This is a genomic window from uncultured Methanobrevibacter sp. (assembly GCF_937898925.1).
Taxonomy (GTDB): Archaea; Methanobacteriota; Methanobacteria; order Methanobacteriales; family Methanobacteriaceae; genus Methanobrevibacter.
The window spans coordinates 1-57,671 of record NZ_CALDKF010000041.1; the positions used below are offsets into that span (position 1 = coordinate 1).

The 57,671-nt window shown below is 32.2% G+C and carries 50 protein-coding genes and 2 pseudogenes (1 of these 52 running past the window's edge); 34 read left to right on the top strand and 18 right to left on the bottom strand.

The window, feature by feature from the left end:
- The 4 genes from Q0409_RS03175 to Q0409_RS03190 all read left to right on the top strand — a co-directional run.
- Nucleotides 1-455: hypothetical protein (locus Q0409_RS03175; protein ID WP_298534991.1), on the top strand; the 455-nt coding region annotated here is incomplete at its 5' end.
- A gap of 412 nt (nucleotides 456-867) precedes the next feature.
- Nucleotides 868-1,947 carry a glutamine-hydrolyzing carbamoyl-phosphate synthase small subunit gene (gene carA, locus Q0409_RS03180; RefSeq protein ID WP_298534994.1) on the top strand — a complete coding sequence of 360 codons (1,080 nt, stop codon included), beginning with the start codon at nucleotides 868-870 and terminating at the stop codon, nucleotides 1,945-1,947.
- Nucleotides 1,948-2,055: 108 nt separating this feature from the next.
- The gene (gene carB / locus Q0409_RS03185; protein WP_298534996.1) at nucleotides 2,056-5,232 is read left to right on the top strand and encodes a carbamoyl-phosphate synthase large subunit; all 3,177 of its coding nucleotides are present in this window, start codon (nucleotides 2,056-2,058) and stop codon (nucleotides 5,230-5,232) included.
- Nucleotides 5,233-5,348: 116 nt separating this feature from the next.
- Nucleotides 5,349-5,627 (top strand): hypothetical protein, encoded by a 279-nt coding sequence (locus tag Q0409_RS03190; RefSeq protein WP_298534998.1) that lies wholly within the window; start codon nucleotides 5,349-5,351, stop codon nucleotides 5,625-5,627.
- Between the two features lie 185 nt (nucleotides 5,628-5,812).
- Here the strand turns inward: Q0409_RS03190 and Q0409_RS03195 are convergent, their stop codons facing one another.
- The 3 genes from Q0409_RS03195 to Q0409_RS03205 form a co-directional block, all read right to left on the bottom strand.
- On the bottom strand, nucleotides 5,813-7,090 hold the full coding sequence (locus Q0409_RS03195) for a dicarboxylate/amino acid:cation symporter (protein WP_298535000.1): 1,278 nt from the start codon (nucleotides 7,088-7,090) through the stop codon (nucleotides 5,813-5,815).
- A gap of 295 nt (nucleotides 7,091-7,385) precedes the next feature.
- Nucleotides 7,386-7,817, bottom strand: coding sequence for an acetolactate synthase (locus Q0409_RS03200; RefSeq protein ID WP_298535003.1), 432 nt, complete (start codon nucleotides 7,815-7,817; stop codon nucleotides 7,386-7,388).
- Between the two features lie 79 nt (nucleotides 7,818-7,896).
- Nucleotides 7,897-9,198 carry a phenylacetate--CoA ligase family protein gene (locus Q0409_RS03205; RefSeq protein ID WP_298535004.1) on the bottom strand — a complete coding sequence of 434 codons (1,302 nt, stop codon included), beginning with the start codon at nucleotides 9,196-9,198 and terminating at the stop codon, nucleotides 7,897-7,899.
- A gap of 381 nt (nucleotides 9,199-9,579) precedes the next feature.
- Between Q0409_RS03205 and Q0409_RS03210 the strand changes: the two genes are divergently transcribed.
- The 5 genes from Q0409_RS03210 to Q0409_RS03225 all read left to right on the top strand — a co-directional run bounded on the left by Q0409_RS03210 (nucleotide 9,580) and on the right by Q0409_RS03225 (nucleotide 13,122).
- Nucleotides 9,580-11,229: a sodium:solute symporter gene (locus Q0409_RS03210; protein WP_298535005.1), complete on the top strand. Its 1,650-nt coding sequence runs from the start codon at nucleotides 9,580-9,582 to the stop codon at nucleotides 11,227-11,229.
- An 8-nt stretch (nucleotides 11,230-11,237) separates the two neighbouring features.
- The gene (locus Q0409_RS10370; RefSeq protein WP_366940066.1) at nucleotides 11,238-11,351 is read left to right on the top strand and encodes a symporter small accessory protein; all 114 of its coding nucleotides are present in this window, start codon (nucleotides 11,238-11,240) and stop codon (nucleotides 11,349-11,351) included.
- Between the two features lie 227 nt (nucleotides 11,352-11,578).
- On the top strand, nucleotides 11,579-11,863 hold the full coding sequence (locus Q0409_RS03215; RefSeq protein WP_298535007.1) for a PRC-barrel domain-containing protein: 285 nt from the start codon (nucleotides 11,579-11,581) through the stop codon (nucleotides 11,861-11,863).
- Between the two features lie 24 nt (nucleotides 11,864-11,887).
- Complete coding sequence (gene pyrE, locus Q0409_RS03220) at nucleotides 11,888-12,412, top strand: orotate phosphoribosyltransferase (RefSeq protein WP_298535009.1); 525 nt, start codon at nucleotides 11,888-11,890, stop codon at nucleotides 12,410-12,412.
- A 212-nt stretch (nucleotides 12,413-12,624) separates the two neighbouring features.
- Nucleotides 12,625-13,122: a hypothetical protein gene (locus Q0409_RS03225; RefSeq protein WP_298535011.1), complete on the top strand. Its 498-nt coding sequence runs from the start codon at nucleotides 12,625-12,627 to the stop codon at nucleotides 13,120-13,122.
- Between the two features lie 100 nt (nucleotides 13,123-13,222).
- On the opposite strand, the gene Q0409_RS03230 is transcribed toward Q0409_RS03225, so the two are convergent.
- The gene (locus tag Q0409_RS03230; RefSeq protein ID WP_298535014.1) at nucleotides 13,223-13,741 is read right to left on the bottom strand and encodes a molybdenum cofactor biosynthesis protein B; all 519 of its coding nucleotides are present in this window, start codon (nucleotides 13,739-13,741) and stop codon (nucleotides 13,223-13,225) included.
- Between the two features lie 215 nt (nucleotides 13,742-13,956).
- Between Q0409_RS03230 and Q0409_RS03235 the strand changes: the two genes are divergently transcribed.
- The 14 genes and pseudogenes from Q0409_RS03235 to mtnA all read left to right on the top strand — a co-directional run bounded on the left by Q0409_RS03235 (nucleotide 13,957) and on the right by mtnA (nucleotide 29,919).
- Entirely contained in the window at nucleotides 13,957-14,463 is a 507-nt protein-coding gene (locus tag Q0409_RS03235; RefSeq protein ID WP_298535016.1) for a ribonuclease VapC, read from the top strand.
- A gap of 18 nt (nucleotides 14,464-14,481) precedes the next feature.
- Nucleotides 14,482-15,744: pseudogene (locus tag Q0409_RS03240) on the top strand (DUF2117 domain-containing protein); the annotation flags it as partial.
- Nucleotides 15,745-16,660: 916 nt separating this feature from the next.
- The gene (locus Q0409_RS03245) at nucleotides 16,661-17,656 is read left to right on the top strand and encodes a methanogenesis marker 2 protein (RefSeq protein WP_298535101.1); all 996 of its coding nucleotides are present in this window, start codon (nucleotides 16,661-16,663) and stop codon (nucleotides 17,654-17,656) included.
- Nucleotides 17,657-18,177: 521 nt separating this feature from the next.
- A complete protein-coding gene (locus Q0409_RS03250; protein ID WP_298535018.1) occupies nucleotides 18,178-19,005 on the top strand; it encodes an amino acid ABC transporter substrate-binding protein in 828 nt (275 codons plus the stop codon).
- A 178-nt stretch (nucleotides 19,006-19,183) separates the two neighbouring features.
- On the top strand, nucleotides 19,184-19,837 hold the full coding sequence (locus tag Q0409_RS03255; protein WP_298535020.1) for an amino acid ABC transporter permease: 654 nt from the start codon (nucleotides 19,184-19,186) through the stop codon (nucleotides 19,835-19,837).
- Between the two features lie 11 nt (nucleotides 19,838-19,848).
- Nucleotides 19,849-20,588, top strand: a pseudogene (locus tag Q0409_RS10375) (amino acid ABC transporter ATP-binding protein).
- Between the two features lie 343 nt (nucleotides 20,589-20,931).
- On the top strand, nucleotides 20,932-22,488 hold the full coding sequence (locus Q0409_RS03270; RefSeq protein ID WP_298535027.1) for a methanogenesis marker 3 protein: 1,557 nt from the start codon (nucleotides 20,932-20,934) through the stop codon (nucleotides 22,486-22,488).
- 2 nt (nucleotides 22,489-22,490) lie between these two features.
- On the top strand, nucleotides 22,491-22,970 hold the full coding sequence (locus tag Q0409_RS03275) for a methanogenesis marker 6 protein (RefSeq protein ID WP_298535029.1): 480 nt from the start codon (nucleotides 22,491-22,493) through the stop codon (nucleotides 22,968-22,970).
- A 59-nt stretch (nucleotides 22,971-23,029) separates the two neighbouring features.
- Nucleotides 23,030-23,536 carry a methanogenesis marker 5 protein gene (locus tag Q0409_RS03280; RefSeq protein ID WP_298535031.1) on the top strand — a complete coding sequence of 169 codons (507 nt, stop codon included), beginning with the start codon at nucleotides 23,030-23,032 and terminating at the stop codon, nucleotides 23,534-23,536.
- Nucleotide 23,537: 1 nt separating this feature from the next.
- On the top strand, nucleotides 23,538-24,773 hold the full coding sequence (locus Q0409_RS03285; protein ID WP_292787888.1) for a methanogenesis marker 15 protein: 1,236 nt from the start codon (nucleotides 23,538-23,540) through the stop codon (nucleotides 24,771-24,773).
- 50 nt (nucleotides 24,774-24,823) lie between these two features.
- Nucleotides 24,824-25,390 carry a methanogenesis marker 17 protein gene (locus tag Q0409_RS03290; protein ID WP_298535033.1) on the top strand — a complete coding sequence of 189 codons (567 nt, stop codon included), beginning with the start codon at nucleotides 24,824-24,826 and terminating at the stop codon, nucleotides 25,388-25,390.
- Nucleotides 25,391-25,722: 332 nt separating this feature from the next.
- The gene (locus Q0409_RS03295) at nucleotides 25,723-26,613 is read left to right on the top strand and encodes a radical SAM protein (protein WP_298535035.1); all 891 of its coding nucleotides are present in this window, start codon (nucleotides 25,723-25,725) and stop codon (nucleotides 26,611-26,613) included.
- Between the two features lie 398 nt (nucleotides 26,614-27,011).
- A complete protein-coding gene (locus tag Q0409_RS03300; RefSeq protein ID WP_292787882.1) occupies nucleotides 27,012-28,055 on the top strand; it encodes an NAD(P)-dependent alcohol dehydrogenase in 1,044 nt (347 codons plus the stop codon).
- A 904-nt stretch (nucleotides 28,056-28,959) separates the two neighbouring features.
- Nucleotides 28,960-29,919: an S-methyl-5-thioribose-1-phosphate isomerase gene (gene mtnA, locus Q0409_RS03305; RefSeq protein ID WP_298535036.1), complete on the top strand. Its 960-nt coding sequence runs from the start codon at nucleotides 28,960-28,962 to the stop codon at nucleotides 29,917-29,919.
- Between the two features lie 59 nt (nucleotides 29,920-29,978).
- Here the strand turns inward: mtnA and Q0409_RS03310 are convergent, their stop codons facing one another.
- The gene (locus Q0409_RS03310) at nucleotides 29,979-31,076 is read right to left on the bottom strand and encodes a class I SAM-dependent methyltransferase family protein (RefSeq protein WP_298535038.1); all 1,098 of its coding nucleotides are present in this window, start codon (nucleotides 31,074-31,076) and stop codon (nucleotides 29,979-29,981) included.
- A 346-nt stretch (nucleotides 31,077-31,422) separates the two neighbouring features.
- On the opposite strand from Q0409_RS03310, the gene Q0409_RS03315 reads away from it, so the two are divergent.
- The 3 genes from Q0409_RS03315 (at nucleotide 31,423) to dph5 (ending at nucleotide 34,211) form a co-directional block, all read left to right on the top strand.
- Nucleotides 31,423-31,770 carry a hypothetical protein gene (locus tag Q0409_RS03315; RefSeq protein ID WP_298535040.1) on the top strand — a complete coding sequence of 116 codons (348 nt, stop codon included), beginning with the start codon at nucleotides 31,423-31,425 and terminating at the stop codon, nucleotides 31,768-31,770.
- A gap of 38 nt (nucleotides 31,771-31,808) precedes the next feature.
- Nucleotides 31,809-32,963, top strand: coding sequence for an aldo/keto reductase (locus tag Q0409_RS03320; protein ID WP_298535042.1), 1,155 nt, complete (start codon nucleotides 31,809-31,811; stop codon nucleotides 32,961-32,963).
- A gap of 450 nt (nucleotides 32,964-33,413) precedes the next feature.
- Nucleotides 33,414-34,211, top strand: a complete 798-nt coding sequence (dph5, locus tag Q0409_RS03325) for a diphthine synthase (RefSeq protein WP_298535044.1) — start codon at nucleotides 33,414-33,416, stop codon at nucleotides 34,209-34,211.
- Between the two features lie 865 nt (nucleotides 34,212-35,076).
- Here the strand turns inward: dph5 and Q0409_RS03330 are convergent.
- Entirely contained in the window at nucleotides 35,077-35,310 is a 234-nt protein-coding gene (locus tag Q0409_RS03330; protein ID WP_295605615.1) for a hypothetical protein, read from the bottom strand.
- Nucleotides 35,311-35,622: 312 nt separating this feature from the next.
- Here Q0409_RS03330 and Q0409_RS03335 point away from each other — a divergent pair, with 312 nt between their 5' ends.
- Complete coding sequence (locus Q0409_RS03335; protein WP_298535046.1) at nucleotides 35,623-36,264, top strand: queuosine precursor transporter; 642 nt, start codon at nucleotides 35,623-35,625, stop codon at nucleotides 36,262-36,264.
- Nucleotides 36,265-36,491: 227 nt separating this feature from the next.
- Here Q0409_RS03335 and Q0409_RS03340 read toward each other — a convergent pair whose 3' ends face one another.
- On the bottom strand, nucleotides 36,492-37,043 hold the full coding sequence (locus Q0409_RS03340; RefSeq protein ID WP_298535048.1) for a helix-turn-helix domain-containing protein: 552 nt from the start codon (nucleotides 37,041-37,043) through the stop codon (nucleotides 36,492-36,494).
- A 946-nt stretch (nucleotides 37,044-37,989) separates the two neighbouring features.
- Here Q0409_RS03340 and gdhA point away from each other — a divergent pair.
- The 5 genes from gdhA (at nucleotide 37,990) to Q0409_RS03365 (ending at nucleotide 44,532) form a co-directional block, all read left to right on the top strand.
- On the top strand, nucleotides 37,990-39,324 hold the full coding sequence (gene gdhA, locus Q0409_RS03345) for an NADP-specific glutamate dehydrogenase (RefSeq protein WP_298535050.1): 1,335 nt from the start codon (nucleotides 37,990-37,992) through the stop codon (nucleotides 39,322-39,324).
- 368 nt (nucleotides 39,325-39,692) lie between these two features.
- Nucleotides 39,693-42,071, top strand: coding sequence for a hypothetical protein (locus Q0409_RS03350; RefSeq protein WP_298535053.1), 2,379 nt, complete (start codon nucleotides 39,693-39,695; stop codon nucleotides 42,069-42,071).
- Nucleotides 42,072-42,402: 331 nt separating this feature from the next.
- Nucleotides 42,403-42,981, top strand: a complete 579-nt coding sequence (locus Q0409_RS03355; protein WP_298535055.1) for a sugar O-acetyltransferase — start codon at nucleotides 42,403-42,405, stop codon at nucleotides 42,979-42,981.
- 114 nt (nucleotides 42,982-43,095) lie between these two features.
- The gene (locus tag Q0409_RS03360) at nucleotides 43,096-43,494 is read left to right on the top strand and encodes a PaaI family thioesterase (protein ID WP_298535057.1); all 399 of its coding nucleotides are present in this window, start codon (nucleotides 43,096-43,098) and stop codon (nucleotides 43,492-43,494) included.
- Between the two features lie 96 nt (nucleotides 43,495-43,590).
- Entirely contained in the window at nucleotides 43,591-44,532 is a 942-nt protein-coding gene (locus Q0409_RS03365) for a M48 family metalloprotease (RefSeq protein WP_298535059.1), read from the top strand.
- Nucleotides 44,533-44,616: 84 nt separating this feature from the next.
- Here Q0409_RS03365 and Q0409_RS03370 read toward each other — a convergent pair whose 3' ends face one another.
- The 3 genes from Q0409_RS03370 to Q0409_RS03380 form a co-directional block, all read right to left on the bottom strand.
- Nucleotides 44,617-45,570 (bottom strand): hypothetical protein, encoded by a 954-nt coding sequence (locus tag Q0409_RS03370; protein WP_298535061.1) that lies wholly within the window; start codon nucleotides 45,568-45,570, stop codon nucleotides 44,617-44,619.
- Between the two features lie 83 nt (nucleotides 45,571-45,653).
- On the bottom strand, nucleotides 45,654-46,511 hold the full coding sequence (locus Q0409_RS03375; protein ID WP_298535062.1) for a hypothetical protein: 858 nt from the start codon (nucleotides 46,509-46,511) through the stop codon (nucleotides 45,654-45,656).
- 556 nt (nucleotides 46,512-47,067) lie between these two features.
- A complete protein-coding gene (locus tag Q0409_RS03380; protein ID WP_298535064.1) occupies nucleotides 47,068-47,403 on the bottom strand; it encodes a hypothetical protein in 336 nt (111 codons plus the stop codon).
- Between the two features lie 87 nt (nucleotides 47,404-47,490).
- Between Q0409_RS03380 and Q0409_RS03385 the strand changes: the two genes are divergently transcribed.
- The gene (locus tag Q0409_RS03385) at nucleotides 47,491-48,867 is read left to right on the top strand and encodes an MATE family efflux transporter (RefSeq protein ID WP_298535066.1); all 1,377 of its coding nucleotides are present in this window, start codon (nucleotides 47,491-47,493) and stop codon (nucleotides 48,865-48,867) included.
- Nucleotides 48,868-48,877: 10 nt separating this feature from the next.
- Here Q0409_RS03385 and Q0409_RS03390 read toward each other — a convergent pair whose 3' ends face one another.
- Together Q0409_RS03390 and Q0409_RS03395 are read right to left on the bottom strand one after the other, a co-directional pair.
- Complete coding sequence (locus Q0409_RS03390) at nucleotides 48,878-49,795, bottom strand: hypothetical protein (protein ID WP_298535068.1); 918 nt, start codon at nucleotides 49,793-49,795, stop codon at nucleotides 48,878-48,880.
- Nucleotides 49,796-49,805: 10 nt separating this feature from the next.
- Nucleotides 49,806-50,624 carry a protein-ADP-ribose hydrolase gene (locus tag Q0409_RS03395; RefSeq protein ID WP_298535071.1) on the bottom strand — a complete coding sequence of 273 codons (819 nt, stop codon included), beginning with the start codon at nucleotides 50,622-50,624 and terminating at the stop codon, nucleotides 49,806-49,808.
- 212 nt (nucleotides 50,625-50,836) lie between these two features.
- Here Q0409_RS03395 and Q0409_RS03400 point away from each other — a divergent pair, with 212 nt between their 5' ends.
- On the top strand, nucleotides 50,837-51,643 hold the full coding sequence (locus tag Q0409_RS03400) for a DUF169 domain-containing protein (RefSeq protein WP_298535074.1): 807 nt from the start codon (nucleotides 50,837-50,839) through the stop codon (nucleotides 51,641-51,643).
- 88 nt (nucleotides 51,644-51,731) lie between these two features.
- Here Q0409_RS03400 and Q0409_RS03405 read toward each other — a convergent pair whose 3' ends face one another.
- The 6 genes from Q0409_RS03405 to Q0409_RS03430 all read right to left on the bottom strand — a co-directional run.
- Complete coding sequence (locus tag Q0409_RS03405; protein ID WP_298535076.1) at nucleotides 51,732-52,256, bottom strand: hypothetical protein; 525 nt, start codon at nucleotides 52,254-52,256, stop codon at nucleotides 51,732-51,734.
- Nucleotides 52,257-52,480: 224 nt separating this feature from the next.
- Entirely contained in the window at nucleotides 52,481-53,095 is a 615-nt protein-coding gene (locus Q0409_RS03410) for an orotate phosphoribosyltransferase-like protein (RefSeq protein ID WP_298535078.1), read from the bottom strand.
- Between the two features lie 83 nt (nucleotides 53,096-53,178).
- A complete protein-coding gene (locus tag Q0409_RS03415; RefSeq protein ID WP_295608528.1) occupies nucleotides 53,179-54,126 on the bottom strand; it encodes a Gfo/Idh/MocA family protein in 948 nt (315 codons plus the stop codon).
- Nucleotides 54,127-54,464: 338 nt separating this feature from the next.
- Nucleotides 54,465-55,334, bottom strand: a complete 870-nt coding sequence (gene hemC / locus Q0409_RS03420; protein WP_298535080.1) for a hydroxymethylbilane synthase — start codon at nucleotides 55,332-55,334, stop codon at nucleotides 54,465-54,467.
- Nucleotides 55,335-55,523: 189 nt separating this feature from the next.
- Nucleotides 55,524-57,197: a coenzyme F430 synthase gene (gene cfbE / locus Q0409_RS03425; protein WP_298535082.1), complete on the bottom strand. Its 1,674-nt coding sequence runs from the start codon at nucleotides 57,195-57,197 to the stop codon at nucleotides 55,524-55,526.
- Nucleotides 57,198-57,298: 101 nt separating this feature from the next.
- A protein-coding gene (locus tag Q0409_RS03430; RefSeq protein WP_298535084.1) for a bifunctional NADP phosphatase/NAD kinase crosses the window boundary here: on the bottom strand, nucleotides 57,299-57,671 show its final stretch. 1,499 nt of this gene lie beyond the right edge of the window; 373 of the gene's 1,872 nt are visible here — the last part of the coding sequence; its start codon lies off the right edge, out of view; its stop codon occupies nucleotides 57,299-57,301.

Below are 57,671 nucleotides of genomic sequence, written 5' to 3' on the forward strand. Positions count from 1 at the left end.
AAACTTCACTGGAAGAAAATTACATTTTACTGAAAAAGAAATCATTGCTTCAACGTAAATCCATGGGCTCTATTAAGATTTTTTATAGTGAAATCACTGATTTAAGACTCAATAAGTCTGATTTGTCCTCATTATATTCCGCTATAGTTATCGTTTATTCAAAAAATGGTTATACAAGGCATTTAGTCTCTTTAAGTAGTTCTGATGGATTTGCAGTCAGATGGTTTTATGATGAATTGGTTGTTAGGCATTCAATGATCAAATCTAATTTAAACAAATCAAATTTCATCAAATCAAATGAAAAGGATTTTCTAGATGGGAAGGATGATGATTCTGATGAGTATCAGAAATTTGATGATTTTATGAATCAAATGAATGCTGAGATTTCAGAAAAACGTAAGAAAGAGATTTCAAGGCAAATGAAATTTGATAGATGTTCCAGTGAGGAACGATGATTTTTTATCAAAGTTTTGTTTTTTATTTTTATTTTCAATTTTCTAATTTTGATTTTTATAAATTCATGTTCAATTTTTATTAAAATTAAGTTGTTTTTTATTAACAATTTAACTATTTTAAAACTATTTTTTTAAAATTTATTTTTTCAATAGATAAGTTAAAATATTTTGTATAATAGATATTATATTATAATGTAATCTTTAGTTGAAATTTGATTAAATTCTATGAATTTTTCATGAGATTTTTTTATAAAAATCTGATTTATAGAATAGTTTAAATTAAATAAATTACATAAATAATTAAGGTAAATTAATTTAGCAAAAAGTATCCTTTTTTTATGGAAAATACTTTAGATTGCTATTAATTTGATGATTATTTTAGATTAAATACAATGAATTAAATGGTGAAAATATGGGAAATGAAGCAAAATTAGCTTTAGAAGATGGAACTGTTCTAAAAGGTGAAGCCTTTGGTTATGAAACCGTAACTGTAGGTGAGCTTGCTTTCTCAACCGGTATGTCTGGTTATACCGAAGCTCTTACTGACCCGTCATTCAAAGGGCAAATCTTGATGTCAACTTATCCTTTGGAAGGTAACTATGGAGTCAGTGAAGAATGGTATCAATCCGATAAGGTACAGGTTGAAGGTTTTGTAGTGAGAGAAGCTTGTAAGAAATTATCCAATTTTGGTACTAAAAAGACTTTAGATGATTTCTTGAAAGAATTTAAGGTACCTGGAATTGAAGATATAGATACAAGAGACTTAACTTTGAAGATTCGTGAAAAAGGTTCTCTAAAAGCAGCACTCGCTACTGAAGAGATTGATGATGATGAACTTGTAGCTCGTGCTCAAGAGCATAAAAGCATTATCGATTTAGATTTGGTTCCTTTAGTGTCAACTCCTGAAGTAAAGACTTTCGGAGACTTTGATAAGACTGTGGCTATTCTTGATTGTGGTGTTAAAAAGAATATCATAAATTGTTTCTTGGAAAATGATATTGGTGTTGCTTTATTCCCTTATGATACTGATTATCAAACCATTTTGGATTATGGTGTGAATGGACTTATGGTATCTCCAGGTCCTGGAAACCCAGATAGGTTAACTGACACAATTGCAAATGTGGGAAAATTAATTAATAAGTTCCCTGTATTTGGTATTTGTATGGGACAGCATGTAATTGCAAAGACATTTGGTGCAACAACCTATAAAATGAAATTTGGTCATAGGGGAGCAAATCAGCCAGTAAAAGACTTGCAAACTGGAAAAGTGTTCATCACTTCTCAAAATCATGGATTCGCTATAGATCCAGATTCATTGAAAGGAACCGATTTGGAATTGACCCAAATAAACTTAAACGATGGTACTCCTGAAGGATTCTTGCATAAGGAATTGCCTTTAAGAACTATCCAATACCACCCTGAATCTGGCCCAGGTCCAAATGATACAAGAGTCTTGTTTGAAGAATTTGGAAATATGATTAAGGAGTACTAGGATTTGAATTTCATTGTATTTAATTGATTATGTTTATTTGATTATTAAATTATTAAAATTTTCAAAATTATAAAATTATTACTTTAATGTGGATTGAGAGAGGATAATATGCCTGTTGATGAGGATATTAAAAAAGTGCTTATAATTGGTTCTGGACCTATTCAGATTGGTCAGGCTGCTGAGTTTGACTACTCTGGTTCTCAAGCTTGTAAATCACTTAGAGAAGAGGGATTGGAAACTGTTCTTGTAAACAGTAACCCTGCTACCATTCAAACAGATATGGATATGGCAGATACTGTTTATACTGAACCGTTGACTCCGGAACTTGTTGCTCAGATAATTGAAAAAGAGAATATTGATGCTATTTTGCCTACTATGGGTGGACAAACCGGTTTAAACATTGCAACTGAACTTGGAAAATTGGGATTATTGGAAGGAATCAAGGTCATTGGTTCTGATGTTCAAACCATTGCAGATGTGGAAGACAGAGACTTGTTCGCTAACTTTATGGATAGGTTAGATGAACCTATTCCTAAATGTCATGCGGTGGAATCTGTTGAAGAGGCTTTAGAGGCTGTTGAGGAAATCGGTTATCCTGTAATTGTACGTCCAGCATTCACCTTAGGAGGTACTGGTGGTGGAGTGGCTCATAATAAGGAAGAGCTTATCGAAGTTACAACTCATGGTCTTGACATGAGTTACATTAACCAAGTTTTAATCGATGAATCCGTTCTTGGATGGAAAGAAATCGAATTTGAGGTTATGAGGGATAAGAACGATACCTGTATCATTGTATGTAACATGGAAAATGTGGACCCAATGGGTATACATACAGGAGACAGTATTGTAGTTGCTCCTATTCAAAACCTTAATGATGAAGTATGCCAAAGATTAAGGGACGCTTCCATCAAGATCATTAGAAACTTGGGAATCAATGGTGGATGTAACATCCAATTCGCTTTAAACCCTGAAACCAATGAGTATAAGATCATTGAGGTAAACCCTCGTGTAAGTAGAAGTAGTGCACTTGCATCTAAGGCAACAGGTTACCCAATTGCAAAAATCTCTTCAAAAGTAGCTCTTGGACTCACTTTAGATGAAATCAGAAATGACATTACCAAGGAAACTCCTGCTTCATTTGAACCATCCATTGATTATATCGTAGTGAAAATCCCAAGATGGCCATTTGACAAGTTCAAAGGTATTGACAGAAAAATCGGAGTTCAAATGAAAGCGACCGGGGAAGTAATGGCTATTGGTAGAACCTATGAAGAAGCTATTCAAAAGGCTATTCGTTCCTTGGATATTGGATTGCACGGATTTGAATATTTAGAATACACTGAAGATAATTTAGCAAATCCTACTGATGAAAGATTATTCCACATGTACTCCGCTATAAAAGATGGAAGAAGTGTAGAAGAACTTGCAGAACTTTCCAAAATGGATGCATTCTTCTTATACAAAATCGAAAACATAGTAGAGTTTGAAAAACAAGTTACAAAAGAAGCACTTGAAGATGAAAAATTCCTCATTAAGGCTAAAAAATTAGGATTCTCTAACTTCACTCTTGCAAAACTCGCAGGAATCAAAGAGGAAGATGTAAAAGCACTTCTCGATAAGTTTGACATCAAGCCGTCCTATAAGATGGTAGATACCTGTGCAGCAGAGTTTGAAGCAAAAACTCCATATTATTACAGTAGTTATGACAAAGGTAATGAGCTCATTAAAACAGATAACAAGAAAATCTTGATTATTGGTGCAGGTCCAATTAGAATTGGACAAGGTATTGAGTTCGATTACTGTTGTGTACACTCCTCTCTCGCATTAAAAGATCAAGGAATTGAAACTATCCTTGTAAACAACAACCCTGAAACTGTAAGTACTGATTATGACATTTCAGATGAACTGTTCTTCGAACCATTAACCTTTGAAGACATTATGGGAATCATTGAACAAGTTGAACCTGAAGGTGTAATCGTTCAATTCGGTGGTCAAACTTCAATTAACCTATCTGTCCCTCTTGCAAAAGCAGGAGTCAAAATCTTCGGTACTCCATATGAAAGCATTGACAGAGTGGAAGACAGAGAAAGATTCACCGAAGTGCTTAACGATTTGAATATTCGTCAAGCTCCTTATGGTTTGGCTAATTCCTTTGATGAAGCAAGAGAAGCAGCTGAAAGAATCGGATTCCCAGTTCTTGTTCGTCCATCCTATGTTATCGGTGGAAGAGCAATGGAAATCGTTTACTGTGTAGAAGAACTTGAAGAATATATGAAGGAAGCGGTAAAGGTTTCCCCAGAACATCCTATCCTTGTAGACAAGTTCTTGGAAGATGCTGTTGAACTTGATGTAGACCTCTTATGTGATGGTGAAGATGTATTCATTGCAGGTATTATGGAACACATTGAAGAAGCAGGTGTTCACTCTGGTGACTCTGCATGTGTAATACCTCCTCAAACTATTCCAGAACATTTGCTTGAAGTCATTAGGGAAAATACAAGAAAATTGGCTTTGGAATTAGATGTTATTGGATTGATGAACATTCAATATGCAGTTAAATTGGATGAAGAGAAAGTTTACATCATTGAAGCAAACCCAAGAGCAAGTAGAACAGTTCCATTTGTAAGTAAAGCTATTGGTGTTCCTCTTGCAAAAGTTGCAACCTCATTGATGATGGGTGCAAAACTCAAAGACTTTAATTTAACTAAAGAGATTAAGATCAATCACGTAGCTGTTAAGGAATCTGTGTTCCCATTCTTGAAATTAACAGAATCCGACAGTATCTTAGGTCCTGAAATGAAATCTACTGGTGAAAGTATTGGTGTAGATGAGAACTTCGGTCTTGCTTTCTACAAGTCACAGCTTTCAGCAGGTATGGACTTGCCTAAGGAAGGAAATCTTTTGATTAGTGTAAGGGAACAGGACCAAAAGAAAATCCAACCTATAGCTGAAAAAGCTCATGCTTTAGGATTCAATATATTTGCTACAAAAGGTACAGCTAATGCTATATTCGATGTTCCTATTACAAGAATCAAAAAAGTTTCCCAAGGAACCCCTAACATTAAGGAAGCTATTTTAGATGGAAAGATTGATATGATCATCAACACTCCTCATGGTGAACAGGCTTCCAAAGATGGTTATACCATTAGACGTTTAGCTATTGAACTTGGAATTCCTTATGTGACTACTTTAGCAGGAGCAAGAGCTGCTTTAAATGCAATTGAAGCTGTTAAAGAGAATGAGTTGAAAGTCAAATCATTAAATGATCATATAGCAAACATTTAAGGGATATTCTGGTGTTAATCATTAAATGATCATATAGCAAACATTTAGATTTTTTAAAAGTTTATTAATGGAGATTTACTCCATTTTCTTTCTTATTTATCATATGTGGTGTTAAAATGCCTTTTAAAATTGATAGTGCAATAATGAAATTAGATACAGAAACCGGCAAATACGATTTAGTGGATCCGGATGGAAAGTTCAATAAAAAAGATGCTTTAATGGTAGTTGAAAGCGATGACTTCATTACTATGCAATTGATAATTAATGCAATTATCAGAAACGATTTTAAAGCATGGAAAGAAGTTAAGTGGAATGATTCTGACAGTCTCAAAGCCATTCTTGTTAAATTAGGATATGGCAGGGATGAAATTGTCGAATTGCTTAAGGAATTTTAATTTTTATCATTAGAAATTGTTTTATTTTCTATTAACCTATTTTCTTATTTTTATCATTTTTTAATTTAAATTTTTTTAGATATTTTTTCTATTTTTTCTTATTTTTATCATTTTAATTAAAATTTTTTAAAAAAAGAGAAAGTTCCAGCTTTAAAGCTGGAGATGTTTAAGGAACCTATTTTCCATTATGGATTTTTAGCTTCTTTTTTATCATTAAATAAATCAACATCCACAGATTTGTTTTTGAATGAAACGATTATGGTACAGATTGCATCACCAGTCACATTCACTGCTGATCTGATCATATCCAGGATATGGTCTATTCCCATGATTATGCCTATTGCATCTGTTGGCAACCCTACAGAGGCAAATACCATATTCAAGGTAACTAATCCTACGGATGGGATACCTGCTGTTCCAATTGAAGCCATAACTGCTGTAAATACCACTGTAATCAATGCGCTTAACCCTAAATCAATTCCATAGGCCTGTGCTGCAAACATAACTACAACACCTTGCATTATCGCGGTTCCATCCATATTGATGGTAGCGCCTAATGGTATTGTAAATGATGAAACATCTTTAGACACTCCCAGTTCACTTAATTTCTCTAAAGTTAATGGGATGGTTGCATTTGATGATGAGGATGAAAATGCGAATAGCATTACAGAGAAAAATCTCTTAAAGAATTTTATCGGATTTAATCTTGTGAAGATGACAAGTAATGTTGGATAAACAATAAACGCTTGCACTGCTAAAGCTAGGAGTATGCATGCAACATATTTGCTTAAAGGCATTAATCCATCCATTCCTAATGTGGCAAATGTCTTAGCGATTAAACAAAAAACGCCTATTGGAGCAAATTTCATGACTATATTAGTCATTTCCATCATAATTGTATTCCCTTCAGTAAAAAGTTTATTTACTGTTTTTGTTTCTTCTTTTAATTTAGCAAGGATAAATCCCACAATAACTCCAAAAATAATCACTGGTAACATATCCCCGTTAGCTAATGAGTTTAAAGGATTATCCGGAATCATGTCTAAAATAGTGTTGGTTATTGTCACATTAGTTGTAACATTTGAAGGATCTGCAAGATTGGCCATATTCAAACCGATACCTGGTTCGATGATCCCTGCTATAAAAAGAGCTATTGAAACCGCCAATGCAGTGGTTAAAAGATAGATTAAAATGGCTCTTCCACCGATTGAACCGATTTTTCTAATATCTGAAATGGAGGTTACTCCTACAATTATGGAACAGAAAACAAGTGGAACTACCAACATCTTCATCAATTTGATAAACAGATTTCCTCCTAAAAAGAAGACATTGTCTATTAATATCACATCTTTGATAAGTGGGTCGCTAACATAAAAATTCAGTATAATGCCTACAATCATACCCAGTATCATTGCGATTAGAATCCAATTGCCTAAGCTAATTTCCTTAAGTCTGTTTAACATATTATCTCCATAATCATTTATCGATATTGTATACTATATGTTTATACCTATATTAATTTTTTTTAAATTTCTTTGTTAAAACTGATAGAGAGATTAGAAAATGGCAATGAGAACTAAACATTTAAAAAAACAAATTATAAAAAATAGCAGTAATAAAAAATAAATTTTTAAAAAAGTTTTTCTAAATAAATTAAAAAAATATATTAAAAAAATTAAGTTTTAAGGAATAGTTTCAAAGTAAAGTAAAAAAATTAAATTAAAAAAATAAAAAATAAAAAAGAGAAAATAAGAAGATTTATAATTCAGCTAAATCTTCTTTGGATAAGAGGTTGGCATTAGCATCTTCCAATGCTTTTACACCGTCTTCATAGTTTTCAATTTTAACTACAACAATAGCTTCCTCGGTTTTAGAGCTGACGAATGCATATAGGTATTCAACATTAATGCTTTTCTTTTCAAGGATTTCGAGCATTGTATTAAGACCGTTAGGTTCGTCTTTAACTCCTACAACAATCACATCAGTTTCTTTTACTGTGAATTTTTCTTCTTTCAAAGCTTTGATTGCAGTTTCATTGTCGGAAACAATTAATCTTAAGATCCCATATTTGGAACTGTCTGCAATGGAAAGAGCTCTAATGTTTACTCCTGCCTGTGACATTGCATTAACAGCTTTTTTTAATTTTCCTTCTTTGTTTTCAAGAAATACGGAAAGTTGCTTTACACTCATGTTATCACTTTCTTAATAGTTAACAATTTTATTAATAAACTCATTTATTCAGTTATTTAATAAGTTCTAATAAGTTCATTTAATCAAAGTTCCTCTCATCAATAACCCTAATGGCTTTTCCTTCACTTCTTGGTAAGGATTCAGGCTCTACTAAAGTTACATCTACACTGATTCCAATAGCGCTTTGGATTTTTCTTGCAATTCTTCTTTCAAATTCTTCAATCTTCTTCATTTCGTCAGAGAAGACTTCAGGTGAAGTTTCCACTTTCACTTCAATTTCATCAAGTGTTTTTGGTCTGGAAACATGAATTTGATAGTTTGCAGTTAATCCTTCAATTTGCAAGATGGCAGCTTCGATTTGAGATGGATAAACCATTACCCCTTTGATTTTTAGCATGTCATCGGTTCTGCCGGTAATTCTATCCATTCTAACTGTGGTTCTTCCACAATCACATTTCTCTCTTCTAAGTGCAGTCACATCTTTTGTTCTGAATCTGATTACAGGCATGCCTTCTCTTGTTAGGGTAGTCAATACAAGTTCACCGGTTTCCCCATCTTCTAGGTTTTCAAGAGTTTTAGGGTCAATGATTTCTGCAAAGAAGTGGTCTTCTTGAATATGCAAACCGCATTGTTCCTTACATTCAGTAGCTACTCCAGGACCGATAATTTCAGTTAAACCATAAATGTTATGTGCAGTAATTCCTAATTTTGATTCTAAGCTTTGTCTCATTTCTTCAGTCCACATTTCCGCACCAAAGATGCCCGCATGTAAACTGATTTCATCTGGGCCGAATCCTTCTTTTTCAAGGGATTCTGCTAAGTACATTGCATATGATGGAGTGCATGTTAGGATATCGCTTTGGAAATCTTCCATGATCTTCAATTGCCTTGCAGTGTTTCCTGAAGACATTGGTATGACTGTTGCACCCATGGCCTTTGCACCGTGGTCTATTCCAAATCCTCCAGTGAATAATCCGTATCCATATGAGTTATGGATTTTAGAATGTTTTCCACCATCAGCCATCGCAATAGCCCTTGCAGTGCATTCTCCCCAAATGTCAATGTCCTTTTGGGTGTATCCGGATACAACAGGTGTTCCAGTGGTTCCTGAGGTACTGTGGATTTCTACAATATCGTCTTCACTCACCGCGAATAATCCAAATGGATAAGCCTGTCTTAAATCATCTTTTGTAGTAAATGGTATTTTATTCACATCTTCAAGAGTTTTTAAGTCGTCAGGATGGAATCCTGCATCATCAAACTTCTTCTTGTAGAATGGCACATTTTCATAAACTCTTTTTACTTGTTGCTGGAATAGGGCAAGCTGCATTTCCTCTTTTTCTTCCCTTCCCATACATTCTGCATTTTCATTCCAAATCATATAATTTCTCCAATGATTCAATGTCTTTTGGTAATCGTTTAGGTAATATTATAAATTTTAAATCATCTTTTATTTTATTTTAAAAATTTATAATTTTATGACAGTATTAATTTTATTTTTAATCATTAATATATTTACTAGTTTAAAAATTCTTTTTAATGTCAAAATTGTATATTTTTTGTTCATTTCTGCACAATTTAGTTTTTATTTTACAAAATATTCTATTTTATCAATTTATTAACCATATTAAGACTTAATAAGGTTCCATATATTTTTTAACAATTTCTAAAAAAATTTATATATAATATTCATTAAAAATTAATGTGTAAATTATTATTAAATTATTATTTTTAATATTAATCTTTATTTAGAGGTTTTTGAATGAATTACTTTTTATTAGGAATAGTTTTTATTGTTTATTTTTTTATGGTAGGGTATGTCGGATACCTTGCTTGGAAGAGAACTAATTCCTCAGAAGACTTTATGATTGCAGGTAGGGAAACTCACCCATATATCATGGCATTAAGTTATGGGGCTACTTTCATTTCCACTGCAGCTATAGTCGGTTTCGGAGGGGTTGCAGGTAAATACGGTATGGGTATACTATGGCTCGTATTCTTAAATATTTTTGTAGGGGTTTTCATAGCATTTGTATTCTTTGGTAAAAGAACTCGTAGAATGGGTAAAAATCTTGGATCCCTTACATTCCCCGAGTTTTTAGGCCGTAGATTCAATAGTAAATTCATACAGTACTTTAGTGGAATTTTAATCTTCTGTGCTATGCCTATTTATGCGGCTGTAGTTCTTATTGGTGCAGCAAGATTTATGGAAAGTTCTTTGATGCTTGACTTTAATTTGGCACTTTTAGTGCTTGCAGTTGTAATTTGTGCTTATGTATTGTTCGGTGGTTTAAAAGGTGTTATGTATACCGATGCATTGCAAGGAACAATCATGTTTGTAGGTATGATAATATTGCTTGTATTCATTTACTGGGTATTAGGTGGTGTTACCGAAGCGAATACTGCACTTACAAATATGGCTCATCTTTATCCTCCTGATGCTATCGCCGAAGGGGGTACAGGTTGGACAAGTTTCCCATCACTTGGAAGTCCATTCTGGTGGTCTCTTGTAACCACAACCATTATGGGTGTAGGTATCGGTGCATTAGCTCAACCACAGCTTGCAGTAAGATTCATGACTGTAAAATCCAACAAAGAGTTACACAGATCACTTTTAATCGGTGCTATCTTCATTGCTGTAATGACCTGTACCGCTTATATTGTAGGTTCATTATCTAATGTATACTTCTATCAGAATTTCGGACAGATTGCAATTGATTATGTTGGAGGAAACATGGATTCAATCATTCCAACATTCATTTCAACAGCACTTCCTGAATGGTTCGTATACATTTTCCTATTGTCATTGCTCGCGGCAGCTATGTCCACTTTAAGTTCACAGTATCACACTCAAGGAACTGCATTAGGTCACGATATTGTAGATGCAATTAGAAACAGAGGCGGTTCTGATGAATATAGCCAAGAGGAACTCAATGCAGACAAAGCTGTTGAAGAAAGTAAAATAGGATTTATTTCAGTTAGCCAAGCAGGTATTTTAATAGCAGTTATTCTTTCATTGGTAATTGGTTTAGCATTGCCAGGCAGTATTGTAGCACTTGGTACATCCTTATTTATGGGATTATGTGCAGCAGCATTCTTGCCGGTTTATTGTGCTGCTTTATTCTGGAAACGCACCACTAAGGAAGGTGCAATTGCAGGGCTTTTATCCGGTACATTAACAAGTTTATTCTTGCTTGTATTCGTATTTAAGAAAACTGCAACAGGCCTTGGTATTTGTAAATTCATATTTGGTGTAGACATGTTAATAAATACCATGCCATGGTATTCAATTGACGTAATGATTTTCGCTATACCTGTTTCAGCAATATTTACAATTGTAGTAAGTTTGCTTACACAACCAATTGATGAAAAAGTCCTTAACAAATCCTTTGAGGGGATTTCTAAAGAATAGGTGATATTATGATGGTTTTAGGAATTGAAGATCCTTGGATTTGGGGAGCTTATGTATTAATAATTTTAATTACATTGATTTGTATTGTGTATGGCGCATTAAAATGGAATAGTGAGGATTAATTTAATCCTTATCTTTTTCTTTTTTTATTTCTATTTTTTATTTTTTTTTATTTCTATTGTTTTTTTGCTTTTTTTGCTTTTTTATAATTATTTTCATTTTCATTCATTTTTATTTTTATTCATTTTTTCAAAATATTTATTAATTGATTGAAATAAAAAGAATATTGTTTATTAATATAAAAATTTCAATTAAATTATTATCCAACTTATTTTCGGAGAGATTTTTTATGAGAATAGTTAAGGAATTAGTCGGTAAAGAGGTTTTAGGCAACGACATAATGAGTATGGGAAAAGTTGTTGATGTTGAGGTTGACCTGGAAGATAATTTCATCGAATCCATTATAGTCTCTAAAGGAGGAATTCAAGAATCTTTAAACATCAGTAAAAGTGAATTGGTAATTCCTTTTGACATGATTAGCAAAATCGGAGACAAGATTATTTTAAAAGACATTTTTGATGAAGACCTTGTTCAAATGGAAGAGGAAATCGAAGATTTGAAAAGTCAATTATAATTCATTTTTTACATGGTGATTTCAATGGTTACAAAAGAGTATTTGATTGAAATATTAAAGAAAAACAAGGTGTTTGAAGAAGGAGATTTCACTCTGGCTTCCGGTAAGAAAAGCAATTATTATGTCAATATGAAAAGAGCCATCACTGAACCGGTAATATTGTCCACAATAGCTAAATTGATCAATGAGAAGATTGATGATGACATTGATAAGATTGCAGGTCCTGCATTAGGTGCTGTTCCTATAGCAACTGCTGTTTCACTTGAATCAGGAAAACCTCTCTTAATGATTAGAAAAGAGAAAAAAGGTTATGGGACTTCAAAATTGATTGAAGGAAATTTGATTGAGGGTGACAATGTAATCCTTGTTGAAGATGTTACTACCACTGGCGGATCTTTATTAAAAGCAATAAATGCAATACTTGATAATGGGGGAGTAGTTAAAAAAGCATTTGTTGTTGTTGACAGGGAAGAAGGTGCAATGGAGACCTTTGCAAATGAAGGAATCACTCTTGAACCATTAATTTCCGTAAGCGAATTTTTTGAATAATTAATTTTAAATAATGATTGTTTTTTCATTATAGATTTTAATCTATTTTTTTATTTTTTTATTTTATTTTTTATTTCATTCTTTTTCAATCATTTTCATTTCTTTTTTATCTTTTTTATCTTTTTAATCTTCATATGTTAATCTAATTAAGTATATATTCTAAAATTGATAGAGATATAATTGAAATTAGTAAAACTTATTCTGGTGTCAATATGAAGATAATTAATTTAATGATCGTTACATTGATAGTTCTAATCGTAGCCATTGGTTCTGTTTGTGCAGGAACTGATGATGGTCTTCTTTCTGATGGCGATGATTTCGATGAAGATAATGAAGACGATTTTGACCTTGATGATGATGGCGATGACGATGACAATGATGATGATTTAGACGATGAAGATAATGATGGTGAGGATGATTCGGATGATGATTTAGACGATGAAGATAATGATGATGATTCTGATGAAGATTTGGATGATGAAGATGAATCATTTGAAGAAGAATTCGATGGGGAATTTGATGGAGAATTTACAGCATTATCTGCTGGATTCGATATTTCAAGTGCAAAGGGCATGAATGGTGAAATGGCATCAAATTCTGCTGGAGGTTCTCAAAATAGCTCGGATTTAAGCCCTAAAGCTGGAAATCCTATTGGTGTCTTATTATTGTCTTTATTGTTTTTAATAGTGATTCCATTAAGAAATAGATAATCTATTTCTTTTGGAAACTAATTTTTTACTTATTTTAAAAAAATATTATTTAAACTTATTTTCAACTTTTTTTTTAAAAAAATTATTAAATATTTAAATCTTATTTTGTGGCATGCTTTTTCAAGTGACCTAGTTCATCAATTATGATTCCAAGGCCGGTCTTCACTGCATTTGGAGAGCCAGGCATTGCAAATATCATGGTTTTTCTATAGATTCCTGCAGTTGCTCTTGACAATAGTGATCCTGCTCCTAATTCTTCATAGGAAAGGGCTCTGAATATTTCTCCAAATCCCTTGATTTCCTTTTCAAAGAGAGGTTCTATTGTTTCAATTGTTATGTCCCTTGATTCAAGTCCTGTTCCACCAGTTGTAATGATAACTTCTATTCCATTATCAATCATTTCCTCAATAGTGTTTCTTAAGGTGTCCATTTCATCAGGAATAATTGCGTAAGCATCAACGTCATATTTTTTAGCCAATTCCTCTTTTAAGTATTTTCCAGATAAGTCCTTTTCTTCCCCTTCCTTGTCATTGGAAAATCTATCACTGAGAGTGATTACACCACAGGATACTTTTATTGGTGCTTTCTTTTTATGCAATTCCATTGTTTCGCTTTTCATAAGATTACTTCCGTTTGATTGTTTTTAATAAAATTCCTTAGTTTTTTTTAAATTGATATATTTCATATTAATTTTTATTAATTTCATATAAAATATTTTTTATAATTTATTGAATTTTTCATTAAACTTCAATGTCCATATTGCAGTTTCATAGGTTAAAGTTTCATAAATTAGTATCATTAAGTTTATTTATATAAAATATAAATATATTTATCATGAATGATTTATTTTATATCTTGGATGCATCTGCATTTATCAATGGCTTTGAACCAAAAAGCCAATTTAACTTCACTGTTTCTGAGATAACTGACGAAGTTAAGGACTTGAAATCCAAGATATTGTTAGATCAAGCTATTGAAGAAGGAAAAATAATAATAAAAGAGCCAAAAGAAGAGTTTATTAAAGAATTGAATGAAATAATCTCCAAATCTGGAGATGATTTGCGTTTATCCGAAGCGGATAAAAAGTTATTGGCTCTAGCTTTAGACTTAAAGAGTGAAAATGAAAACATTAAGGTTTTAACCGATGATTATTCAATGCAGAATGTTTTGAAAATCATTGATATTCCATATGGCAGCATAATTACTGAAGGGATAAAGGGAATATACAATTGGGTTAAAACATGTGAAGGATGCAAGAAGGAGTTTGATGCAGATTATCCTTTCGATGATTGTGAAATATGTGGGTCTAAAGTTTTTAAAAGAAGAATAAAAACCTATTAAACTGTATTTGGTGTGAATATGGAGATTGGTGTTGTTGTACATGGTCCAGGAATAGTTGATTCAGGTTGGGCCAAAAAGATTATTGATATCCTATCTAATTTTGGTAATGTCAGTTGTCGTTTAGGAGGAACAATGGGCAGAACAGCAGTTATTGATGCTGGATTGGAGGATGTCATTGACATATCATTAAAATTATTGCCTAGTCAATCATTGGAGTTGTTCAACAGGGAACATGCTGATGTCATTTTCCTATTGAATTATGGAAAATCCCCTGAAACTGGACGTGTTTTTGGGTATAAAGTGTTTACTCATTATTTCAAGCAGATTTCCAATGAGGATTTCTTGGCTACCAATCATAAGCCATTGTATGAATCAAGCATTCCGGTTATTCAGATAGAAAGACCTGGAGAGGAAGATGGTGCAATCATCAGCTGGAATGTGGTTTTAAACGAGCAATTGGCTAAAAGCAAAAAGAGCAAAAGGGCACGTTTAGGCTTAGGCGATAAGAACATGCTTGAATCTCTTTCATTTAATTTTGAAGAATTGTTTGATGGCTTAAAGGCAGCTTTGGATTTAATTGAAGTCACACCTGAAGAAGTTGTTTCAGACTATTTCTCAAACAATCAGGAAAGCGAAGATGAAAAAACCATTGAAAACTTATTGCAATCCTATGATGATTATGAAACCAGCCATTACACTTACCGTAAGATTCATGGTGTAAGCCCTGATGAGAATATCTTCATTAATGGAATTGTTGTTGGATATTCCAATGCAGATTCAATTGTCCTGATTGCACGTGATGGAATGATTGTAGACATTATCAACGGTACCATAAAATATCATGGTCTGGAAAAATTAGGGCCAGTTGATTTGGAAAGGATTATTGTGAAAACAGGATTGCTTAGAAAATCTGAAGACGTTAATCCGAGGATATTATCCCATAATGATATTTATGTAAAGGATACTGAGAGAAATCTTTATTCCGGTGAAATTTCTGAGGATGAGTATTCCTTTAAAGTGGCTTATGTGGACCATGCCGCTTATGACATTTACAAATTCAAGGACTTTGACTTGGTTGTTACAATTGGTGATGACACTTCATTGGTTGCTTCCGACATTTTGTACAGATTCAATATCCCAATCATTGGTATCATTGATGGGGATTTGGATAAGGTTGTTGAAAACGGTTTTGTCAATGAAAAATCAATATTCATTGAAGTCGCTTCTGGTTTTGATGACATTGTTGGCCAATACATCAATGAGGAAATATTCATGTCAAAGGACACTTTTGAAATGCCTTTTGATGAGGAAGCAAATTCTGTAGAGGAATTCAAAACAGTTATCTTCAATGTTTTTAAGGATCATCTTATTGAGAAAGTAAAGGACATCGTTCCAAGCTTTGTAGAGAAGGATTGCGATTATAATGTAATTGACACATATCATGAGGTTGTTGATGAGAATCCCGAACTTGTTGAAAACCTGGATGAGTTTATTGATGGATTCGAATATGAGTCCTTCGAGGAAGGGGAAGAGGTTTATTTGGATGAAAATTATGATTCTACATTTGAAGAATATACAGATGATGATTTTGAGGAACTTTCAGATGCTCAACTTGAAGAACTGTTAGTTGAACATGGATCTAGTGAATACGAAGAAGTTTACTATGATGAAGAGATTTATCTTGATGATGAAGTCTATCCTGATGAAGAGGATTCAATTTATTATGATGAAGTTCCATTTGAAGAAACTGCAGATGAACCTTTAGTTGAGGAGATTTATGTTGAGCATGATGTAGTTGATTCTCCCGTTGAGGAGATTTATGTTGAGCATGATAATGATGGCCATTTAGTTGAGGAGATCTATGTTGATCATGATGAGGAAGTCATTTATGAAGATGTTCCTGTTGAAGAGGTTTATTTAGATGAAAATATAAATGAGGTTTCTCCAGAAGAGCCTGTTGATGAAGTGTCTGTTGATGAAGATGCAGATGAAGCTGATGGATGGGCTGAATATATTGAAGAGGAATTTGGAGAGTCTATTGAACAGTCAGAGGATGAAAACAAACAGGATTAACTTTTTGATTTAATTTATTAAATATTTTTCTTAAAATTATTTTATTATTTACTTTAATTATCATTTAATTCAATTATTATTAAATTCAATTATTATTTCAATTCAATTATTTTAAATTATTTTTATTATTAAAGGTGTAATGATGGATTTTGAAGAACTTGTTAAATCACTTCAGGAATTTGTAGGAGTCAGCCGTAAGAATTCCATTGAGAAAGTTACAAAAACCTTAGGTGAAGTTTATAATATCTCCGGCGAAGTCCTTCTTGATTTTGGAGATGACGCTTCAGCTATTGACATTGGAAACAATCAGGTTATATTGCTTGCAGCAGATGGGATTTGGGGCCAATTGATGAGTGTAAATCCTTATTGGGCAGGTTATTGTTCAGTGCTTGTAAATGTTAATGATATTGCTGCTATGGGTGGAAAGCCAATAGCTATGGTGAATACAATGTCCATTTTCGATGATGAGATTTATGATGATCTTCTTCAAGGAATTGTGGATGGATGCAAGAAGTTCAATGTTCCTATGGTTGGAGGACACCTTCACCCTGATTCCGAATTCAATTCATTGGATGTGGCTATTGCAGGGATTGCTAAGAAGGATTCATTGATAACCTCTGCAGGTGCAAGCGTTGGTGATAAGATCCTTGTAGCTATTGATACTGATGGAAGGCAACATCCTCAATTTGCTTTAAATTGGGACACTACCTATGAAAAGGATGACAAGTTGGTTCAAGATCAAATAAAGGTCATGCAGGAAATTGCAGAAGCGCATCTTCCTACAGCTGGGAAGGATATAAGTAATCCCGGAACATTAGGCACTTTAGAGATGCTTCTTGAGGCATCTGGTGTAGGTGCTTGCGTTAACCTTGATTTGATTCCAAGAAATCCTGATGTCTCTTGGGAAGATTGGTTAAGGGCTTATCCTGGAGCAGCTTTTGTATTGACTGCCAAAGAGGAAAACTGCCAAGAGATCATTGATACTTTAACTCCATATTCATTTGAAGTTGCTGTTGTTGGTGATGTGATAGAAGAGAAAGTTCTTTATTTGGAACATGGCGATGAAAAAGCAGTTTTATTCTCTCAGGAAAAGAATCCTGTATTGAAAATGAATGAATAAATTAATTTTTTCAATTTCAATTTTTTTTTAATTTTTTCTAATATTTTTTTAATCCTATTTTTTTAATTTTTTCTAATATTTTTTTAATCCTATTTTTTTAACTTTTTCATTATTTTAATTAATTGTTATTTATTTTGCTTATAATAATGTAATTATTCTTTATTTTCTTTTTATTTGATTCATTGCCCTTTAAAATTTTCATTTTTTCAAACATTTTCTTTTGTTTTTATTATATGAAACAGATTTTTACTATAATTTCTATTTTTATTGAAAATTTTTATCATATTGTTTTATAATTTTTATTAAAAATTATTCATTTTCTAATTTATTAAAACTTAAACAATATTTATTATTTTTTGCTTTTATTTGTCATAACTTGCATTTTTGACCCTATTTTTAATATTTTTTTGATTAAATGACACTATTTTATATAATATGATTTTCTTAAATAAATATGTAGATTAGATTTTTTATCTATCTAATTTATAATATATTATAAATTAAAAATATTTGGTGTAAATATGAATAAAAAAATAGGAATTATATTAGGAGCTGCATTATTAGTCTTCTTATTAATCGGTGCTTCCAGCGCAGGTTGGTTTGATTTCTTAGGTGGAGATGAAGCAGCTACTGATAACGATGACAGCACTTTAGTTGTTGGTTTCGACGCAGAATTCCCTCCATACGGATACAAAGATGACAGTGGGGAATATGTTGGATTTGACTTAGACTTAGCTCAAGAAGTCTGTGACAGAAATAACTGGACTTTAGTAAAACAGCCAATAGACTGGGATGCTAAAGACAGTGAATTAGACTCTGGTTCTATCGACTGTATTTGGAACGGATTTACCATCAACGGTAGAGAAAACGATTACACCTGGTCTGAACCATACATTGACAACAAACAAGTTATTGTTGTAAAAACTGATTCCGGTATCGACGATTTAGATGACTTAGAAGGCAAAATCGTAGAAACCCAAAAAGATTCCTCTGCATTAGCAGCTCTTGAAGGAGATCAAAAACCTTTAGCAGACACCTTTGATTCCTTAACTCAAATTGCTGACTATAACACCGCATTCATGGACTTAGAATCCGGTGCTTGTGACGCAGTTGCAATCGATATTGGTGTAGCTCAATACCAAATCAGCCAAAAAGGCAGTGACCAATACAAAATATTAGATGAAGAAATCTCTTCTGAACAATATGGTGTAGGTTTCAAAAAAGGTAATGAAGAATTAAGAGACCAAATCCAAGCTACTTTAGACGAAATGTTTGAAGACGGAACTGTTGCAAAAATCGCACAAAAATACGATGAATTTGGTGTTCCAGGTTCTCTTATTCAAAAATAAGTGATATATTCTTAGTTTATGCATAATTTATTATGTATAAACTTTTTTTTATTCTTTATAAATCCAGTAAGTTTAGTAAATTTAAATAAATTATTTAAAAAGCCTATTTCTGTTTAAATTCATTTAAATAATTTATTTAAGTTTATTAGTGATTTATATTTATTTTGGAGAATTCTAAATGTTATTAAGTAAAATTATTGAAGAATTGATGTGGGGTATGGGCACTTCCATTGAAATATTCTTGCTTACTTTACTCTTTTCCATTCCATTAGGTCTTGTAGTGGCCGCTGGAAGAATGAGCAGTTTTAAGCCATTGCAATGGTTTATGAAAGCTTATATTTCAATCATGAGAGGTACTCCATTGATGCTGCAATTGATTGTGGTGTTCTTTGGACCATACTATATTTTCGGCATGACCCTTTCAAGGGATTTCAGGATGATTGCAGTTATCATTGCATTCACCATCAACTATGCAGCATACTTTGCAGAAATTTTCCGTGGTGGAATCGAATCCATTCCAAATGGTCAGTATGAGGCTGCACAGGTATTGGGTTACAATAGGTTAGAGACATTCTTTATCATTATCTTGCCTCAAGTAGTCAAAATAGTGCTTCCTTCAATTACAAATGAGGTCATTACTTTAGTAAAGGACACTTCTCTTTCATTTGTGCTTGCTATTCCGGAAATGTTCACTGTTGCAAAACAGATTGCAGCAGCTGAAGCATCCATTTCAGCATTGCTGATTGCTGGTGGTTTCTATTATGTATTCAATGCGATTGTAGCATTTGTGATGGAACGCTTTGAAAGGAGATTGGATTATTACGATACATAGGGAGAGATATCATGAGTTTATTGGAAGTTAAAAATCTTAAGAAAAGTTTTGGTGACAATGTAGTATTAAAGGATATCTCTTTCAATGTTGAAAAGGGAGAAGTGTTATCCATTATTGGTCCTTCAGGATCAGGTAAATCCACATTGCTTAGATGCATTACCGATTTGGAAACTGAAGACAGTGGAGAAATCAATTTTGATGGAACATTTGGATTAGTGTTTCAGAACTTCAACTTGTTCCCTCATCATTCTGTAATGAAGAATATTGCAAATGCCCCTATAAGGGTTCAAAAAAGAGACAAGGGTGAGGTTTATGCTCATGCTAGAGACTTGCTTAAAAAGATGGGTCTTGAAGATAAGGAAGATGCTTATCCTTCTGAACTCTCTGGTGGACAGCAGCAAAGGGCATCCATTGCAAATATCCCAAATGATACAAACACGGTATGCAAATGCTGCAAAGGGTATCCATTGCAAGGGCATTATGCGTGAATCCAGATATTCTGTTTTTTGATGAGCCTACTTCTGCACTTGACCCTGAGCTTACCGGTGAGATCTTGCAGGTAATCAAGGATTTGGCTGCAGAGCGTATGACAATGGTAATTGTTACCCACGAGATGAACTTTGCTCGTAATGTCTCTGATACCATCATTTTCATGGAGGGTGGAGTCATTGTAGAGCAAGGATCACCTGAAGAGGTATTCTCATCAGACAACCAAAGAATGAAAGATTTCTTAGGTAAATTCTATGAATAGATAGAATTTACTCCAAGCTTTTTGAGGATTCTCCTCAAAAACCTTGACCAAAAGATTTCTATTTTTTATTTACTTTTTCCTATTTTTTTTAAAAAATTCTTATTATTTTTAGTTCTTTTTTTATTTCATTTTTTAAATATGATTTTTAATATTCATTGTACTATTTTTATTATTAAAATTAATTTAAAAACTATTTTATATTATTAATAATATAAATATATTTAATTTATAAAATTGAGGTATTTTTTAATTTTTTAATAATTGAATTTACTCTCATTTTATAATATTGTCAAATTTTAACTTTAGATAATAATTATTATTTTATAAATAAAGAGGCAAGCCTATGCTAATTAAAATTAATGGAGAAGATGTGGATATTCCTGAAGGTTCTACCATTAAGGATGCAATTGAAATCTCAAATGCTCCTTACAAGAAAGGAAGTATCGTTTGTCTTATCAAGGGAGAAAGCGAAATACAAAGCAATATCCTTAAATATAAGATCAAAACACCTAAGGGAAGTATTCTCATTGAATTGGAAGTTTCTGAAAAATCACAACCTTTAACTGATTTCTTCAAGGAAAACTATTCTCAGTTTATCTCTAATAATGTTCGTTGGGAAACATCTAATGAAGTGGCTATAGGTCCTGTAAGCTCTAATTTTGAACCTTCACATGACGAATTTGCATATTTCGACAATGAGGTTCTAATCAGCTTATCTGGATTTTCTGCTGAGGCCACTCATATAATCTTTGTCAAGGATGACCACCGGAACGTTTATGGTGTTCCAAAATACAGTGACCGTGGAGTCTTTGCAAGGGTTATAGGTGGAAGAAAAACATTGTTCTCCCTTACTGATGATGATGAAATCCTAGCTATTGAACCTGTAATTGAGCGCAGTACAGTTAGAGAGAGTACTGGTGGTTCAAACTTGGATGAAGTCTTGGAGGAAGGAAATCAATTGTTCACTTATGTTCTATTTGAACCTAACTTCAATTCTCCCAAATCTGTTGAACACTTGTTTTCACTCATTAGGAATGACAAGATAGAAGTCAGCTTTGAATCCAACTCATTTGTAGGGTTCTATGAATTGACTGGTTTAACTAAGGAGAAGGAAGAGATCACTGAACGTAAAAGAGGAACAGTTACCTTGAGAAATGATGGATTCGGTAAAGGTAGAGTTTACATTTATAGAGAAGACAGAGTAAGAGCTGAAACCCACACCAATTTAGCTACCGTCAAGCAAGGAATGGAATTGTTTGATATAGCAAAAGAAGGGGATTTCGTTACTGTAAGAAGCAGTCCTGACAGAATCATGCTTATGATGATGACTCAAAAAGAGGCAGAAGAAAAACTTGCATCATTAGGCATCAAGCATATCAGAACAGGCAATGAGGATGATGATGCGATTGTCGTGACTCAGGAACCTGAAAGCACTGTTGGCATCATAGAAGCTGGTGAAGTTACTACCTTTGGTCTTGCAAGTGATGAGCTCTTGAAAGTCAAGTTAACCGATAAGGCTCCAAGAACCAGGTGGTACTTGGAAAAGATCACTGGATTGGCAGAAAAGCCTGTTGGAACATTGAAGGTTTACTTTGCAGTGCCTGACATGAACATGTTCATGTTCAATGGTGATAACGATGAGTCCAAGGGACTTATTCCTGAAAACAATCCAACTGATATTATGAAGGCTGGAGAGATAGGTGTAACAAACATGTCCAAGAAGAATGTGGGACTTATTGGTATAAGAACTATTGACACCACTGATTTCGGACCTACTGGTGAGCCTTTCTCAGCTACAAATATTGTCGGTGAAGTTGTTGGTAACATTGAAGGCTTGAACAAGCTTAAAGACGGAAGCACTCTTTATATTCACGAAGTTTATGATGATGAGGAGGAATGATTATGCCTGCAAATTTATGTATAACTCCAGATTTAGGTAAAGAGGATATGGATCCAGAAGTTTCAACAAGGATGATCATTTTAAGTTCAAAGGCAAATGTAAGTGAAAGTGAGGTAGTGAACTTCCTTCATATGCTTAATTTGCCTATTACAATCAAATGGACTTGTTATGGGGCTATGATTAGTGGAAAGGATGAATATGTGAGAGAAGCTATTCGTGAACTCCGTAAATTAGACCCTTATGGAATTTTTACAAAGGAAAGAGGTTTTGCTCCAGGTGACCCAAGAAGATGCAGAGGTCACAGATACGGACCAAGAGAAGGTTTCCACCAAATGGAAAAGGAATTCAGAATTCTTGATTATGTTGGAGAAGCTTTAAAGAATCCAAGAGAAGTGGAAATAGAAAAGAAGGAACCTGTTTCTGTTGATTACTTCAAAGAGATTTTAGCAGAAGAAGAAAATAAAAAAGAGGATGATAAATAATAGAAGGCAAATTGGAATAGGATATTTGCTTTCTTATTTAGATTTAAGAGGATGATATTATGGTAAAAGTAGCTATTTATCCACCAAATTCATTGGTTCTAGCTGACTTGATTGAGAGAAAAGGTCACACTCCTTTAGCTCTTCAAAAACAAATAAGACAAAAGATTAAAGATCCGGAGATTGATTCTCCTCCAATGAACATTACAGAAGAAGATCCAATTAACGGATTGAAATATGCAGCTATTGAAGTGCCTTCAGGGGTTCGTGGAAGAATGTCCATTATTGGACCTCTTATAGATGCGGCAGAAGCAGCAATCATTGTTGATGGCGCTCCATTTGGTTTTGGTTGTGTAGGATGTGCAAGAACAAATGAATTATCAATTTTCTGTTTACGTAAAAAAGACATACCTGTCTTGGAAGTCACATACCCTGATGATGAGGATGGAACAAGATTAATGGTAAATCAAATCATGGACTTCCTTGATTCCTTGCCTGGTGGCGGAGGAGACCTTGAAGGAGACAGTGATGTTTTAGGCGAACCAATTGCAAATAAAGGAGGAAAATAATATGGTACAAATTGCATTGGTTTCCTGCGGTACCGAATATAGTGGTATCCAAAAGGAAATAGAAAAGGCAGCTTTAAAATTTGGAGCAGAAATTATTCTTCCTGAAATTGATTTGGATTACATTAATGAAGCTTATGAGAAATTCGGTTTCTCTGCTCAAAGTTCAAGCTTAAAGCTTATGATTGCAAGGGCAATGTCTATTGTAGAAGGAAAATGCAAACCTGATGCAGTATTCATTGCTACCTGTTTCAGATGTGCAGAAGGAGCATTGGTCAGAAACGAAGTAAGACGTTTCATCCAGAACAATACACGTATTCCAGTAGTAACTTATTCCTTCACTGAAAGGACAAAAGCGGACGAGCTATTTATCCGTATGGAAGCATTGGCTACCACTGTTACACGTAGAAGCATTCTTGCTCGTGAAAAGCAAGAAGGACTTACCCTTGGACTTGACTCAGGTTCAACAACCACAAAAGCGGTTCTTATGGAAAACAACAAGGTTATCGGAACCGGTTGGACTTCCACAAAAGACATCATTGCATCTGCTCAAACTGCAGCTGCAGAGGCATTTGAAGGCACTGGCTACAAATGGGATGATGTTGATGGTATAGGAACTACAGGTTACGGTAGGTTTACCATGGGTCAGGAATTCGGAGCAGAACTTATTCAAGAGGAATTGTCTGTAAATGCAAAAGGTGCAGTATACTTGGCTGATTGTCAAAAAGGTGAAGCTACAGTACTCGATATCGGTGGTATGGACAACAAGGTAATTACCGTAAACAACGGTATTCCAGACAACTTCACCATGGGTGGTATCTGTGCAGGTGCATCCGGCAGATTCTTGGACATGACTTCAAGAAGGTTAGATGTGGACATTACAGAACTTGGTCCACTTGCAGTGCAAGGTGACTGGAGAAAGGCTATGCTTAACTCCTACTGTATTGTATTCGGTATTCAAGACTTGGTTACCACTCTTGCTGCTGGAGGATCTAAGGCTGATGTAGCGGCTGCTGCATGTCACTCTGTATCTGAGCAAGTTTATGAACAGCAATTGCAGGAAATTGACATTCGTGAACCTTTAATCCAAGTAGGTGGAACCAGTTTAATTTCCGGACTTGTTGAAGCGGTAAGTGAAACTTTAGGTGGTATTGAAGTTATCGTGCCAGAATACTCACAACACATTGGTGCAGTAGGTGCAGCATTGCTTGTATCTGGTATGGGAAATAGACATGAATAGATTTAAGCTTAAAATAAGCTTTTTTCTATTACTTTTAAAGAAGTGATTATATGTATATTGAATCAAATGACCCTGAAGGAGCAAAAGTCTATGATATGATTATCAGACAAATCTTGCAGGATTTGGTCTTGCCACCTTCCATAGATGACATGCGTGCTTATGTCAATCCAGATGAAGTATGCTTCATTATAGCGATAAAGATGAGAAAGACTTCCCAGCACATTACATTAAAGGAAGTTGCTAAAGTAAATTATGAAGCGGATGATGATACCACTGTTGTTTTGATAGATAATGAGAACTATCTTCCAAATATTCTAAGAACCCTTTGGAAAACCAACGGTAGGGAAAACGTTCACCAGCCAAGCAGATATGTCATTCACATGAAAGGGGAGCATGAAGTTTCTGATTTGGTTGTAGATGATCCTCATGAAAACCTTAAGAGAAGGATTTATGATGCAATATTCAGAATAGTTCCTGAAGGATTCAAGATTATGAAGGACATTTCCCGTGGAGATATCGTTTCTGTTATAGCTACTGATGAGCTCATTAAAGATGAATGGGTTGAAAAGGCTGAAGAGTATATTGTAGAATTGAATACTCCTAAAACTTGGGATTAAATTTAATTCGTATAATTGATTAAATCTTTTTAGATTTAATCCATTTATTTTTTTAAATCATTAAATTTTCATTTTTATGAGGTTGTTTTAATTTTTTGTCCAATTTTACATTGATTTTTTAAAACGGTTCGTAATTTCCAATAGTTTGTTCGTATATATTAGAAACAAATAGGAAGCTTTAAATACTATATTGTTAATAACAATAGTTATAAGTTTAAGCGTAAAATGAATAGATTTAACGAATAAATTTTGTAAATTGTAGTGGGATTAAATTAAAATTGGAGAAAAAATTAAGTTAATTAAATTATTAAATATTGTGTTGAGGTAATACTATGACTAAAAAAGATATAACTTGTGGAGGAAGTCATAAAGGTGCAAAATTTGCACACATTACAAAAGTGCATCCATGCTATAATGAAAAATTGCATGATAAGGTAGGAAGAGTTCACGTGCCAATCGCTCCTAAATGCAATATTGGATGTAATTTCTGTATAAGATCAATTAATACTGAAGAGGACAGGCCTGGAGTTGCAGGTTCAATCATGGATGCAGATGCTGCAGTGGAACATGTATTGAATGTAACTAAAGACAGTGCAATCACTGTTGTTGGTGTTGCAGGTCCTGGTGATTCATTAGCTAACGAGGCTACCTTTGAATTCTTTGAAAAAATCAATGAGGTAAAACCAGATTTGATCAAATGTATGAGTACAAATGGTCTTTTGCTTCCAAAATACGCTGAAAGAATTGCAGAACTTGGTGTAAATACTGTAACTGTTACAGTAAATGCAGTGGATCCTGAAATCCTAAAGGAAATCAATGGTTTCATTGTATATGAAGGAAAGGCTTATAAAGGACTTGAAGCAGCTGAAATTCTTTCCAGAAACCAACTTGAAGGAATCAAAAAGATTACTGACCTTGGTGTAGTCGTTAAGGTCAACATTGTTCTTATTCCAGGATTGAATGATGAGCATATTGTGGAAATAGCTAAAACCGTAAAAGAATGCGGTGCAGACTTGGTAAATGTCTTGCCACTCATTCCATTAAACAAGATGGCAGATTATCCAAGACCTGGTTGTGGAGAGATTGAAAAGGCACGTAGTGATGTTGAAGAGTATCTTCCAGTATTCAGAGCATGTACCCAATGTAGAGCAGATGCTTATGGAATTCCTGGTAAGAAACACGAAGACCATCACATAGGAAATGCTCCTCAGTCTCACTTTTAAGTGATTAGAAACTTATCTTTTTAATTTTTTTAATAGGATTATTTATTTCCTATCTTACTTTTTTATAACTTTTTCTTTTACATTTTTTTAATTATTTTTTCTCATTTTAGCTATTTGTAAATTATTTTTAATTTTTTTTTATTCATTTTTCCGATTTTTCTTTAAAATTTTTTATTTCATTTATATCATTTATTAAGATAAATGAACAATGTTTATCATTTTTTTATAATTTATAGATAAAATATTAGTTTATTTCATATTTGCCGAATAATTTTTAGTTATTTTTTGATATGTTGAATAATTTTTAATTAAAATAGTAAAATTTAATATTAAATAGGAATATAATATTACATGTAAAATTAAATAATAATTTTACTTTAAAAAATTGAGGGATTAAAATGGCAGAAATGATGAAAGCTTGGAGGATAAATGAATTAGGAAAACCTCCTGTAATGGAGGAAGTACCTATACCAGAACCTACTTTTGGAGAAATCTTAATTAAAATGAAAGGTGCAGGAATGTGCAGAACTGACCTTGAAGTTATTGATGAAGGATTCATCACAGTTCCATTTGAAGGACCATTCACATTTGGTCACGAAAATGCAGGTGAAGTTGTAAAACTCGGACCTGGAGTAGATACTGTCGAGGTTGGTCAAAACGTTATTGTAGACACATTGCATGCATGCGGTAAATGTCAATACTGTCTTTCAGGTCGTGACAACTTCTGTGAAGTTGCAAGTGCACGTGGTCTTAAGGAAGACGGAGGTATGGCAGAATATATGATTGCTGATGCAAGAGAAGTTGCACCTTTAGGTGACCTTGACCCTACAGAATATGTGGCATTGGCAGATGCAGGTTTATCTCCATATGGTGCTGTGCAAACCGCAAAACCATTCATTCCAAATAACGGTACTGCAGTGGTTATCGGTGTAGGTGGACTTGGATTCTACTGTTGCCAATACTTGGCATTAACAACTTCCGCTCGTGTTATTGTAGTTAACAGATCTGCTGAAAAAATGGCTAAAATGGTTAACTATGGTGCTGATGAATTGGTTGTTTTAGATGACAATGCATATGACAAAATCATGGAATTAACTAATGGCAAAGGTGTAGATGCAGTATTTGACTTTGTAGGTAGAGACAACACTTTAGAACTTGCAGCACAAATCACCAAAGGATTAGGCCTTATTTCCATTTTAGGTCTTGGTGGAGGAACACTCCCAGTAAGCTGGACTACAGTTAAACCTGGTGTAATGGTAAGATTGACTCAAGGTGGAACCATCACTGACCTTTATGAGATCATGGACTTGGCAAAAGCTGGAAAGATTAAGGTTGAAGCTCAACAATATCCATTCAGTAAAGTTCTTGATGCTCTTGATGACTTAAGAAACGGAAGAGTTGAAGGTAGAGCTGTTATCACCTTTGAAGAATTTGACGAATAAATTTTATAAGGACTTTATGTCCTTTTTTCTCTTTTTTTATTTAATCATCAATTTTTTTAAATTTCATGTATAGTTTATCATATATGGAAAAAAGATTATACATTGCCTTATTTTTTATTTAACGAGTTTATAATCCTTAGATTTTTCAAAATATTTATATACTACTTTTAATATAGTATTAATCACAAGATTACTTGTAAATGTTGGTCAAATGGACGGTTACAAGAGTAATATAAAATGATTTAATGTTTATTTTATGTGGTTATTTGGGGAAATTTGGCCACATAAATAACATTTTCTATTTTTTTTAAATTTTATACTTTTTTAAAGGAAATCAATTTTTCACAATTGTGTAATTGTGATTTTTTGAAATAATTTTTATGAAACTTTTTTATATTGTGTTTTTTCACATTTAGGCTAATTTTATATCTTTTTTTCATCAAATTATAATTGAGAACATTCTTTTTATGATTAGAGTATAGTATTTCCCCTTTAACTATATAAAAAATACTACAAGAAGCATAAAAGTTGCATTTTATATAGCTGAATCTTGTTAATCGTTCATTACCAACATAATTTGTATCAAGATTCTTCTAATGGGGGGAGATAATGAGTTTTTTCATAGAGGGTATCGTTTATATCTTGTTCGGTACTTTTTTAATTTTGCTATGGTTCTTTATCGAGTTCCCTAGATAAAATTTTATCAAGAATCTGATTGAAGTTTTTATTAGTTCTTTTGTGTATGCTCTTTATTAATTTTTCTTAATTTAATTATTTGGAGGATGTTCTCATTTTTTCATATCTAATTTTTATAATAATCTATTTATTTAAAAAAGACCAATATTTTATTAATTAATCTTAATTTAAATTCATTATTTTTATCAAATTACTATTAGTGATTATTATGAGAACTTTAGAATGGGAAGACAATAAATTAAAGCTTATAGATCAAACCAAATTGCCAGATGAATTGACTTATGTTTATTGCAGCACTTATCAGGAAGTTATAGATGCAATCAAGACAATGGTAGTTCGTGGAGCTCCTGCAATAGGTGTTTCAGCTGCTTTCGGTATGGCTCTTGCTCAGATTGCAGGTGAAGATATGGAAAAGGTCGCTGTAGAAATGAAAAATGCAAGACCTACTGCAGTCAATCTTATGTGGGCAGTTGACAGAGTCATGAAAGCGGACAATATGCTTAATGAAGCAATGGCAATGGCTGGTGAAGACATTAACACTAACTTAGCTATTGGTGAATATGGTGCTGAGCTTATTGATGATGGAGATACCGTCTTAACCCATTGTAATGCAGGTGCACTTGCTTGTGTAGACTATGGTACTGCATTAGGTGTTTTCCGTTCTGCATTCAATCAAGGAAAGGATATTCAAGTCATATGTGATGAAACCCGTCCAAGAGGACAAGGTGCAAGCTTAAGCGTTTGGGAAATGCAACAGGAAGGAATTCCTGTAAAACTTATTCCTGATGTTGCAAGCGGATATCTTATGTCAATAGGAAAGATTGATAAGGTTGTAATCGGTGCAGACAGAGTGGCTTATGACGGTATTGCAAACAAGATCGGTTCATTTATGGTTGCTCTTGCAGCTAAACGATTTGACATTCCATTCTATATAGCCGCTCCTTTCTCTACATTTGATAAGGAGATTTCCATCTTTGATACAGTTATTGAAGAAAGGGATCCTAATGAAGTAATTTACTATGGTGGAGCAAGAATCTGTCCGGAAGGAACTGAAGTTATCAACCCTGCTTTTGATATAGTTCCTAAAGACTTGATTACAGGAATCATTACAGAAAAAGGAGTAATTGATTTAAACAATTTAGAAAAAGACTTTAAAGATCTTTTCTAAATCATTTCTTTTTTTATTTGGTTTTAAAAAATTCTATTTATTTTTAAATATTTTCTTAGCTATTTTTTATCAGTAACTTTACAGTCAATAGCCACATGCCACATTCCTGGACTTGATGATTTTACTTTACGTGTATTTAGTATCTCAACTTCCTTATTTTGCTTTTCACAAGCTATTTGTGCTCTTTCTATTCCTTGTGAAAATCCATCTGAAAATTCGTAGTAGTGAATGACTCCACCATCCTTGCATAATGAAACAGCTAAATCAAGGAATTCAGGGGCTAATCCTGGAAGATTCATGATTAACCTGTCGAATTTCTTGCCCTTCAATTCATTTAAAGCAACTTCATTTGTATCTCCGCAAATTGCAGTGATGTGGGCATTATCCTTAAGTTTATTTAACTTAATATTCTCATTTAAGTATTTGATTGCATATTCATTAATGTCCACTGCAGTGATATTCACATTCTTTTCATGAGCTATTACAATTGGAAACGGTCCGATTCCTGCAAACATATCGAGGATTTCCTCTCCATCGTGTGTTGCTTCCTGAACTCTTTTCCTTTCAGTTGCAAGTCTTGGTGAGAAGTAAACGTTTTTGACATCCAATTTCAATCTTGTGCCATGTTCCTTATGGATTGTGATAGGATTGTCCTCTCCAGCGATAAGTTCAAGTTCCCTAACTCTTGTAACACCTTTAACTGCACTTTTTTTCATATACACAGTTTTTCGTTTGGTGAACTGAAGAGTGGCTTGACCTATTTCCTTTTTATGGGCTTCAAGATCTTCAGGAATCTCTACAATGACTACATCTCCAATGATGTCAAAGGATTTTTTAAGCTCTTCAATTTCCTCTTCACTTAATTTGTCTTTAAGAAGTTCTGTTATGCTTCTTGGAAACCTCTTTACAGTTTCGAGGTCTTCATCTTGGCTTAAATCTATTATTTCTATTGTATAATTATCATTTTGCTTAATGATTTCTTCCTTGCATTCTTCCATTACTTTTGAGAGTGTCTCATCATCTGTTCCTTCTTTAATTGGAATATGTCCGAAACCATTTTCGACTTTAATCTTATAGTCAAAGTCAATAATCTTATGATTTAGTACAATTTGCCTTGTCGCCTCTATATTCTGCACTGGAATTTTTAGTGTTAACATGGTATCTTTTATTAAATTAGTTTTAACCTTGATAATTTTACTATTTGTTGTATATACTTTAAGTTTTATCAATCGTTATTTTATTCAAATCAATAGTTTTTTCGTATCGAATTTCCAAGATTTGTTTTATTATTTTATTATTTTAAATTGTTTTTCTCTTTTGAATAAATATTTAATTTTTATTGTTTTTAAGATTATCTTATCCTTAAATCATTTTTTAAGAATTATATATATTGTCCTTTAACATTAATTTTATATATATAAAATTTTAGATTATATATTATATTCATATTACTTGAAGTATTTTTGAAATATTTGAGTTTATCATTATCTTTAGGTGATAATTATGGGTTGTTTTAATGAGACAACTAGTGTGAAGATAAATAAGCAGAAAAAGGATCTTGCCAAATCAAAGGGATTGAAATTGCAGGATCTTTTGGATCATGCCCTTAATGAGGCTTTAGGATTTAACTATTATCCCATGAGTGAATTAAGACTTTTGGAGATAGACAATGAAATTGAATCCTTGAAGATTCAAAAGGAAAAGGCAATGAAGGATTGTCAAAAGAAGATTGATATTCTTATCAGTGGCTTGATTGAATTTAAAGAGGAAGAAGCAGCTCAATACGATAGGAAAATCAGACAATTGGAATTGGAAAAGGAATACAATAAACAGATGTTATATAAAGATTAGACTTATAAATGAATTATTAATGCATTAGGAGATTAAATATGAAGAATATGGGATTTGGAATGATGAGATTGCCGCAGCTTGATGAAAATGATTTCTCAAGTGTAGATTTTGAACAAGTTAAGAAGATGGCAGACGTTTATATGGAAAATGGTTTCAATTACTTTGACACCGCTTACGCTTATCATGATGGAGTAAGTGAAGTTGCTTTAAGAAAAGCGGTTGTAGAACGTTATCCAAGAGACTCATTTGTGATTGCAGACAAGATGCCAACTTTCTTAATCACTGAAGAGTCACAAGTGGAACCGATTTTCAAGGAACAATTGGAACGTTGTGGTGTAGACTACTTTGATTATTATATGGTTCATAATGTAAGCAGCTTTTCCGAAGCCGGATGGAAATATGTAGATACCTTCGGATTTTGTAAAAAGATGAAAGATGAAGGTAAAATCAAGAAGTTAGGTCTTTCCACTCATGCAAATGCGGAATTCTTGGACAATATCTTGAAGGAACATCCTGAAATGGAGTTTGTACAATTGCAGATCAATTACCTTGACTGGGAAAATGATGGTGTGGAATCCAGAAAATGTGTGGAAGTTGCTCATAAGTATGATTTGCCAATTATTGTTATGGAACCATTGAAAGGAGGATTCTTGGCAGATCTTCCTGAAGAAGCAGAGAAAAAATTGAAAGAGTATAATCCTGATGAATCTCCAGTATCCTGGGCATTACGTTATGTAGCAGGAATAGATGGAGTATTCATGGTGTTGTCTGGTGCAAGCAGCTTGGAGCAAATGGAAGAAAACATTGGTTTCATGGATGACTACAAGCCACTTAATGATGAAGAGCATAAGATTATTGAGGACGTTACTCAAATTATTAACAGTAACATTGCAATCCCTTGTACTAAATGTAATTACTGCATTAGTTCATGTCCTTCAAATATCATGATTCCTAAATTGTTTGACTTGTATAACAATGAGAAGATTCAAGGTTTAAAGGTTGGTGAATTCACTGCAGTTGGTAATGCGTATAGGAACTATTCCTGTTTGGAAGGAGTAGGTATTGCTTCTGACTGCACTGGCTGTGAAGCATGCATGAAGGAATGCCCACAACAGCTTGACATTGCAAGCTTAATGCCAGAAGTTGCTAAAACCTTTGAAACAGAAGTGTACGGATTTACTAAAGATGAATGATTAGTTTTTTACTTTTTTTATTTCTTTCAGTTTTTCATTTTCATTTTTTTACATTTTTTACTTTTTTTATTTCTTTCTATATTTTATTACACAAAATATCATTTTTTTTAATTATATGCAAATCCCTTAACTTCCAATTATCTTCTTTATTAGGATTTGAAAAATAGTTTTATATCATACGAATATGACACGAACCTTTAAATATAAGTTATGTATAAAATATTATTAGCTGTTTATAAAACAGCTACGCTTTTTTTTTTAAAATAAAGTGGTGATGTATGGTGTAAAAAGGGTTGCTTTTTAACGTGATAAGCAGGTTTATGGTGGGCCTGTGTTATTAAGCGCCCTTTTTTTATTAATCTATTTTTACTTTTCATTTAAAATTTAACCTTTATTTCGTTATTTTGATTGTAATTAGATTGATTTTATTGATATTATTTAAGTGATTTTATGTTTTATTTGGTTGGTTTAGGACTATTCGATGAAAAGGACATATCTTTAAAAGGTGTGGAAGCATTAAAAAAAGTGGATAAGGTTTATGCTGAGTTTTTCACTTCACGCTTGTTCGGCTCTAATTTTGAAAAGATTGAATCAATTATTGGAAAGGAAATCATTGTTCTTGACAGAACTCAAGTGGAAGAGGAATCAATCTTTTTAAAGGAAGCAAAAGATATGGATGTTGCATTGATTACTGGTGGGGACCCTTTAATTGCTACAACTCATTCTGATTTTCTAGTTGAATGTGCAAGAAAAGGTATTGACTTTGAAGTAATTCATGGATCAAGCATTTTATCTTCAGCGCCAGCTATTTCAGGCCTTCAAGCATATAAGTTCGGTAAGGTCACAACCATTCCATTTCCGGATTTGGAGTATAACTATTTCCCTAAATCCCCTTACATTGCTATTGAAGAGAACTTGAAGATGGATATGCATACATTGGTTCTATTGGATATTCAAGCTCATAAGGAAAAGTACATGACTGTAAACGAAGGTTTGGAAAATTTAATGACCATCAAAGATAATCTTGATCATGAAGGACTCGTTAATGAGGACACCTTGGCTATTGGAATTGCAAGAGTGGGATCAAAGGATAATCTTGTAAAGGCAGGATATATTAAGGACTTGATTGATTTTGATTTTGGTGGCCCTCTTCATTGTATAGTGATTCCTTCTAAATTACATATTGTTGAAGCGGAATACTTGGTGGAAGTTGCTGGCGCTCCAAAAGAAATCCTTGATGATATTTAATTCATGATCTTTTGATTAATTTTAATCTTTTTTTAAAAATAGTAAATACGGTTTTAATAAGTTTGTAAAAATTTTAAAAATAGTATTAGTTTGCTAAAAAAACTTGAAAAATAGTAAATCATAAAAAAATTGGAAAGAACATAGTAGTTAGTTTGTTAGCTTCTAATCTTTTAAAAAATTTTTAAAATTTATTTTTACAATATAAATCATAAAAATTCCGTTTTACTATGTTCTTTAATGAAAATTACTATAAAAAATTTATAATATTTTTCATTTTCCCAATGGATGTTAATCCTATACTTATTTTTATTTTTTTAATTTATAAATATTTTCATATTTTAGAACTATTTTTAACATTGCTAATAATTAAAATATTTTTAGTTTTTTATGAAAATATTATCTTTATGTTTAAAATATTAAAAAAATAATAATTAATTGACTTATGAAGACATTTCCTTAATTATTTTATGTTTAAAAAAGAGATTTAAAATAAGAGGATATTTTTTTATCATCTTTTTAAAAAATTAATAAGTACTTTATAATAGTATTTAGGTAATTTGTATAAGATAATTGCAATTAAGCAAATATCAGTTTTTAAGGTAATTTATATAGGACTTTTTTAATTAAAGACGATAGTCAAATATCCTCTTATATTAATATTATTGATTAATAAATTATTTTTATTGGAGATTATAAATTTATTAATATGATATGTAATTATATACACATCGTATAATATTATGTTATGAGGGCTTATAAATTTTTCGTTTTAATTTTCAAGGATAAAAAAATCAGATATTATTTAAGATATGAAACATGTTTTATTTCATTATGAAATCTTTTAAAAATTAGATAAGATCATCTCTTATTTTCTATTTCTATTTGCATTCAATTCATATCTTTTTGGGCTTCCAACATCTTCATGAGCCTGATTGATGATGTAAAGGAAAACTCTCTTGTTGAGATTGTACTTTTTTGAAAACTTTTTATAAAGAGCGTATTTGCTTCTTCTGTTTCCAAAATAGTCTATTTTTTCCAAGTATTCCTTCTTGATTTCCTCAATTGGACTTAGATCTTCTTGGTTGTTTTTGGAGCTCATGATTCAATTCCCCAGTTTTAAAAATTAGATAATGATAATAATCTTTTAGTTTTATTAGTTCATTAGTTATATTAATTCTATTAATTAATATGTTTATAAATTATATAAAATTTTCTTAGATTCAAAAAAATTTTGCCGATTTAATGAAAATTTGTATAAGTAATACTAAATATTTATATTAGATTAAGTTAAATATAATTATGTTGTATGAAATATCTTATTTTTTAAAAATCTTCTTTTTAAATTAATATTTCATTAACTGAAAATATTTTAATCTATTATTTTAACTTTATTAGATTAAGGATTGATTAAATGGATTTAAATTTTGACTTTACAGAAAAAAGAGTAATACTCACAGTATTCTTCTGTATGGCTTTTACCATTGCAAACTTAATTACAGTTAAGATTATCAATATTAATTTCTTAGGTATGGAAACTCCTGCAGGAGTATTAATCTATCCTTTAGTATACATTTTAACTAACGTAATTGCTGATGTATATGGTGAAAGAACTGCACAAAGAACCCTTGTATTAGGTATTGCTGCTGATGTATTATTCGTATTTATGACTACTTTAATATTATTCTTGCCATCCCCGGATTTCTTTACTGGTGATGCAGCATTATCCTTTGTATTTACTCAAACCCCAAGAATTCTTATCGCTTCATATATCAGTTACTTAATTGGTAACTTGGTAAATGCAAGATTGACTACTATTGTAAACGAAGGTAAAGCTTATGCGTCTGGAATAAACTTATTGGTTCTTGCTTTCAGTGAATTTATAGATAACTTTGTATTCATTGGATTGGCATTTGTTGGTGTTTACTCAGTTGTAGATATTTTAATAATGATTATCACTCACTGGATACTCAGTTTAATCTGGACAGCTATTGCTCAACCATTCACTACCCTGACTGTAAGATGGGCTGAAAAAGGAAAACCTGCTGAAGCTTAATTAATTTAAAATTAGTTATCAGAGGAATATTAATTAGTTATATCAAATTAAAATTAAATTAAAACATTTTAAAAAATGTGAATTCATATTTGATTTCACATTTTAATATTTTCTTTTTTTATTGGAATTATATGGATTTATCATTTTCTATTTTTGCTATAGGATATTTTTTTATTAGAAATTTTTTTATTAGAATATTTTTTCTAGATGGGCCGTTTTTGATTTTTTTAAATAATTACCATTTTTCCTGCATTTGTAAGGTAATATTTTTCATACTGTTTTGTTTGTCCCACCAAACCGTCTTCCATTAGGCTATTGATGTGTTTGTAGACCATAGCTCTTGAGATTCCCACATTCTTTCCAATCAGGATGGCTGTTTGCTCTGATTCTTCAAGTGTTTTTAGAATCTTCATTTTTGTTTTGGATAGGTTTATGCTTAATTTTGGCATTTGAATTGCTTGGTCATTAAAGCAATAGTAAATATGGTCTGCACTTTCCTTATTTGCAACGAAGTTTAATATTGATCCAATGAAGTTTCCATCAGTTGCAACAAAGATTTCATTTCCCTCTTCTTTAGAATTTCTAATTATGTATGTTAATTGTTTTGAAGCTTCAATGGCACTTGTTGTACTGATTTTAATGTTTTCCTTCATCATGTACTGATCAAGCAAGCTGGTTTCGTTATAGTTTGTATATACGGATATCAGTTTTTCGATTCTGTTTTTCATAGCTATGTCTAAAAGTTCTTTCCCCTTTAGGTTTGATATCAAGATTCTCATATAATCCCTCATTTTCTAAAAATTTTAAATTTATTAGTGTTCAAGTTTTAATTGTATAATTTGTTGTACTGTTTATAAAATAATTATTTTAATTATCATTTTGTTCAATTTTGACTGGCACTTTGTTTTCCGACCAATGCCGATTAATGAAAAACTTAAATTATATTTGTTATATGAAAATTATTTCATAATTTTTTTAAACAATGTTTATTTTTTTATTTAATTTTTCTATATTTTCTAATATTATCGTAAAAAAATTTATTTTGTTCAAATATTTATAAAATAATGGTTTGATCTAATTTTAATTTTTCAAAAATTTTTCATGAAATTTCGTTTTAAAAATAATTTTTCGCCATTGGAAAAATTAGCTTTTTTCCTTAATAATTTGCCTATATTTGTTAGTATTATTGCTGATTATTATTAAATTTTTTGTTTTTGTCTACCTTTAACATTGACTTGTCAATATATTATTTTCACTAATATTTTTTATTTTAAAGCTTTATTTGAGATATTTTTTATTTTTATTTTTAATTTTTTCATATGAACTAAAATTTGTCTACCTTTAATATTGAATTGTAAATAAAAATTTTTTAAAAATAGGTACCTTTATATTGAATATTATTCAATTTATAATTAGGCATCAAATCGGAAAAGGTTTTCCACTATCATTTATGATAAGTGATCTTGTCTGAAAATGTCTAAAATATTATTTAAATTCTTTAAATAATGTTTTATAATGATTAATTTACTAATATTTACTTATATTTGCTTAGAAATAGCTGAAAATAGTTAAATGTCTTTTGTAGTTAAGTATAGTTAGTTGAAATATAGTTGAATTTTGTTAGCTATTTTTAATCAATAATAATTAATTATTAGTTAATTAATTATTTCAAATTTAAAGATATCTTAAATTCATTTTTTTATTTAAACAAATGGAGATTAAATTATGTCCTATGTTGATGAAGTAATTGACTTAATTGTTAAAGAAAACCCTGATGAACCTGAGTTTCATCAAGCTGTAAAAGAAGTATTAGAATCTTTAAGAGTCGTAATCGAAGAAAACGAAGAACAATACAGAAAAGATGCACTTTTAGAAAGATTAGTCAACCCAGAAAGACAAATCAAATTCAGAGTCCCTTGGGTAGACGACAACGGTCAAGTACAAGTGAACACCGGTTACAGAGTACAATTCAACAGTGCAATTGGGCCTTACAAAGGAGGTCTCCGTTTCCACCCTTCCGTAAATGTCGGTATCATTAAATTCTTAGGATTTGAACAAATCTTCAAAAACTCCTTAACTGGCCTTCCAATTGGTGGAGGTAAAGGGGGATCCAACTTTGACCCTAAAGGAAAATCTGACAGAGAAGTTATGGCATTCTGTCAAAGCTTCATGACTGAACTCTGCAAATACATTGGTGCTGACACTGATGTTCCAGCTGGAGATATCGGTGTAGGTGGTAGAGAAATCGGTTACTTATTCGGTCAATACAAAAGAATCCAAGGTTTATACGAAGGTGTGCTCACTGGTAAAGGATTAACCTTTGGAGGATCTCTCGCAAGAACTGAAGCAACTGGATATGGTTTATTATACTTCACTAACGCAATGTTAAAAGCAAATGACATTGATATTGCTGGAAAAACCATTGCAGTATCTGGTGCAGGTAACGTAGCAATTTACGCAATTCAAAAAGCTCAACAATTAGGAGGAAAACCTGTAACCTGTTCCGATTCCACCGGTTGGATTTATGATCCAGAAGGAATCGATGTAGAATTATTAAAAGAAGTTAAAGAAGTTAGACGTGAAAGATTAACTGCATATGCTGAAGCAAGACCATCCGCTGAATACCACGAAGGTAAAGGTGTATGGACTGTAAAATGTGACATTGCTCTTCCATGTGCTACTCAAAACGAGTTACAATTAGAAGATGCTAAGACTTTAGTTGCTAACGGAGTAACTGCAGTTGCTGAAGGTGCAAACATGCCTACCACTATTGAAGCAACCGAATACTTACAAGAAAACGGTGTTTTATTCGCACCAGGTAAAGCTTCCAATGCTGGTGGAGTAGCTACTTCCGCATTAGAAATGTCTCAAAACTCCCAAAGATTATCTTGGACATTTGATGAAGTTGATTCAAGACTCCAAACCATTATGGAAAACATCTTTGCTAATGTTGATGCAGCAGCTAAAGATTACGGATTTGAGAAAAACTATGTGGTTGGAGCTAACATTGCTGGATTCTTAAAAGTAGTTGACGCAATGAACGCTCAAGGAATCGTATAGGTCTTCTATACTTTCTTTTTTTCTTTCTTTCTTTTTTTTAAAATTTTTTTTATTCTTTTATTTTTTAATTTTATTAATTTTAATATTTTATAAATCTTATTAATTTTAATATTTTATAAATTTTATTTTTGGGCTGAAAAATCCTATTTTTTATTCTTCTTATATTTTGTTTTTTATCTTTTTAATTTTAAATATTTGTTTATTTTAATTAATTCGTATTTTTTGTTCTTTATATTGTAAATTAAGCCTAATTATTGGTTTATACAATGTAAGTAAGCACTTGCATTCGATTATCTTTATATATGTTTCAAAACATAATACTACTATCAAAATGCAAAATTATTAAGATTTCTAAAGGGATGAGATCTATGAAAACTGAAAATAATATTTTTAAACCAATATTTTTATTGATGGTTGTTTTTTGTGTTGTCTTAAGCATGTCTTGTGTATGTGCTGCAAATGACATTAACGACGCATCAAATGTATATGAAAATTCTGTTGATTTTGAAATCAATAACGTTGAAATTAGCGCTATTGATGATGAAACAAGTGCTGCTGAATTAAATGATGCTTTAGATGAAGTCAAGGACAACAATGTTCACAAGACCTCTAAAAATACTTTGGATGAAGTTAAGGACAATAATATTCACAAGACTTCTAAAAAGGCTTTATCTAACAAAAGAGCAGTTAAAACTCCTGGTACTTATGAGGATTTCGTTAAGGACCTTGGAAATTTAACTCCAGGTTCAGTTGTCAAATTAACTAAAGATTATTATTTGGATTCCAAAAATTACCATTTCCTCACTTTAGACAAAGAGAACGTTACCATAAATGGTAACGGCCATAAGATTATCGGCTACAAAGGGGATTCCAGAATCTTCAAGGTCACTGCTGATGGTGTAAAGATCAATAATCTTGTTTTTACCAATCCGGATTATGAGTTAAGTAACAGTGAACTTTTACTTCATCTACCATCTAGTAGTCATGTAAAAGTCAGTAACTATGGTTACAGCCCAGTTGTAGTGAACGGAAATCATGATGAAATTAACGGATGTAAATTCATAGCAACCAAAGCTGTAAACGGTGGTTCAATCTTCTGGACAGGTAATTACGGTAAAATTAATAGGTGCAGCTTTTCCAATGTTGAAGCAAAATCTTTCGGTGGAGCTATATATATGGAAGGGTTCCGTAACATAATCAGCAGCTGCCGTTTCGATAACTGTTCTTCTGGATTAACTCAGGATGCAATATATCTCGAAAACGGTCAAAAAAATGCAATAATTCAAAAATGCATATTGGATAGAAACTCAAAGATCTATGATGGTAAAGGATCTAGTTTGAATGTTAGCCTTTTTGCTGATTCATACCCATCAAAAGTAGCTGACAAAGATATTGAATTATATGGAATGTTATATTACGCTTTAGGTGAAGGAGGTACTCACTACCTCGATAAGGATACCTGGTACTACTGTGATTACTATAATGAATCACATGATGTGGTATTGAATGTCTTCAGAAACTTTGCCGACACTGGAATATTGTTTGGTAAAGGTTACCACTTCAAAAATGTATCTGCAGTATCAGATGTATTTGCATTAACTCAAAACTTTAACTATCAATTGGACTACACCCTTATCAAAAACGTTTATGTCGCTGACAGCAACGGTTACTCCGCTGCAATCAAGACAACTGGTGGATGCTTTGAGTCTGTTATGGGGTATCTGTTTGAAAAAGCTGATTCCAGCAATCCATCTTACATCAAAACCAAATTATTAAACATTGTTCTCCCAGAGGGAATGACTATTGATAATGGCGAAACCATTATGGCTTCCAATCTTGGATTCGATGTAATTAATATTGATGGTCACGGATCACATATCAAGACCACATCCAAAGATGATGATGAAAACAAATGGATAAGTCTTACCAATAATGTTATTTTTTGCGCTAATAACTTAACAGTTTCCGGATTCAACACTGCAATTGCAAACATGGCAGGACAATGCATATTCGACAATGTCTTATTTAAGGATAATCGTATGGATTACACTTTTGATAGAGATTGGGGTGCTGCAATGCTTAACTTAGGTGTTGTAATTTGCAACAACTGTTCTTTCGAAAACAACTACGCTAAAAACGGTGGAGCTATATTCAACCAAGGAACCTTAATATTGGAAAACTGTTTATTCGCAAACAATAAAGCTTACGGTGAAGGTAATGATGTCTGTGTTGGAGATAACGGAAAAGTCATCCTCAACGGTGTATCTTTAAATGGCACCACAGGTCCTGTCACCTTTGTTAAAAGTATGTCTACTACCAATACTTATATTACTGGTGCTTTGTGTATTGGTGTAAGTTTTGTTGCAGGTTTTGTCACTGGTGTTATCACTGCTAACCCTGTAGTAGGTGCTGCTGTAGGGGCTGCTGTAGGAGCAGCTGTAGGCTCAGCAGGGACTGCTTATATTGTTGCTAACCATTATGATGTAAATTATGATAGAGTCAAGACTGCTTTGATTGTGATTGGTGGATCTGTTGCTGCTGGTGTAGCTGGTGGTGTTTTAGGAGGTCACTTATCAATGGCTTCAGCTGCGGATTCAGTATCAGAAACAGCATCAGTATCAGATACAGCATCAGTTTCAAGTGTTGACGCTCCATTAGCTGATTATAGTGTTGTGGATGGAAATGTGATTGATAATCATATATTATGGGATTTTGAGCAAAATATACCGCTTAAACTCTTTGATTAATTCAAAATATCATATTTATTTTAAACATGTTCTTTTGGATTGGGATTCTACTCATCCCATGAACTCAAGTCCAATAAAATAATTTTGCATAAAAACTTAAGACTTTAAATAGGATTTCAATCTAAGGAGCATGTTTAAATAATCTCTTTATCTAGGATTTCAATCTAAGGAGCATGTTTAAATAATCTCTTTATCATTTTTCTATTTTTTCTCTTTTCTTTTTTATTTCCTATTTTCTCCCTAAAAATGTGCTGCTTTTTAATTTAATTGCATTTTTCCAATAAATTCTTGTTTATAAATATTTATATTTTATAAAATTCAATTTAATATTATGTTGGAACTTAAAAAACTGTTAGAAATTTTTAATGCAGGTGAAGCTTTGGTCATGGATGAAGAAGCGGCTTTTGCATGCAATTATTATTCACAGGAAGCTCAAAAAATCACATTTGAAATTAATGGCAAATATCATGATTTTGAAGAAATTAGAGAATTATTTTCACAGTTAATTGGAAAGGAAGTTAGTGAGGACTTCAGGCTTTTCCCTCCATTCACTACAGATTTTGGAAAAAACATACATCTTGGTAAAAATGTCTTTATCAATTCTGGTTGCAGATTTCAAGATCAGGGAGGAATTTACATTGGAGATAATGCATTGATAGGCCATAATGTTGTAATGGCTACTTTAAATCATGATGAAAACCCTAAAAGAAGAGCTAATTTGATTGCGAATCCTATTAAAATAGGTAATGATGTTTGGATAGGTTCAAATGCAACTGTTTTACCTGGAGTTACAATAGGTGATGGTGCAATCATTGCCGCTGGAGCGGTTGTGACAAAGGATGTTGAGGAATGTTCCATAGTTGCAGGAATTCCAGCTAAATTCATTAGAAAGGTTAAAACTGATGAATAAGAGGATTTATATTATTTCTAAACCTTATTAAGTAGAATAATCTTTTAAATGATTTTGAATATAATAATATTATTTATAAATTACTTTTATTCACATTTCAATTAGGTGATTGTTTTGACTACATTTGAATCAATAGAAGAAGCAAGAGAATTTTTCAATGGAGATAAATTTGCAGCAAAATTGGGGATTCAGTTAGATGAGCTTGGAGAGGATTATTGCATTTGCAGTGTAGAGATCAAGGAGGATTTCAGAAACGGTTTCGGTGCTGTAATGGGTGGAGCTATATTCACTCTTGGAGATTTTGCATTTGCAGTCATGTCCAATCAACTGCACAAGCTGACAGTAGGTCTTCAGGTAAGCATAAACTATTTAAGTGGAGCAAAAGGAGAAAAGCTTATAGCAAAGGCTACCGTCTGTAAAGATGGAAGAACAACCTCTGTAATAAATGTTGACATTACAGATGACACTGGTAGGGAAATTGCCCAGTTTGTTGGAACTGGATATAAAATGTAGATTTTTATTAAAAATAAATTTTCAATTAAATATAAATAAGTTTTATTAATGAACAATATATAATATTTTAAGTGATTAATTGTTTTTGGTGATAAAATGGCAAAGGATCAAAGAAGCAGTTTAAACCCATTCACTGGCAAAAGTCATTTTGATATAGTAAATGATGATAAGTTTCTAGAGGATTCCTACAGGCAATATTACGGTATGGTCCAACAGGCTCAAGTTCTAGACAATGCTCCTGAAGGTCAATTGGTTAGGGCTGTTGCTGTAAGATTGATTAAGGCAGTGGAAGCATATCTTACACAAATTGGCAGAATGGACTATATTCAAGATTATTATGATTGGGACGTGCATTTATTGGCTGATAAAACCGTAAACGCATTTTGTATGCCTGGTGGAAAAATAGTGATGTTTTCAGGTATTCTTTCTATTGCAAATACCGAAGAAAGAATAGCTTTCATTTTAGGTCACGAAATGGCACATGCATTGCTTGACCATTCAAGAACCCGTGCAAGTGTAGAAAGCGCTAAAAACACTGTTGCAACTGCAGGTTACTTTGGAAGCTTCATTTTAGACATTTTTGGTTTAGGTGCAATAGGAGACATTACAAGAGCATCAATCAATGCTGCAAACATAGGGTCTGACTTTTTATTCGTAAAGCCATTTGGAAGAGACCAGGAATTGGAAGCAGACAGATTAGGTATGTTGATTATTCATTGGGCAGGTTATGACATCAAACAAATCCCAGCATTTTGGGAAAGTATGAGTCAAAGAGGAGGAAATAATTTTGAATTCTTCTCAACACACCCTTCTGATGAAAAAAGGATTGCAAACATGAAAGTTTTAATCGCTGAGATTGACAGTGATAAGGATTTCACTAAAGGTCCTGTAATTGGTGATGCTAAACCAACAGCAGAGTATGGTAAAGCAAATCCTGCCACTCCTAATGCTTCAAAAACTAATGCATGTCCGAAATGTGGGGCTAAAATAGATCCTGGGGACAATTTCTGTACCAATTGCGGTCAAAAGATTCAATAATTTTAATTTAATTTAAAAAGTTTATTTTTTTAAATTTTTATCTTTATTTCTTCTTTTTTTTAATTTTTTCACGTTTTTATAAACCTAATCAAACAATTCTTTAATCAAATATCTGCTTTTTTCTTCACTGTTCATGTTTTGTATTTTATAGTAATTCAAGAATCCCTCTTGAATATCATATACAAAAAACATTTTTCCATTTAATATTCCAATGTCAATTCCTTTAAAGAAGACATATTTTAAGTAGAAATTAATCAGTTCTCTAGCTTCAAATTCTCCTTCTAAGTTTGCAAACAGATTGGATACAAACATGTCATGGGCTGTAAATGTGTCGAAGCGATAATAATTTTGACAAGCTCTTTCAGCATTGTTCAGATTGACTTCTAATATATTAAAGAGCTTTTCAAATAACTTGTCATTTATGTTTGAATATTGATTTTTTATCTCATCATTAATTTCCTCATCCTCAAGGAATCTCATTATTCCATCTTCTTCAATTCTTCTCTTATATTCAATTATCTCTTCATTGATGGTGTAATATGAATCCTTGATTTCTTCACAGTTTACATTGATTCCATTCACTTTTCTTTTTTCCTCATACTTCTTGTTTCTGTAATTCAATTGTCTCGGACTGCTTTCCCTTGTTGATTTTCTGATTTTTATTGGAGGAATTACCTTTTTGAAGAAATCTATCTTAAAGTTGTATTCTGTGTAGTAATCATAGTTTCTACCCAGATATTCATTGTACTTCTCCTTATCTTCCAAGCAATTGTCTAACTTGATGATTTTTCCGACTATGATTCCAAATAGTATTCCTTCCTTGAATATTTCATCATATGCCTGCTTAATTTTCTCTTGAAGCTCTTCATATTCGTATCGGATTATGTCATTGGATTCAAGCAATATTTCAAGATCCATATTCACATCAATAAGATAATTGTGAATATTGTCTTCAACTCCCATGTTTTTCAATACAGGTTCTGTAATTTCCAAATGCTTTTCGTAAAGTTCATAGATTTCATTGATTAAATAGCTCATGCTTCCACCTTTTTTGATTAAAATATTTTTTAAAACACCCCCATGAGAATTCCATTAATTCCATTAATTCCATATCACTCATTTTAAATGCTGACTTCCGTGTCGTATTTCTTGTAGATATAATCGCTATGCTCCTTTTGAATATACATCATTGTTTCCGTTTCAGATAAGTTCCCTAATAGTTCATAAGGCATTATGTCCTTTTGAATATCTTCTATAACCAACCTCAATCCCGTTCTGATTCCTATATCCAAACCAATATCTATCATGAATTCAAAGTAGTCATCAATTATCCTTTTGATTTTATATTTTCCTCTTTTCTCTTTGAAAAATCTGGATTTGATCAATGGCCTTAAATTTTCATTATCAATTCTGATTTTTTTATTTGTTATGAATCTGACTTTTTTCTTATCTATTTCAAATTCATCTAAAAACTCTTCAAAAAGAATCTTCTTCAATTCCTTATGGTTCTCATCGATTATTTTTGATATGTATGCAACTGCTGCTATTTCAACTTCAAGTTGGCTTGGTTCATCATTTCTTGTTACTTTAAGTCTTTCGATTCCCTCATCATCAACTTTTTCAAAATCTGTTTTAGATTCATCAAATGGAGGAAAATATTCGTTGTATTCCTTCAGGTCTATATCCCTTATTTCCATTTTGCTTAGGGGAAATTCCAAGATCTTCTTTATCATATGAGCTTTCCCAAAGCCAATGCCTAACAACATTCCTTCCTTAATGATTTTTTCATAAAAAGCATCTATTAGCTTAAATGAATCTACTTCATCATTTAAGAGATTCACACTATCTAGGATTACTATCAAATCATTGTTTATATTGGGATACAGGAGACACTTCACATCAATTCCATAGTGTTTTGTCATCAGGAGGATGTTGTCTTTTTCCTGCTTTTTATACTCTTGAAAAATTTCGTCAATCATATATTTCACCTTAATAATGCTTAATATTCTTTATTTTTTTATTTATCTTCATAATATAAATTATTATCGTTTATAAAAAGTTTTTAGAATATTATAACAAAATTAAAGCAATTTTACAACTTTATTTTAATATTGATGTCATTTCGTAATTTTTCATCTAATTTTAAATTTAATAAAGTCTTTTTTATAGATGTTTATCTTGAAAAATAAGTTTTAAAAATAGTTCAATAAAAAAATTTTTTAAAAGCAGTGTTTGAAAAATTTTTAAAATTTTCAATTTTTTATTTTTGTAATTTTTATAAAATTTTAATAAATTTGCCATTATGGTATGGGTGATGTTGATAAGGTTTGATTTGTTTTTTAAAAAAAGTTTTAGATATAAAATAATGAAATATATGATTAATTAAATTAATATTCTAAATAATAACTATTTAAAATATTAATCATATTTTTATTTAAATTAATGGAATTTATTTTGTGATTTTTCGCTTTTGTGGTATCATGTTTTATCATATAATGTTTGTAAGAATCCCCAATGTCTAAATATATTTAATTTCTAACCTTTCATCTGGTCTTGAGCTTCTTTTTCCTGAACTGTTATTGAAAATGAGGAATAGCTATTTTTATCAATCATAGGGGAGATTCCTCTGAATATGCATTCGAAGTCTCCAGTTCCTGCAATATTGAAATGAATGTCTTCTCCAAGGTTAAATTCCTCAAAGTATTGCATTGTTTTAGTTGAATCTTCTACAGGAACGATGATATTGATTATCATTGATTGCTCTTTTTCATATATTTTCACGCCATTTAAATTGATGGATAATTCCTTTACTCTTGGATGTTTAATGTTTCCATACTGTTTTTTGAATATTACATAATTGTTTTCTTCCATAATATCACATCTTGATAGTTATTTATATAAATTTTGTTTTATATATAGTTATAAAGAATTAAAATAATTTAAAGAATTTGTGATAAAATGAACGATAATATAAAAAATTCTCAAGGAGTGGATTCCATTTTGGGAGATCCTAAGAAGGCCTTATGGAAGATGTCCATTCCACTTATAATTTCCTTGCTTATCACAAGTCTTTATAGCGTAATCGATGCCATTTGGGTATCTGGCTTAGGTGCAGATGCCTTGGCAGGTGTTGGTTTTGTAAGCCCTATTTTCATTGCACTCATGGGAATCGGTAATGGTTTAGGTGCCGGTTCTGCCTCTGCCTTATCAAAGTATATCGGTGAGGAAAATAGGCAGAAGGCAAATAATGGTGCAATTCATACTATTTTTATTACAGTAATCATTTCAGTGATTGCAACTATTCTGTTACTTGTTTTCCTAAAGGACATTCTGCTTGGAATGGGTGCAGGAAGTACAATTGGTTATGCAATGGATTATGGGGTAATCCTATCCTTTGGTTCAATTCTTGTTATCTTATCAAATGCATTATATGGGGTCCTTAGGGGAGAAGGTGATGCTGAGAGGACAATGTATGCTATGTTATTTTCTTCAATTCTAAATATGATATTGGATCCGATTTTCATTTATGGATTGAATTTGGGAGTTAAAGGGGCGGCTATTGCAACATTGATTTCCCTATTGCTTGTGAATGTAATTTTGTTTTACTGGTTCTACTTTAAGAAGGACACTTACTTAAAGCCATTCTTATCAAATTATAAGTTTAATAAGGAAATTACAATAGATATTCTAAAAGTGGGTTTGCCTGCAAGTTTGGAACTTATAAACAATGCATTGTTTGCTGCATTATTCTCACTTTTGCTTGTTGTTGTGGCATCAACAGATGCAGTAGCGGTTTATTCTACTGGTTGGAGAGTTGTAACAATTGCAACCACTCCTATAATTGCAATAGCTACCGCATTGATATCAGTTGTAGGTGCAAATTATGGTGCTAAAAGATATGAAGAGATTTTGGAGGCTCATAGGTATTCAATGAAAATAGCTATTCTATTTGGTTTCATAGCTGCTATAGTTGTTTATTTATTTGCTCCGCAGATAGTTTCAGTGTTCGCATACACAGGCACAAGTACAAGATTGACTCCACAGTTAATTGCATTCCTATCAGTGATAGTCATTTATTTCCCAACAATGGGTTATGGGTGCACTTCAACATTTGTTTTCCAAGGGACTGGAAATGGAATAACTGCAATGTTCCAGACAATCTTAAGGGAAACTGTTTTCACTCTTGCATTTGCAATAATTTTAGCTATTGTATTAGGTTATGGAGAATATGGTGCTTGGTGGGGAATAATCCTTGGAGAGATTGTTGTAAATACAATCACAATGATTTGGGCAGATTTGCATATTAAAAGATTGATTAAATTTAATAAGGAGTAATTCTGGAAAATTATATCTGCACAAAATATTTTATTTTTTTCAATGTTTCACCAATACTCTCTTTGAAAGGAATATATCTCTCTTTAATGTCTGGAGAAACATACCTTTCCAGTTCATCTTCTGGAACCAAGTAATAGTTCCCATTGTGTTTCACTGTTAATTCTGTGTGGCTTCTGTTAAATCTTACAAGGTTTACATTTTCATAGGATTTCACTAAATCATCAAATGGGAAACGAATTATAATTGGGGTGTTAAATCCTATTCCAAATTCCAAAAGGAGTAATTTTCCATTTAAAGCCTTTTGTCTAAAATCGATGTAATTTTGATTCTGTTCATGCCACTCATCATCCTCGACAAAGAAGCTGTCTTTTCTTAAGTTCAAGTCCATTTCCTCTCCACAAACAGGACATTTTGGGACAAGTTCAGATGGTATTTTCAAGTTTTCATCAGTTTTTTCCATCATTTCCAAGATTAATTCCTCATCATCATATAGTTTATTGTGGCATGCTTTTGAGCATTGGATTTTGCTGTATGTCCCTTGTGTTCTAAAGAATCTGTCCTTGTCAAATCCGGATTTCAGGAATTGATCATCAGTATTTGTTGTGATAACGAAATAATCCTTATCTTTCACTATGCTGAACAGTTTTTTATAAAGATCTGTCCCGTCCATTCCAAGGTTGTTTACATAAACGTGCTTTGCAAAATAGCCCCATCGTTCTTCTGGGCTTTTGAATGGATAGAACATGGAAGTGTACATGTCTTCAAATCCGTATTTTCCAATAAATTCTGGGAAGTTGTCTGTAAACCTTTTCCCTGCATATTCCACTCCTGCAGCAGTTGATAATCCTGCTCCAGCACCTATCAATATATAATCAGCTTCATCAATCAATTCTTTTAATTTTTCCACTCTTTTATAGTAGTCTTCCATGTAATTCCCCCTATTCTAGATTTCTTCTGTAGATTTCTGTAGCTTCATCTGAAAATGTATTGAAGATTATCCGTTCAATGCTTGTATTTGGATTATTCTTCAAATAGTTACTTACAGTTTCAATAGCTAATTTAGATGCTTGGTCTTTTGGAAAATTGAATACTCCAGTGGATATAGAACAAAAGGCTATTGATTTTAAGCCATATTCATCTGCAAGCTCTAAACAGGATTCATAACAGCTTTCAAGTTCCTTTATTTCCTTTTCATTAGGTTCTTGTCCATGGTCAATTGCAGGACCTACAGTATGAATGACATATTTTGAAGGAAGGTTATAAGCAGATGTGATTTTTGCATTTCCATTTGGCTCTTCATGGCCTTGCTCTTGCATGATCTTATAGCAGCCCATTCTTAACTGGAATCCTGCAGCTGAATGAATTTGATTGTCAATGCAGTTGTGCAGTGGAATGAAGCAACCTAACATTTGTCCATTTGCAGCATTTACAATTGCATCCACCTTAAGGCAAGTTATGTCTCCTTGCCACAATGCTATTTTTGAATTTATTTCATTAGGATTTTGACTAATCGGATTTATGTCCATACATGAAATCAAATCCTTATTATTTGTTTCTTCACTGAGGATTTGGTCTTGTATCTCATAAAATTCATCACTTAATTGAACTGGAGTTTGTATATTCATCAATGCTCTAAGCAATTTTCTTTTCTCTTCGTAGTCATTAGGGATTTCCATATCATTATCTATTCTTTCATTGGTGGAAATCAATTCATTTATGAGAAAATTTATTTCAATGTTTTTATCAAATTCTTTCATCTTTAACCTCATGAATCTTCTTTTCTTTATTATATTAATTATTGTTCGCATATATTTAAATCTTTTTTGTAACTGGGAAGTAACTTGATTTTTTTATACAAATACTTAATTTGATTAATAATCCTCATCTTTCCTTTAAATAGTAAAATCTTTATATTTCATAGCATAAATCTAAAATTAAGTAAAATAATTATTTTAAGGGTTGTTTTAAAATGGAATTCAATATTGTAAAGGAATTAAACGGTCAATTTGATCCTATTGTCTTAATCAAAGCTGATGTAAAGCCAGAGGATGCATTGGCTCCTAAAGCAGGTAGGGGCGGTTGTGTAATGTCTCTTGTTGGACAAACAATTGCAAAGAGAAAAGTCACTGCTTTTGGTCGTGAAAACATAACTTGTGGAGGAGTGTCTGCAGGTTTTGGTTGGGGAACTGGATTCAAGACAGATGAAGACAGAGCATTTCAAGCTACCTTTTTATCTTTAGGTACAGAATCAGCTAAAGATAAGGATGCATTTCTTCATAGGTTAAGCTTCATGCCTAAGCCAACTCAGGAAATGTTTAAGAAAGGGGAAAGAATCTTTTCAGATTTTGACACAGCTTATGAAAACATAAAGAACAGGCCTTTATATGATGAAGGGCAGTATGTAATCTTCAAGCCGATAGAACTTCTTGAAGAAGGGGAAGTTCCGGATTCTGTTGTATTCACATTAAACACTATGGAATTATCCGCAATACTTCAATTAAACGGTTCATTCAGAACTGAAAGCGCCCACATAATGACTCCTCAGGCATCTGCATGTCAAGCTATTGGTGCATTCACTTTTGAGCAAAATGATAGTGATGACCCAGTTCCAGTATTAAGTCCACTTGACTTTGCAGCAAGAGCTCATATGAGAAGACTGATTCCAGATGAATACATGAACTTGTCCATGCCTTGGAAACTGTTCTTGAAATTAGAGGAACTTAGTAAAAACAGCGTTTTCCAAACTCATTTCTGGGATGACTTTGGAAATAAATAAAATAAAAAAAGCATTTTTTTAATAAGTAAAAAAGTAAAATTTCATTTTTTATAATGAAATTTCACTTAAATTTTTTATAAAACTATTTTTATACATAAACATAACGTACAACATACCTTGTTTGATATTTTGGTTGTGTCGTATAATTATATTTGTAATATGTTGTGTTATTTGTTGTAACATGTACTGGTTTAAAATATTTTATAGTAACCTCATCATTTTCTATTGATTGCTTATATTTGTTATCACCTGGGAAAATTGCTGAAACTTTATAAGTTCCATTTTTTAAATTCTCTATATATCCTTCTCCCCATCCATCAGTAGTTAAATTATATTCCTTTGTAACGTTTTGTTCATCAGTTAAATTTACAAGAATAGTTTTATTCTCAATTTCAATCCTTTTTGGTGTATCATTTGAGTGGTCAGTGTAACTCAAGAAAATATGTATCTCTCCAGTGCCATTTGGATTAGAATAATCAACACCGCTGCATTCTATGTCAGTATCGATCTTGGGAGTTAATAAAAATACTACTCCGGCTATTATGATTATTAATGCAAGAATTATTAAAATCCATTTTTTATTAAATATTCCTTTTGGTTTTCCATCTTCCATTTCATCACACCCATAAGATTTAAGTAAATTGAACAACTTTTATTTTTTTAAGATTTTAATATTATAATTAATATTCAAATTTACTATATAACTATATGTAACTATGAATATATAATTTTAATGAATATTTTTCAAAATAAGTTTTAATAAAAAATAGGACAATAAATTTGAAGAAATTTTATAAAAAAAGTTTAAAAAAGAAGAAAGAAGTAAATAATTAAGAATTATCTTAATTGACTTACTTTAATTAATGATTCGATTGGGACTCCATCCACTTCTTCGAGTCCTGATTTATCGATTAAAACAGTTACTACAATTGGATTTCCACCATGGTCTTTAACTACTTTAATTACATCAGTAATTGTGTCACCACTGGTAGTTACATCATCAACAATAACTATTTTTTTACCTTCTACAGTACCAAAGTTGCTGCTTATAGCCCCTTCATCGCTGTTAGCTGGGTTGGTTCTGTGTTTTTTAGGGTGGAATATAGATATGCATGTTGTGGTTCCAGTCAATTCTTCAATCACGTCAGCCATCATGGTTGCAAATGGAACTCCGCTGGTTGCAATTCCTACAACAAGGTCAATTTCCCCATGTTTCAATGCAATGTCACTTAAAGCTGCTGCAACATATCTGAGTCTGCTTGCACTACCGCCTAAACTGTTCCAGTTGATTGCAATGTCAACAGGTGCCTCTGTTTGTGCAGGCTCTTCTTTTCTTTGTAATGTTAACCATTGTGCAGTATCCATTGATACATTAAGCTCATCAGCTATTTCACCAGTTGTGAATCCATGGTTTCTAAGTTCCTGAGCTCTGTTAATAAGATCTTGGTTCATTTTTTTACCTCATTAATCATAAATTTTAATTAAATATTTTAGGAATCTTTGAGTTATTATTTTTAATTAATAGTGGAATATTTTTATCTAAAATTGATTGGACTGTGTTCTTTAGATGACTTGTTTGCTGCAAGAACCATCTTGAGAGCTTTAAGCCCATCTTCACCAGTAATTTCAGGTTCTTCATCCGCTTCTATTTTACATAGGAATGAATTCAATTCTTCACTTAATGGCTCTACTGGCTTGATTTGAATGTCTTGAGCAAACTTACCGTAAACTTCAATGCTTTGGTCAATGTAGTCAATGGTGATTATTCCATCAGTACCGGTAATTTCGATTTGTCTACGTTTGTATGGAGTTAACCAGTTTACTTCTAGAATACCTGTAATGTCTTCATCAAAGCTAATCATGATTTCTGCATGGTCTTCGAAGTCAGATTGATCTAAAATGCTGCTCATAGTAGCATAAACTTGTTTTACAGGTGCTTCAATCAAGAAGTTCATTACATCTAAATCGTGAATTGCAAGGTCAATAGCCACTCCCACATCCTTGATTCTTGGTGGGAAAGGACCTACTCTTTTAGCTGAGATTGTTACTAAGTCACCAATAACTTCATTTTCAATGAGTTCCTTAGCTTTTTGCACAGCAGGATTGAATCTTTCTACATGTCCTGTTGCAAGCTTTACACCTGCTTCTTTTGCTGCTTTAATCATTTCTTCAGCTTCTTCAGCAGTAAAAGCGATTGGTTTTTCTACTAAAACGTGTTTTCCATGTTTGATGGCTTCCATAACAACTTCGTGGTGGAAGGTTGTTGGTACACAAACGCTTACTGCTTCAATTTCAGGGTCTTTCAATAAGTCTTCGATTTCAGAGTAACCTTTTGTCTTATATTTCTTTACAACTTTGTCTAAGGTTGGCTTTACTACATCCGCCACTGCCACGAGATTGGCATTTTCCAATTTCGAATATACACGTGCATGGTTATATCCCATTGCACCTACACCTATAACTCCAACATTTATAGTTCTCAAAGATATTCCTCCAATTATTCAACTATATTTTTGTGTTTTATAACTTATAAATATTATTAAAATTTTATATTTTTTTATATAATTTTTTTCTTAATAATTATGATAATCGTTATTATATTGGTTAATATCTAAAATAAAAACGATTAAATGGTCAATTCTCTTAAAATAATTAAAAAAATAGGATAAATTGATTTTTAAGAATTATTAACCATTTTTTGAATTTTGATAAATTTTTGATTTCATGAAAATTCAAGATTTTTCATGAAATGCAATTTTTAATTTAAAAAATCTTAAAATAATAAATATTTTAAAGTATAATTCAAAGCATTTTAGCTATTTTAAAGGAATTCAAGCATATTTTTGCCTATTTTCCTTCCCATTTCTCGAGCTTCCCTAATGCTTCCTCTAATTGTTTCCTGATATAGGATCTCTCCATTTTTGTCGAGCAATATGGAATTAAGTTCTAGCTTGTTATCTTTTATTCCAGCTATTGCTCCAATTGGCCATTGGCAACCTACGCCTATTTCTTCAAGAATGGTCTTTTCAGCAAGCACTTCCTGGAATGAGAAGTAATGGTTTAATTTAGCTATTGTCTCTTTAAATTCACTGTCTTTTCTGGTTATTACTGCTAAAGCGCCTTGACCTGCTGCAGGCATTATATAATCTGTTGGGAACTTGGTTTTGATATATTTTTGAAGGCCTAATCTGTTCAATCCAGCTTCTGCCATGATTGTTGCATCCACTTCTCCATCCATTACCTTCTTGATTCTTGTTTCAACATTACCTCTGATTGGCTTCAATTCAAAGTCCTTGTCATGGAGCTTGCAGAATGCTTCTCTTCTTAAGCTGCTTGTTCCAAGAGTGGATCCTTCTTCAAGTTCACTCCAGCTGTAGTTTGAAATAAGCACTTCATTAGGGCTTTCCCTTGGAGGAACTGCAACAATTTCAAGGTCTTCGTTTAGTTCTGTTGGCACATCCTTTAGGCTGTGCACTGCAAAATCGACTTCTTCATCAAGTAGTGCATTGTCAAGTTCTCTTGTAAAAAGTCCTTTAGAATCCATATTATATAACTGGGAATTTGTAATTTTGTCCCCTTTGGTCTTTATGATATTCTTTTCTACTTCCTCTCCAGTGATATTGTATAAACAGCTTCGGATGTAGTCTGTCTGTACAAGTGCAAGTTTGCTTCCTCTAGTTCCAACAATCATTTGATTCGCCTTAGCTTTTTATATGAAAATTTGTGAATTTATAAAAATGAATTTAAATTGATTAAATCACTTTTTCAATGTCTTTAATCTTTAACATATTAATTTTGTAAATTATTCTTAATAAAATTATTTAAATTTTTAATATTTTTTATTTTTAAATAGGATTTATTTTTTATTTAAATTTTAATTTCAACGTTTGGAAACTTGTGAATAATTAGATCTATAGATAAATAGGATATTTTTATTATTAGCTATTGCTTGATTTTGAGCTTCATGATAATCCTCAATATATTCTATTTTGAACTTATTTTCGTTCATTGCATTAATTTTATTGCCTAGACTTTTTCCAAGCTCGTCAGTTAATATTAAGTTAGTGTTAGGATTATTTGTTAAGTATTCATGTAAGAATTTGGAGAGCTTGTCTTCGTCTATCTCTTCACATGTCACTCCATACTTTCCTCCAATGATGATATAATAATTGTCAATGTCCTTTATCATGTTTATTGAGCTTTCAATGGCTTTTGTATTGATTCCTGGATTGATTTCTTCAATGATTCTTAAGGCATTTACGTCATCGATTTCCCTAACATTTGTTCTCCCATCGATTCCTTTAAAGTTTGATAAAGCATTTTGAATGGTTTCCTCTTCTATGCCTAATGCTAATGCAGTTGTTGAAGCTGCTAAAACGTTTAGAATATGATGGGATCCTGGTGCAAAGCAATCCAGTATCAAGTTACCATTTATTACTTTTCCATCAATAGTTTTCAAGTCATGATAAATAATCTTTGCACATGTGTTTTCGATATCATAATCTATGGATTCGCAGTAGACATTTGCATCTGTGTTATTTAAGGAAAAGCTATTTATTTTTTCTTTGCATTTCTCTTTTTCATTAGGATAGAATTCATTCAAGGTTTCATATTCTATCACAATTGATGGGGACTTGAAGACTTGTCTTTTAGCTTCCCTTGCATCAGATTGTCCTTTAGCAATGGAATAGTTTTCAACCAGGTTAGTCAATATTCCGATGTCTGCCAAACCGCAAATTCCTAATGAGTTTTCAAAGATAGCCATTTCATAATTTAAATCAGTGTATGGGTTTTCGTTAAAGTCTTCCTGAATATCATTTTCCTCCATTCTTTCATTTAAATCCAGATTCTTATCGCATATTGGAAATGTGCTGCATTTAGGATTTACTATCTTTTTAGCTAGTTGGATAGTGTTTATGATATTTGCAGGAGTTATGCTGATATCCTTTTGTAAAATAAGCTTTTGCCCATTATCATTATTTTTTCTAAATAAGTAAGCTCCTAAACTGGATAATAGTAATGTGTCCTTATTGTTTTCTAAAAATATTTCCTTTAAGAGGAATGCAACGCTTGTTTTTCCTTTTACTCCAGTTAACTCAATGGTCTTTATGTCCTGATTGATTGTTTCCTCTTTCCAAAGTGATAAAACCAGTTCTGTAGCTTGATGATGGTTTATGATTTCATACTGATTCAATATGCTATTCTTATCGAAGTCAATTAAATTAGCTATTTCAATCAATAGTTCTTCAATGTTTAAGGATGAGTGAATAGGATTGATTATCAAGTCTTTTTCTTCGATTCCTTCACTTTCCCCTTCGCTTTTCTCTTCAGTTTTTTCTTCAATCCTTTTAATTGAATTTAATTTTAGTTGATTTTTAAATGAGTTCAAATCCTTAATGATATTCACATCATAAGTGATTAAAAGATTTTCATCTTCACTTTTCAATGTATTGTATAAGTCATATGCAAATACATTTTCGTAAATTCCTGATTTGGCAAGTTCTGAGGATATCTTAACTCCTCCATGTGTCAAATCAACTAAAAAAACATTCATTGTTTCACTCTTGATTAAATAATTAGTATAAAATTGATTTAAAATAAAAATAGAATTCGCTTTTTAAAAAATAATAAAAAAGAAAGATTAGTTTAGAGCATTTACAATACTCTGTTAATGCTGTCTAATCCTCCTTCATTAAGTTTATCCTTAACTTTCTTGTAGAAGTATTTCTTATTGATTCTCATGAAGTAAACGTCTTTTTCGGATTTCTTGATTACGAGCTCTTCCATATAGTTCACTTCTTTTTGAATTTGCCCATCCATTACGAAGATTGCTTTCTTACCTCTTTTAAGGAGCTTGATTCTGATTTCACTTCCATCAGATACAACAAATGGCCTTACTCCAAGTTTGTATGGACAAATTGGCACTATAATGAATGCACCTACTTTAGGGTCTACAATAGGTCCTCCTGCAGACATTGAATAAGCGGTTGAACCACTTGGGGTAGAGATGATCAATCCATCTGCCCTT

Bases quoted from the DNA above. Each gene is read 5' to 3' on its own strand.
- carA (WP_298534994.1), top strand. From the start codon at position 868: ATGGGAAATGAAGCAAAATTAGCTTTAGAAGATGGAACTGTTCTAAAA.
- carB (WP_298534996.1), top strand. From the start codon at position 2,056: ATGCCTGTTGATGAGGATATTAAAAAAGTGCTTATAATTGGTTCTGGA.
- Q0409_RS03190 (WP_298534998.1), top strand. From the start codon at position 5,349: ATGCCTTTTAAAATTGATAGTGCAATAATGAAATTAGATACAGAAACC.
- Q0409_RS03195 (WP_298535000.1), bottom strand. From the start codon at position 7,090: ATGTTAAACAGACTTAAGGAAATTAGCTTAGGCAATTGGATTCTAATC.
- Q0409_RS03200 (WP_298535003.1), bottom strand. From the start codon at position 7,817: ATGAGTGTAAAGCAACTTTCCGTATTTCTTGAAAACAAAGAAGGAAAA.
- Q0409_RS03205 (WP_298535004.1), bottom strand. From the start codon at position 9,198: ATGATTTGGAATGAAAATGCAGAATGTATGGGAAGGGAAGAAAAAGAG.
- Q0409_RS03210 (WP_298535005.1), top strand. From the start codon at position 9,580: ATGAATTACTTTTTATTAGGAATAGTTTTTATTGTTTATTTTTTTATG.
- Q0409_RS10370 (WP_366940066.1), top strand. From the start codon at position 11,238: ATGATGGTTTTAGGAATTGAAGATCCTTGGATTTGGGGAGCTTATGTA.
- Q0409_RS03215 (WP_298535007.1), top strand. From the start codon at position 11,579: ATGAGAATAGTTAAGGAATTAGTCGGTAAAGAGGTTTTAGGCAACGAC.
- pyrE (WP_298535009.1), top strand. From the start codon at position 11,888: ATGGTTACAAAAGAGTATTTGATTGAAATATTAAAGAAAAACAAGGTG.
- Q0409_RS03225 (WP_298535011.1), top strand. From the start codon at position 12,625: ATGAAGATAATTAATTTAATGATCGTTACATTGATAGTTCTAATCGTA.
- Q0409_RS03230 (WP_298535014.1), bottom strand. From the start codon at position 13,741: ATGAAAAGCGAAACAATGGAATTGCATAAAAAGAAAGCACCAATAAAA.
- Q0409_RS03235 (WP_298535016.1), top strand. From the start codon at position 13,957: ATGAATGATTTATTTTATATCTTGGATGCATCTGCATTTATCAATGGC.
- Q0409_RS03250 (WP_298535018.1), top strand. From the start codon at position 18,178: ATGAATAAAAAAATAGGAATTATATTAGGAGCTGCATTATTAGTCTTC.
- Q0409_RS03255 (WP_298535020.1), top strand. From the start codon at position 19,184: ATGTTATTAAGTAAAATTATTGAAGAATTGATGTGGGGTATGGGCACT.
- Q0409_RS03270 (WP_298535027.1), top strand. From the start codon at position 20,932: ATGCTAATTAAAATTAATGGAGAAGATGTGGATATTCCTGAAGGTTCT.
- Q0409_RS03275 (WP_298535029.1), top strand. From the start codon at position 22,491: ATGCCTGCAAATTTATGTATAACTCCAGATTTAGGTAAAGAGGATATG.
- Q0409_RS03280 (WP_298535031.1), top strand. From the start codon at position 23,030: ATGGTAAAAGTAGCTATTTATCCACCAAATTCATTGGTTCTAGCTGAC.
- Q0409_RS03285 (WP_292787888.1), top strand. From the start codon at position 23,538: ATGGTACAAATTGCATTGGTTTCCTGCGGTACCGAATATAGTGGTATC.
- Q0409_RS03290 (WP_298535033.1), top strand. From the start codon at position 24,824: ATGTATATTGAATCAAATGACCCTGAAGGAGCAAAAGTCTATGATATG.
- Q0409_RS03295 (WP_298535035.1), top strand. From the start codon at position 25,723: ATGACTAAAAAAGATATAACTTGTGGAGGAAGTCATAAAGGTGCAAAA.
- Q0409_RS03300 (WP_292787882.1), top strand. From the start codon at position 27,012: ATGGCAGAAATGATGAAAGCTTGGAGGATAAATGAATTAGGAAAACCT.
- mtnA (WP_298535036.1), top strand. From the start codon at position 28,960: ATGAGAACTTTAGAATGGGAAGACAATAAATTAAAGCTTATAGATCAA.
- Q0409_RS03310 (WP_298535038.1), bottom strand. From the start codon at position 31,076: ATGTTAACACTAAAAATTCCAGTGCAGAATATAGAGGCGACAAGGCAA.
- Q0409_RS03315 (WP_298535040.1), top strand. From the start codon at position 31,423: ATGGGTTGTTTTAATGAGACAACTAGTGTGAAGATAAATAAGCAGAAA.
- Q0409_RS03320 (WP_298535042.1), top strand. From the start codon at position 31,809: ATGAAGAATATGGGATTTGGAATGATGAGATTGCCGCAGCTTGATGAA.
- dph5 (WP_298535044.1), top strand. From the start codon at position 33,414: ATGTTTTATTTGGTTGGTTTAGGACTATTCGATGAAAAGGACATATCT.
- Q0409_RS03330 (WP_295605615.1), bottom strand. From the start codon at position 35,310: ATGAGCTCCAAAAACAACCAAGAAGATCTAAGTCCAATTGAGGAAATC.
- Q0409_RS03335 (WP_298535046.1), top strand. From the start codon at position 35,623: ATGGATTTAAATTTTGACTTTACAGAAAAAAGAGTAATACTCACAGTA.
- Q0409_RS03340 (WP_298535048.1), bottom strand. From the start codon at position 37,043: ATGAGAATCTTGATATCAAACCTAAAGGGGAAAGAACTTTTAGACATA.
- gdhA (WP_298535050.1), top strand. From the start codon at position 37,990: ATGTCCTATGTTGATGAAGTAATTGACTTAATTGTTAAAGAAAACCCT.
- Q0409_RS03350 (WP_298535053.1), top strand. From the start codon at position 39,693: ATGAAAACTGAAAATAATATTTTTAAACCAATATTTTTATTGATGGTT.
- Q0409_RS03355 (WP_298535055.1), top strand. From the start codon at position 42,403: ATGTTGGAACTTAAAAAACTGTTAGAAATTTTTAATGCAGGTGAAGCT.
- Q0409_RS03365 (WP_298535059.1), top strand. From the start codon at position 43,591: ATGGCAAAGGATCAAAGAAGCAGTTTAAACCCATTCACTGGCAAAAGT.
- Q0409_RS03370 (WP_298535061.1), bottom strand. From the start codon at position 45,570: ATGAGCTATTTAATCAATGAAATCTATGAACTTTACGAAAAGCATTTG.
- Q0409_RS03375 (WP_298535062.1), bottom strand. From the start codon at position 46,511: ATGATTGACGAAATTTTTCAAGAGTATAAAAAGCAGGAAAAAGACAAC.
- Q0409_RS03380 (WP_298535064.1), bottom strand. From the start codon at position 47,403: ATGGAAGAAAACAATTATGTAATATTCAAAAAACAGTATGGAAACATT.
- Q0409_RS03385 (WP_298535066.1), top strand. From the start codon at position 47,491: ATGAACGATAATATAAAAAATTCTCAAGGAGTGGATTCCATTTTGGGA.
- Q0409_RS03390 (WP_298535068.1), bottom strand. From the start codon at position 49,795: ATGGAAGACTACTATAAAAGAGTGGAAAAATTAAAAGAATTGATTGAT.
- Q0409_RS03395 (WP_298535071.1), bottom strand. From the start codon at position 50,624: ATGAAAGAATTTGATAAAAACATTGAAATAAATTTTCTCATAAATGAA.
- Q0409_RS03400 (WP_298535074.1), top strand. From the start codon at position 50,837: ATGGAATTCAATATTGTAAAGGAATTAAACGGTCAATTTGATCCTATT.
- Q0409_RS03405 (WP_298535076.1), bottom strand. From the start codon at position 52,256: ATGGAAGATGGAAAACCAAAAGGAATATTTAATAAAAAATGGATTTTA.
- Q0409_RS03410 (WP_298535078.1), bottom strand. From the start codon at position 53,095: ATGAACCAAGATCTTATTAACAGAGCTCAGGAACTTAGAAACCATGGA.
- hemC (WP_298535080.1), bottom strand. From the start codon at position 55,334: ATGATTGTTGGAACTAGAGGAAGCAAACTTGCACTTGTACAGACAGAC.
- cfbE (WP_298535082.1), bottom strand. From the start codon at position 57,197: ATGAATGTTTTTTTAGTTGATTTGACACATGGAGGAGTTAAGATATCC.